The organism is Anaerostipes sp. AF04-45, from assembly GCF_003461725.1.
GTDB classification, from domain to species: domain Bacteria; phylum Bacillota; class Clostridia; order Lachnospirales; family Lachnospiraceae; genus Anaerostipes; species Anaerostipes caccae.
Map to the genome: position 1 here is coordinate 1 of NZ_QTXQ01000016.1, position 49,669 is coordinate 49,669.

83 protein-coding genes, 1 tRNA gene and 1 pseudogene are annotated in these 49,669 nt (G+C 39.5%); 14 read left to right on the forward strand and 71 right to left on the reverse strand.

Annotated elements, in window-relative coordinates; translation table 11 throughout:
• The 14 genes from DWV34_RS18140 to DWV34_RS15985 all read right to left on the reverse strand — a co-directional run.
• A partial coding sequence (locus tag DWV34_RS18140) for a DUF3310 domain-containing protein (protein ID WP_118476641.1) occupies positions 1-119 on the reverse strand: 119 nt, incomplete at its 3' end.
• Positions 120-218: 99 nt separating this feature from the next.
• Entirely contained in the window at positions 219-527 is a 309-nt protein-coding gene (locus tag DWV34_RS15930) for a hypothetical protein (protein ID WP_118476642.1), read from the reverse strand.
• Entirely contained in the window at positions 524-796 is a 273-nt protein-coding gene (locus DWV34_RS15935) for a helix-turn-helix domain-containing protein (RefSeq protein WP_118476643.1), read from the reverse strand. Before DWV34_RS15935 ends, DWV34_RS15930 begins: the two co-directional genes overlap by 4 nt.
• The gene (locus DWV34_RS15940; RefSeq protein ID WP_118476644.1) at positions 786-1,124 is read right to left on the reverse strand and encodes a hypothetical protein; all 339 of its coding nucleotides are present in this window, start codon (positions 1,122-1,124) and stop codon (positions 786-788) included. Before DWV34_RS15940 ends, DWV34_RS15935 begins: the two co-directional genes overlap by 11 nt.
• 5 nt (positions 1,125-1,129) lie before the next feature.
• A complete protein-coding gene (locus tag DWV34_RS15945; RefSeq protein WP_225103754.1) occupies positions 1,130-1,945 on the reverse strand; it encodes an ATP-binding protein in 816 nt (271 codons plus the stop codon).
• Positions 1,860-2,603, reverse strand: coding sequence for a hypothetical protein (locus DWV34_RS15950; RefSeq protein WP_118476646.1), 744 nt, complete (start codon positions 2,601-2,603; stop codon positions 1,860-1,862). The genes DWV34_RS15945 and DWV34_RS15950 overlap by 86 nt, the downstream gene beginning before the upstream one ends.
• A 1-nt stretch (position 2,604) precedes the next feature.
• Positions 2,605-2,979 (reverse strand): RusA family crossover junction endodeoxyribonuclease, encoded by a 375-nt coding sequence (locus DWV34_RS15955; protein WP_118476647.1) that lies wholly within the window; start codon positions 2,977-2,979, stop codon positions 2,605-2,607.
• Positions 2,970-3,266 (reverse strand): phosphoenolpyruvate carboxykinase, encoded by a 297-nt coding sequence (locus tag DWV34_RS15960; protein WP_118476648.1) that lies wholly within the window; start codon positions 3,264-3,266, stop codon positions 2,970-2,972. The genes DWV34_RS15955 and DWV34_RS15960 overlap by 10 nt, the downstream gene beginning before the upstream one ends.
• Positions 3,253-3,813: a hypothetical protein gene (locus DWV34_RS15965; RefSeq protein ID WP_118476649.1), complete on the reverse strand. Its 561-nt coding sequence runs from the start codon at positions 3,811-3,813 to the stop codon at positions 3,253-3,255. Before DWV34_RS15965 ends, DWV34_RS15960 begins: the two co-directional genes overlap by 14 nt.
• A gap of 3 nt (positions 3,814-3,816) precedes the next feature.
• Positions 3,817-4,452 carry an ERF family protein gene (locus tag DWV34_RS15970; RefSeq protein ID WP_118476650.1) on the reverse strand — a complete coding sequence of 212 codons (636 nt, stop codon included), beginning with the start codon at positions 4,450-4,452 and terminating at the stop codon, positions 3,817-3,819.
• Positions 4,453-4,454: 2 nt separating this feature from the next.
• A complete protein-coding gene (locus tag DWV34_RS15975) occupies positions 4,455-5,288 on the reverse strand; it encodes a DUF1351 domain-containing protein (RefSeq protein ID WP_118476651.1) in 834 nt (277 codons plus the stop codon).
• A gap of 109 nt (positions 5,289-5,397) precedes the next feature.
• A complete protein-coding gene (locus tag DWV34_RS15980; RefSeq protein WP_118476652.1) occupies positions 5,398-5,928 on the reverse strand; it encodes a hypothetical protein in 531 nt (176 codons plus the stop codon).
• Positions 5,929-5,946: 18 nt separating this feature from the next.
• Positions 5,947-6,075, reverse strand: a complete 129-nt coding sequence (locus DWV34_RS17895; RefSeq protein WP_255419881.1) for a hypothetical protein — start codon at positions 6,073-6,075, stop codon at positions 5,947-5,949.
• Positions 6,068-6,292, reverse strand: a complete 225-nt coding sequence (locus DWV34_RS15985; protein WP_118476711.1) for a hypothetical protein — start codon at positions 6,290-6,292, stop codon at positions 6,068-6,070. Before DWV34_RS15985 ends, DWV34_RS17895 begins: the two co-directional genes overlap by 8 nt.
• Before the next feature lie 140 nt (positions 6,293-6,432).
• On the opposite strand from DWV34_RS15985, the gene DWV34_RS15990 reads away from it, so the two are divergent.
• A complete protein-coding gene (locus DWV34_RS15990) occupies positions 6,433-6,690 on the forward strand; it encodes a hypothetical protein (RefSeq protein ID WP_039946371.1) in 258 nt (85 codons plus the stop codon).
• Here DWV34_RS15990 and DWV34_RS15995 read toward each other — a convergent pair.
• From DWV34_RS15995 to DWV34_RS16005, 3 genes are read right to left on the reverse strand one after another with little or no spacing between them, the layout of a single operon-like run.
• A complete protein-coding gene (locus DWV34_RS15995; RefSeq protein WP_118476653.1) occupies positions 6,647-7,060 on the reverse strand; it encodes a hypothetical protein in 414 nt (137 codons plus the stop codon). The two genes, DWV34_RS15990 and DWV34_RS15995, sit on opposite strands and share 44 nt — an antisense overlap.
• 23 nt (positions 7,061-7,083) lie before the next feature.
• Entirely contained in the window at positions 7,084-7,782 is a 699-nt protein-coding gene (locus DWV34_RS16000) for an ORF6C domain-containing protein (protein ID WP_118476654.1), read from the reverse strand.
• Between the two features lie 49 nt (positions 7,783-7,831).
• Positions 7,832-8,035, reverse strand: coding sequence for a helix-turn-helix domain-containing protein (locus tag DWV34_RS16005; RefSeq protein WP_118476655.1), 204 nt, complete (start codon positions 8,033-8,035; stop codon positions 7,832-7,834).
• Positions 8,036-8,265: 230 nt separating this feature from the next.
• On the opposite strand from DWV34_RS16005, the gene DWV34_RS16010 reads away from it, so the two are divergent.
• From DWV34_RS16010 to DWV34_RS16035, 6 genes are all read left to right on the forward strand, one after another.
• A complete protein-coding gene (locus DWV34_RS16010; RefSeq protein WP_118476656.1) occupies positions 8,266-8,637 on the forward strand; it encodes a helix-turn-helix domain-containing protein in 372 nt (123 codons plus the stop codon).
• Between the two features lie 18 nt (positions 8,638-8,655).
• A complete protein-coding gene (locus tag DWV34_RS16015; RefSeq protein ID WP_118476657.1) occupies positions 8,656-8,913 on the forward strand; it encodes an ImmA/IrrE family metallo-endopeptidase in 258 nt (85 codons plus the stop codon).
• A 67-nt stretch (positions 8,914-8,980) separates the two neighbouring features.
• Positions 8,981-9,349 carry a hypothetical protein gene (locus DWV34_RS16020; protein WP_118476658.1) on the forward strand — a complete coding sequence of 123 codons (369 nt, stop codon included), beginning with the start codon at positions 8,981-8,983 and terminating at the stop codon, positions 9,347-9,349.
• A gap of 42 nt (positions 9,350-9,391) precedes the next feature.
• Complete coding sequence (locus DWV34_RS17450; protein WP_199485897.1) at positions 9,392-10,093, forward strand: hypothetical protein; 702 nt, start codon at positions 9,392-9,394, stop codon at positions 10,091-10,093.
• 178 nt (positions 10,094-10,271) lie between these two features.
• On the forward strand, positions 10,272-11,234 hold the full coding sequence (locus tag DWV34_RS16030; RefSeq protein WP_022261347.1) for an Abi family protein: 963 nt from the start codon (positions 10,272-10,274) through the stop codon (positions 11,232-11,234).
• Positions 11,235-11,392: 158 nt separating this feature from the next.
• Entirely contained in the window at positions 11,393-12,649 is a 1,257-nt protein-coding gene (locus DWV34_RS16035) for a tyrosine-type recombinase/integrase (protein WP_118476659.1), read from the forward strand.
• A gap of 280 nt (positions 12,650-12,929) precedes the next feature.
• On the opposite strand, the gene DWV34_RS16040 is transcribed toward DWV34_RS16035, so the two are convergent.
• Together DWV34_RS16040 and rsmH are read right to left on the reverse strand one after the other, a co-directional pair.
• A complete protein-coding gene (locus DWV34_RS16040) occupies positions 12,930-13,463 on the reverse strand; it encodes a ferredoxin domain-containing protein (protein WP_118476660.1) in 534 nt (177 codons plus the stop codon).
• A gap of 208 nt (positions 13,464-13,671) precedes the next feature.
• The gene (gene rsmH, locus DWV34_RS16050) at positions 13,672-14,727 is read right to left on the reverse strand and encodes a 16S rRNA (cytosine(1402)-N(4))-methyltransferase RsmH (RefSeq protein WP_118476662.1); all 1,056 of its coding nucleotides are present in this window, start codon (positions 14,725-14,727) and stop codon (positions 13,672-13,674) included.
• Positions 14,728-14,865: 138 nt separating this feature from the next.
• Here rsmH and DWV34_RS16055 point away from each other — a divergent pair, with 138 nt between their 5' ends.
• Positions 14,866-15,723, forward strand: a complete 858-nt coding sequence (locus DWV34_RS16055) for a carboxypeptidase-like regulatory domain-containing protein (protein WP_118476663.1) — start codon at positions 14,866-14,868, stop codon at positions 15,721-15,723.
• Positions 15,724-15,802: 79 nt separating this feature from the next.
• Here DWV34_RS16055 and DWV34_RS16060 read toward each other — a convergent pair whose 3' ends face one another.
• Positions 15,803-16,003: a hypothetical protein gene (locus tag DWV34_RS16060; RefSeq protein ID WP_118476664.1), complete on the reverse strand. Its 201-nt coding sequence runs from the start codon at positions 16,001-16,003 to the stop codon at positions 15,803-15,805.
• 21 nt (positions 16,004-16,024) lie between these two features.
• Positions 16,025-16,267, reverse strand: coding sequence for a hypothetical protein (locus tag DWV34_RS16065; RefSeq protein WP_118476665.1), 243 nt, complete (start codon positions 16,265-16,267; stop codon positions 16,025-16,027).
• Between the two features lie 202 nt (positions 16,268-16,469).
• On the opposite strand from DWV34_RS16065, the gene DWV34_RS16070 reads away from it, so the two are divergent.
• From DWV34_RS16070 to DWV34_RS16080, 4 genes are all read left to right on the forward strand, one after another.
• Positions 16,470-16,655 carry a hypothetical protein gene (locus DWV34_RS16070; protein WP_118476666.1) on the forward strand — a complete coding sequence of 62 codons (186 nt, stop codon included), beginning with the start codon at positions 16,470-16,472 and terminating at the stop codon, positions 16,653-16,655.
• An 84-nt stretch (positions 16,656-16,739) separates the two neighbouring features.
• Positions 16,740-16,871 carry a hypothetical protein gene (locus tag DWV34_RS17900; protein WP_255419882.1) on the forward strand — a complete coding sequence of 44 codons (132 nt, stop codon included), beginning with the start codon at positions 16,740-16,742 and terminating at the stop codon, positions 16,869-16,871.
• 217 nt (positions 16,872-17,088) lie between these two features.
• Positions 17,089-17,388, forward strand: coding sequence for a hypothetical protein (locus DWV34_RS16075; RefSeq protein WP_118476667.1), 300 nt, complete (start codon positions 17,089-17,091; stop codon positions 17,386-17,388).
• Positions 17,389-17,473: 85 nt separating this feature from the next.
• A complete protein-coding gene (locus DWV34_RS16080; protein WP_118476668.1) occupies positions 17,474-17,737 on the forward strand; it encodes an AbrB/MazE/SpoVT family DNA-binding domain-containing protein in 264 nt (87 codons plus the stop codon).
• A 358-nt stretch (positions 17,738-18,095) separates the two neighbouring features.
• Here the strand turns inward: DWV34_RS16080 and DWV34_RS16085 are convergent, their stop codons facing one another.
• The 47 genes and pseudogenes from DWV34_RS16085 to DWV34_RS17285 all read right to left on the reverse strand — a co-directional run bounded on the left by DWV34_RS16085 (position 18,096) and on the right by DWV34_RS17285 (position 47,699).
• Positions 18,096-18,911, reverse strand: a complete 816-nt coding sequence (locus DWV34_RS16085) for an N-acetylmuramoyl-L-alanine amidase (RefSeq protein ID WP_118476669.1) — start codon at positions 18,909-18,911, stop codon at positions 18,096-18,098.
• Complete coding sequence (locus tag DWV34_RS16090) at positions 18,912-19,223, reverse strand: phage holin (RefSeq protein ID WP_118476670.1); 312 nt, start codon at positions 19,221-19,223, stop codon at positions 18,912-18,914.
• Positions 19,224-19,238: 15 nt separating this feature from the next.
• Positions 19,239-19,553 (reverse strand): hypothetical protein, encoded by a 315-nt coding sequence (locus DWV34_RS16095; protein ID WP_118476671.1) that lies wholly within the window; start codon positions 19,551-19,553, stop codon positions 19,239-19,241.
• A 153-nt stretch (positions 19,554-19,706) separates the two neighbouring features.
• A complete protein-coding gene (locus DWV34_RS16100; RefSeq protein WP_118476672.1) occupies positions 19,707-21,014 on the reverse strand; it encodes a hypothetical protein in 1,308 nt (435 codons plus the stop codon).
• Positions 21,015-21,542, reverse strand: a complete 528-nt coding sequence (locus DWV34_RS16105) for a putative phage tail protein (RefSeq protein ID WP_118476673.1) — start codon at positions 21,540-21,542, stop codon at positions 21,015-21,017.
• Positions 21,533-22,591 carry a baseplate J/gp47 family protein gene (locus tag DWV34_RS16110; protein ID WP_158565701.1) on the reverse strand — a complete coding sequence of 353 codons (1,059 nt, stop codon included), beginning with the start codon at positions 22,589-22,591 and terminating at the stop codon, positions 21,533-21,535. Before DWV34_RS16110 ends, DWV34_RS16105 begins: the two co-directional genes overlap by 10 nt.
• The gene (locus DWV34_RS16115) at positions 22,584-22,991 is read right to left on the reverse strand and encodes a DUF2634 domain-containing protein (protein WP_118476675.1); all 408 of its coding nucleotides are present in this window, start codon (positions 22,989-22,991) and stop codon (positions 22,584-22,586) included. The genes DWV34_RS16110 and DWV34_RS16115 overlap by 8 nt, the downstream gene beginning before the upstream one ends.
• A 1-nt stretch (position 22,992) precedes the next feature.
• A complete protein-coding gene (locus tag DWV34_RS16120) occupies positions 22,993-23,229 on the reverse strand; it encodes a hypothetical protein (protein ID WP_118476676.1) in 237 nt (78 codons plus the stop codon).
• Entirely contained in the window at positions 23,226-24,944 is a 1,719-nt protein-coding gene (locus tag DWV34_RS16125; protein WP_118476677.1) for an XkdQ/YqbQ family protein, read from the reverse strand. Before DWV34_RS16125 ends, DWV34_RS16120 begins: the two co-directional genes overlap by 4 nt.
• Positions 24,941-25,588 carry a LysM peptidoglycan-binding domain-containing protein gene (locus DWV34_RS16130; RefSeq protein WP_243000912.1) on the reverse strand — a complete coding sequence of 216 codons (648 nt, stop codon included), beginning with the start codon at positions 25,586-25,588 and terminating at the stop codon, positions 24,941-24,943. The genes DWV34_RS16125 and DWV34_RS16130 overlap by 4 nt, the downstream gene beginning before the upstream one ends.
• A gap of 55 nt (positions 25,589-25,643) precedes the next feature.
• The gene (locus DWV34_RS16135; RefSeq protein WP_118476679.1) at positions 25,644-27,764 is read right to left on the reverse strand and encodes a phage tail tape measure protein; all 2,121 of its coding nucleotides are present in this window, start codon (positions 27,762-27,764) and stop codon (positions 25,644-25,646) included.
• A 225-nt stretch (positions 27,765-27,989) separates the two neighbouring features.
• Positions 27,990-28,388, reverse strand: coding sequence for a phage tail assembly chaperone (locus tag DWV34_RS16140; RefSeq protein WP_118476680.1), 399 nt, complete (start codon positions 28,386-28,388; stop codon positions 27,990-27,992).
• A gap of 12 nt (positions 28,389-28,400) precedes the next feature.
• Positions 28,401-28,808, reverse strand: a pseudogene (locus tag DWV34_RS16145) (phage tail tube protein); the annotation flags it as partial.
• Between the two features lie 34 nt (positions 28,809-28,842).
• Positions 28,843-29,886 carry a phage tail sheath C-terminal domain-containing protein gene (locus DWV34_RS16150; RefSeq protein ID WP_118476682.1) on the reverse strand — a complete coding sequence of 348 codons (1,044 nt, stop codon included), beginning with the start codon at positions 29,884-29,886 and terminating at the stop codon, positions 28,843-28,845.
• Entirely contained in the window at positions 29,867-30,328 is a 462-nt protein-coding gene (locus DWV34_RS16155; protein ID WP_118476683.1) for a phage tail terminator family protein, read from the reverse strand. Before DWV34_RS16155 ends, DWV34_RS16150 begins: the two co-directional genes overlap by 20 nt.
• Positions 30,325-30,783, reverse strand: coding sequence for an HK97 gp10 family phage protein (locus tag DWV34_RS16160; RefSeq protein WP_118476684.1), 459 nt, complete (start codon positions 30,781-30,783; stop codon positions 30,325-30,327). The genes DWV34_RS16155 and DWV34_RS16160 overlap by 4 nt, the downstream gene beginning before the upstream one ends.
• Complete coding sequence (locus DWV34_RS16165; RefSeq protein ID WP_199485896.1) at positions 30,770-31,123, reverse strand: phage head closure protein; 354 nt, start codon at positions 31,121-31,123, stop codon at positions 30,770-30,772. The genes DWV34_RS16160 and DWV34_RS16165 overlap by 14 nt, the downstream gene beginning before the upstream one ends.
• A 9-nt stretch (positions 31,124-31,132) precedes the next feature.
• Positions 31,133-31,423 (reverse strand): head-tail connector protein, encoded by a 291-nt coding sequence (locus tag DWV34_RS16170; protein WP_118476686.1) that lies wholly within the window; start codon positions 31,421-31,423, stop codon positions 31,133-31,135.
• A complete protein-coding gene (locus DWV34_RS17260; protein WP_158565703.1) occupies positions 31,410-31,559 on the reverse strand; it encodes a hypothetical protein in 150 nt (49 codons plus the stop codon). The genes DWV34_RS16170 and DWV34_RS17260 overlap by 14 nt, the downstream gene beginning before the upstream one ends.
• Positions 31,560-31,568: 9 nt before the next feature.
• Entirely contained in the window at positions 31,569-32,744 is a 1,176-nt protein-coding gene (locus DWV34_RS16175) for a phage major capsid protein (RefSeq protein WP_330417058.1), read from the reverse strand.
• A 10-nt stretch (positions 32,745-32,754) separates the two neighbouring features.
• Positions 32,755-33,351 carry an HK97 family phage prohead protease gene (locus DWV34_RS16180; protein WP_330417059.1) on the reverse strand — a complete coding sequence of 199 codons (597 nt, stop codon included), beginning with the start codon at positions 33,349-33,351 and terminating at the stop codon, positions 32,755-32,757.
• Positions 33,249-34,511: a phage portal protein gene (locus DWV34_RS17775; protein ID WP_118476689.1), complete on the reverse strand. Its 1,263-nt coding sequence runs from the start codon at positions 34,509-34,511 to the stop codon at positions 33,249-33,251. The genes DWV34_RS16180 and DWV34_RS17775 overlap by 103 nt, the downstream gene beginning before the upstream one ends.
• A 69-nt stretch (positions 34,512-34,580) precedes the next feature.
• Positions 34,581-36,275, reverse strand: coding sequence for a terminase TerL endonuclease subunit (locus tag DWV34_RS16190; protein WP_118476690.1), 1,695 nt, complete (start codon positions 36,273-36,275; stop codon positions 34,581-34,583).
• Positions 36,265-36,747, reverse strand: coding sequence for a hypothetical protein (locus tag DWV34_RS16195; protein ID WP_243000919.1), 483 nt, complete (start codon positions 36,745-36,747; stop codon positions 36,265-36,267). Before DWV34_RS16195 ends, DWV34_RS16190 begins: the two co-directional genes overlap by 11 nt.
• Before the next feature lie 189 nt (positions 36,748-36,936).
• Positions 36,937-37,329 carry an HNH endonuclease gene (locus tag DWV34_RS16200; protein WP_118476692.1) on the reverse strand — a complete coding sequence of 131 codons (393 nt, stop codon included), beginning with the start codon at positions 37,327-37,329 and terminating at the stop codon, positions 36,937-36,939.
• An 18-nt stretch (positions 37,330-37,347) separates the two neighbouring features.
• Positions 37,348-37,418 (reverse strand) — tRNA-Arg (locus tag DWV34_RS16205).
• A gap of 276 nt (positions 37,419-37,694) precedes the next feature.
• On the reverse strand, positions 37,695-38,174 hold the full coding sequence (locus DWV34_RS16210) for a DUF7448 domain-containing protein (RefSeq protein WP_118476693.1): 480 nt from the start codon (positions 38,172-38,174) through the stop codon (positions 37,695-37,697).
• A gap of 9 nt (positions 38,175-38,183) precedes the next feature.
• The gene (locus tag DWV34_RS17780) at positions 38,184-38,441 is read right to left on the reverse strand and encodes a hypothetical protein (RefSeq protein ID WP_243000921.1); all 258 of its coding nucleotides are present in this window, start codon (positions 38,439-38,441) and stop codon (positions 38,184-38,186) included.
• 136 nt (positions 38,442-38,577) lie between these two features.
• Positions 38,578-38,718, reverse strand: a complete 141-nt coding sequence (locus DWV34_RS17265) for a hypothetical protein (protein ID WP_158565704.1) — start codon at positions 38,716-38,718, stop codon at positions 38,578-38,580.
• 15 nt (positions 38,719-38,733) lie between these two features.
• The gene (gene xerA / locus DWV34_RS16220) at positions 38,734-39,729 is read right to left on the reverse strand and encodes a site-specific tyrosine recombinase/integron integrase (RefSeq protein ID WP_118476695.1); all 996 of its coding nucleotides are present in this window, start codon (positions 39,727-39,729) and stop codon (positions 38,734-38,736) included.
• A gap of 163 nt (positions 39,730-39,892) precedes the next feature.
• Positions 39,893-40,195: a hypothetical protein gene (locus tag DWV34_RS16225; protein ID WP_118476696.1), complete on the reverse strand. Its 303-nt coding sequence runs from the start codon at positions 40,193-40,195 to the stop codon at positions 39,893-39,895.
• Positions 40,196-40,401: 206 nt separating this feature from the next.
• Complete coding sequence (locus DWV34_RS16230; RefSeq protein ID WP_118476697.1) at positions 40,402-40,614, reverse strand: hypothetical protein; 213 nt, start codon at positions 40,612-40,614, stop codon at positions 40,402-40,404.
• A gap of 10 nt (positions 40,615-40,624) precedes the next feature.
• Complete coding sequence (locus tag DWV34_RS16235; protein ID WP_118476698.1) at positions 40,625-40,912, reverse strand: hypothetical protein; 288 nt, start codon at positions 40,910-40,912, stop codon at positions 40,625-40,627.
• A gap of 97 nt (positions 40,913-41,009) precedes the next feature.
• A complete protein-coding gene (locus DWV34_RS16240; protein WP_118476699.1) occupies positions 41,010-41,486 on the reverse strand; it encodes a hypothetical protein in 477 nt (158 codons plus the stop codon).
• A gap of 18 nt (positions 41,487-41,504) precedes the next feature.
• Positions 41,505-41,687: a hypothetical protein gene (locus tag DWV34_RS16245; protein ID WP_118476700.1), complete on the reverse strand. Its 183-nt coding sequence runs from the start codon at positions 41,685-41,687 to the stop codon at positions 41,505-41,507.
• Positions 41,688-41,776: 89 nt separating this feature from the next.
• On the reverse strand, positions 41,777-42,145 hold the full coding sequence (locus DWV34_RS17270; protein ID WP_158565705.1) for a hypothetical protein: 369 nt from the start codon (positions 42,143-42,145) through the stop codon (positions 41,777-41,779).
• 13 nt (positions 42,146-42,158) lie between these two features.
• Positions 42,159-42,311 (reverse strand): hypothetical protein, encoded by a 153-nt coding sequence (locus DWV34_RS17275; protein WP_158565706.1) that lies wholly within the window; start codon positions 42,309-42,311, stop codon positions 42,159-42,161.
• Positions 42,308-42,493 (reverse strand): hypothetical protein, encoded by a 186-nt coding sequence (locus tag DWV34_RS16250; RefSeq protein ID WP_118476701.1) that lies wholly within the window; start codon positions 42,491-42,493, stop codon positions 42,308-42,310. Before DWV34_RS16250 ends, DWV34_RS17275 begins: the two co-directional genes overlap by 4 nt.
• 88 nt (positions 42,494-42,581) lie before the next feature.
• Entirely contained in the window at positions 42,582-42,740 is a 159-nt protein-coding gene (locus DWV34_RS17280) for a hypothetical protein (protein ID WP_158565707.1), read from the reverse strand.
• Positions 42,733-43,998, reverse strand: coding sequence for a ParB/RepB/Spo0J family partition protein (locus DWV34_RS16255; RefSeq protein WP_118476702.1), 1,266 nt, complete (start codon positions 43,996-43,998; stop codon positions 42,733-42,735). Before DWV34_RS16255 ends, DWV34_RS17280 begins: the two co-directional genes overlap by 8 nt.
• Before the next feature lie 27 nt (positions 43,999-44,025).
• Positions 44,026-44,787, reverse strand: a complete 762-nt coding sequence (locus DWV34_RS16260; protein ID WP_118476703.1) for a ParA family protein — start codon at positions 44,785-44,787, stop codon at positions 44,026-44,028.
• Entirely contained in the window at positions 44,784-45,068 is a 285-nt protein-coding gene (locus tag DWV34_RS16265) for a hypothetical protein (protein ID WP_118476704.1), read from the reverse strand. Before DWV34_RS16265 ends, DWV34_RS16260 begins: the two co-directional genes overlap by 4 nt.
• Positions 45,065-45,463 (reverse strand): hypothetical protein, encoded by a 399-nt coding sequence (locus DWV34_RS16270; protein WP_118476705.1) that lies wholly within the window; start codon positions 45,461-45,463, stop codon positions 45,065-45,067. Before DWV34_RS16270 ends, DWV34_RS16265 begins: the two co-directional genes overlap by 4 nt.
• Positions 45,456-45,884: an RNase H family protein gene (locus DWV34_RS16275; protein ID WP_118476706.1), complete on the reverse strand. Its 429-nt coding sequence runs from the start codon at positions 45,882-45,884 to the stop codon at positions 45,456-45,458. The genes DWV34_RS16270 and DWV34_RS16275 overlap by 8 nt, the downstream gene beginning before the upstream one ends.
• Entirely contained in the window at positions 45,881-46,783 is a 903-nt protein-coding gene (locus tag DWV34_RS16280; RefSeq protein ID WP_243000924.1) for a rolling circle replication-associated protein, read from the reverse strand. Before DWV34_RS16280 ends, DWV34_RS16275 begins: the two co-directional genes overlap by 4 nt.
• Positions 46,784-47,105: 322 nt before the next feature.
• Positions 47,106-47,522, reverse strand: coding sequence for a hypothetical protein (locus DWV34_RS16290; protein ID WP_118476708.1), 417 nt, complete (start codon positions 47,520-47,522; stop codon positions 47,106-47,108).
• 30 nt (positions 47,523-47,552) lie between these two features.
• On the reverse strand, positions 47,553-47,699 hold the full coding sequence (locus DWV34_RS17285) for a hypothetical protein (protein ID WP_158565708.1): 147 nt from the start codon (positions 47,697-47,699) through the stop codon (positions 47,553-47,555).
• Between the two features lie 133 nt (positions 47,700-47,832).
• Between DWV34_RS17285 and DWV34_RS16295 the strand changes: the two genes are divergently transcribed.
• The gene (locus DWV34_RS16295; protein WP_118476709.1) at positions 47,833-48,057 is read left to right on the forward strand and encodes a hypothetical protein; all 225 of its coding nucleotides are present in this window, start codon (positions 47,833-47,835) and stop codon (positions 48,055-48,057) included.
• On the opposite strand, the gene DWV34_RS16300 is transcribed toward DWV34_RS16295, so the two are convergent.
• Positions 48,017-48,379 carry a hypothetical protein gene (locus tag DWV34_RS16300; RefSeq protein ID WP_118476710.1) on the reverse strand — a complete coding sequence of 121 codons (363 nt, stop codon included), beginning with the start codon at positions 48,377-48,379 and terminating at the stop codon, positions 48,017-48,019. The two genes, DWV34_RS16295 and DWV34_RS16300, sit on opposite strands and share 41 nt — an antisense overlap.
• A 169-nt stretch (positions 48,380-48,548) precedes the next feature.
• Entirely contained in the window at positions 48,549-48,722 is a 174-nt protein-coding gene (locus tag DWV34_RS17290) for a hypothetical protein (RefSeq protein WP_158565709.1), read from the reverse strand.
• Positions 48,723-48,843: 121 nt separating this feature from the next.
• Here DWV34_RS17290 and DWV34_RS16305 point away from each other — a divergent pair, with 121 nt between their 5' ends.
• Positions 48,844-49,257 carry a helix-turn-helix domain-containing protein gene (locus tag DWV34_RS16305; protein ID WP_243000927.1) on the forward strand — a complete coding sequence of 138 codons (414 nt, stop codon included), beginning with the start codon at positions 48,844-48,846 and terminating at the stop codon, positions 49,255-49,257.
• Positions 49,258-49,528: 271 nt separating this feature from the next.
• Here the strand turns inward: DWV34_RS16305 and DWV34_RS18235 are convergent, their stop codons facing one another.
• Complete coding sequence (locus tag DWV34_RS18235) at positions 49,529-49,666, reverse strand: helix-turn-helix domain-containing protein (protein WP_207661405.1); 138 nt, start codon at positions 49,664-49,666, stop codon at positions 49,529-49,531.
• Positions 49,667-49,669 lie beyond the last annotated feature (3 nt).

A 49,669-nucleotide genomic window follows, 5' to 3' on the forward strand; every position in this document is an offset into this window, starting at 1 on the left:
CCCTTTAGGAAGCCGCAAAATTCGGCGTGCGACATGCTTGCCTTTAGTGCATCAATACATTCGATTTCCCCGCTTGTGTAATGTGCAGGGTGATCGACAAAATTATTTACTTCTTTCATATTCCCTCCTTCCTGCCCGCCGAAGCGGGCTGTAAAACAGGATGCCTACTGGTTTCTAAGTTTCTGTGTGATATATATAGACCCTACATGGGTAAATACCTACTTCTTTTCAATCTTTACCCCGGTTTCTTCAAAGATTGTTTGTATTAGGTCTTCTAATGAAACATAGCCCTTTTCAAAGCTGTCATATAGCTCAAGAACTGCATCTGCAAACTTTTCTATTCGCTTGCGTCCAAACCCAAACTGGTCATGCAATGCCATAACCGGGATGCCCAGCATCAGGATAAAGGCCCTTTCCATTGCTTCTTTGGCTACATCTTCTTTCAATGTTTTTATCTGCTGCGTATTCATGTTATAGGTCGGAACCTTTTTCTTAATCCCAGATTTCCTTCTTTCTGCCCGATTCATTTACGCCTCCAATCTATGTATGCACTTCCAGATGTGGGCCGGACAACACGAAGTTCTTTTCCATTCACAAAACGCCGTTTTCTTCTGCTTGCGGCCTTTGATCTCTCTGCCCTCGCTTGTTCTTCCTCCCAGTATAGAGAAATCCAGTTTTTGATCGTTGAGGCAGGAATACCATATCTCTTGCTTATTTTCTCTACATTTGCTTCTCCATGCAGATACATTTCCAGCACTTTCTCTTTTATATCCTCTGAGTATTTGCTACTCCACATTTGCGCTCTCCTTAACTATCCGGTATACTGCGGCCTTTCTCCCGGTTCTGCTATCCTTTTTCTTACCACAGACCTCTACTATACCCTCTTGAGTCATCTCTGTGAGGCGTGGGGCCGTCTCGTCCCTGGCTGGTGTTAGAACCCGCTTTTTCCGGTATAACACCTCTGCGATCTCCCTGGCGGTTGCTGGGCCATAGGAAAGCTGTTCCAGGATCATCTCTCTTTTTTTATCCCGCTTTACAAGACCGTTTGATTCCCGCCGGGTCTGCTTTGTAATCTGGCTGCTCCGGTATGCCGTAGCGCAACCAAACATGTTTAATTGCTCCATGGTTGTCACCTCCCTGCTACCCTGTGAAGCATGGCTTCGTTTTTTTCTGCCGCTATCTTCTCACGCACACTTTCCTCTGGAAACGCGATCAGATAAGAGACCTCTTTCATCCGGTTCGTGATCCGGTCATCATATTCAAGCTTCTCTAACGGATAGTTGCTGGTAAATATTGTTACTCTATGGTCCACATACCGATTGTTTATGATCTGGTAAAACTTGTCGTTGATCCATCCTGCTACCTGTTCCGTTCCAAAGTCGTCGATCACAAGGATGTCTGTCTCCTGGAGCTGGTCAAGCAGCTTGCTTTCAGAAAGATCATTGTCCCGGTCCCAGGTCCGCTTGATCTCCTGTATAATTTCCGTGGAAAGAGAAAACTTCACCTGGTATCCCATGTCCACTAGCTCATTTGCGATGCTGGCAGCCATCCGGGTTTTCCCGCTGCCCTTTGTGTCAGAGTAGAGATACAGGCCCATGCCGTCCTTGTGCTCCGATTCAAAACAGCTCATATACTGCTTTATGTACTTGCAGGCGGCCCGAATTGTAGCCTTGCTCTTTTCGTCCTTGTAGGCAGCTATATTAAAGTTCTTTAAGCGCATATCCTTAAATGTCACCGGGATGTTTGCAAATCTCAGACGGCTTTCTTCGATCTGCTTCTTCCGGCACTCACACTCGGAGAAATACTCTTTTCCGTCTTCTCGGTGTCTGATCCATCCGGTTCCGCCGCACTGCTGACATTTAGAATCCGTCGAAGTCGTCCCCGATTCCGAGGTCGATGCCTTTCGTGACAAGGTCATCTGCTGTATTTTGTCCATCAGCGTCATCACTTTCTCCCTTCTTTGGCAGATAATCTAAAAATGGTCTGGTAGAACTCAGAAAGGTAGATGCATGTTTTATGAATCTTGCCTCCGTTTTGTTCCTCTTACACTCTGCCGCATAATTCTCACATGCCGTGATCAGTTCTCTTTCTGCATAACCTTCGTTCAGTCTCGCCTGAAACTTTTTATATGCATTACCCTTATCTACTTTGCGGGGGTAACTTTTCCAGAAGTCGTCAAACGCACATGTATATTTATTATTCTTTTCTTTCTTTCCTTCTTTACTTTCTTTAGTTGTTGCCCTTTGTTTGTCCTCTGCCTGCCTTTCGCCTGCCTCTTGCTTGCCCTTTGCCTGGTACAGATCATAGTTTTTTACCGTAAATACGCTATATTTGTTGGTACTTTTGATTGCCAACTCTCCGGTACTCTGCAACTTTTTTATTGCTGTTCTTACTTGCTTCACTGACAGTCCGGTTTCCGTGGAAAGCACTTGGTAAGATGCAACCCTGGAACCCCTCTCTATACAGATCCCCTGCCACTTCTTATCCGTCCAGTTCACGGTCAAGATCAGATGCAGGAACAGGCGGCTGGTACTTATATCGCTGTACCATTCCCACTCGGTAAATTTTCGGTACAATTTAATAAATGTATCAATCTCTCTCACCTCACGTTTCCTGGATCAGTATTTCAATCCTCGGCTCCTGCTTATCTATGTAGAACTCATCATCAAACCCGGAGATATATTTCTGCCCATCGTCCGGAAATATTCCGGCAGTTACCAGGGAGTCCAAGATAAATTTTTTAGCAAAAGCTATATTGTCCGGGTCCCTGCGGCGGTTCTTCTCGTACCATTTAAAAGAGATATGGACCGGGAAATTTATCTTTTTCCCTTTTAGTCCCCTTGGGATATAGGCCATACATATCCTCTCATTCTCTGCCTTAGCTTTGGCTCCTTTATACTGATTTGTTCGGTTTGCCTTTGTGTAATCGTTCAGGCCGTCTAAACGGCCTTTGATTGTCATTCTGTATGTCATAGCCATGACTTGCCTCCAAACTCCCTACGGAAGTCTTCACGGGTTCCGTAGTTCCTTTCGTAATATTTCTGTGCCTGGGCTTTTAAATGGTCATCCAATTTCTTTAAACTTTCTGACCATGTAGCCATGGCCCCGTTCGGATGCAGGTCCGGCCGGAGAGGGACGACAAAACCATATTTCTCTGACAGCTTTCTGTTTGCTCCGCCGAATATGTGGTGGCGTTCCACCGGGGCGGCCCCGGTAAAGTAGCAATGGTCCATATCTTCTGTAAATACGCTTTTAATCCTTTTCAAACTTCATCCTCCACCTTTCTTCCATTTCCCGAATCTCTTCCGGCGTTTTTGTCTCTATGCCCAGGGCCTTGGCTTCTTCCACAGTCCCTTCGATCAGCCGGGACATCTCTTTGGTGTTATAGGTATGCGATCCTCTCATGACCAGATTTACCCGGAATACCTTCCCTGCGCTGTTCATATGCGTCTCTGTCGTAGGCTGCAAGTGAATGAACTCAACGTCATATGCGCTTATGTCGTCATCCAACGGAAGAGTTACAATGTTACCGTTCAAACGCTCATATTCCCCATACTCTGATATAAGCTTGTTTTTTACATAAATATTGCTCTGCCCGGTAACATCCGCAATCTTTGCTACTAAGACATGATAGTAGGCATTTGCGTCAAGGCTTCGTTTTTCTCTGTACTGTACGATCTTTACAGACAACTTTTCTTTGTCTTTCAATCGGTCATACTCTTTCCGCACATCCTCATTTAATTCAATTTCCAGCCGCTGGCGGCCTGACACGTAATCTATGCCAAGGCCACCTAGTTTTCCAGTACACTCCATAACCTACTCCTTCGGATCTGGTATGTCCTCTTTGGGAGGCATATAATCCGGCGTTTTCTCCATTCGGCCCATAAAATTTTTAAATTGCTCTATGGTCAGATCTGCAAGTTTCTTTACCTTGTAGGTTTCTAAAATAATTCCGGTTGCTATATTCGTCCTTTTTAATTCCGCATTGATCGTATTTATCATATCTTTGCTTACTTTCTGCGGTCCCTGTGGTGGTTTCTGTGCCCCTCCATCGTGATCTGCATCTTTTACATCGTCTATGCAGAAAAGACCGTTCAAGGCGTATTTTCTTGCGTAAGAACTTGTTGCCCCGGTGATCTGGCTCTCGTCCATTCCTTTTTTCTGAGCAGATTCCCTCGCCAGTGCAGAGTTTTCAATCGTTTCTCCGCTTTCTATATCCGTAAAGACTGCCGTAGCCTTTATGTAAAAACGCTCCCCTATCTGCACAACATCATCCGTCAGCCGAAGATTGGCACCAACAGACTGCAGTAATGGCTTTGCCGCTTCTAAGATATCCTCACAGTTTCTGTAATGGTAGTTTCCAAACTTATTGAACTGGTTTTTCGGAGCTTTCAGATCCGCTTGCACCATTAGAAGTTTTGTCTGTATACCGACTGTTTTTTTCTCTGCCATCCTTATACCTCCCTCCGGTCAAAGAAGATTCCTATACTGTTCAAATAAGTTTCGATCTGTTCAATTTCCGAATCCGTAGCAACAACGGTGTAAACAACCTTTTTTGTATTTGGCTGAACAAATGGAACCTCGGCACTATTTGCGGCCTGCTGCACTATTGCATCACTCACAGTTTGCGGGACTGGTTCGGGAACTGCCGTCCGCTTTTCTTTCTCCTTTTCAAGTACCTTCTGTTTGGTTTCCTCATATTCGTTTACATAAGAAATAGCCTCTGTGAGATCAAGACTATTAAGATAGATTTCCTTTGCATCCTCGGTACAGTCCGTTCTTAATGATTCAATCGTCTTCATTTCCATGGCAATTTTAACCGCCATGTCCTGAATCTCTTTCTGGATCTTTGGAATAGAATAGGTGCTGTTTTCCCACTTATGGTTGTAAACTTTCTCTAACGAAATCTCAGATCCCTCAAAAACCTCCTGAAAAATCTCTTTGATTCTCTCTCTTTTTTTATAGATTCTCTTTTCTTCAAAAGCAGTTATCTGGCAGGAGATCAGATTGATCGGCTGGTCAATCAGCCCCTGTAACTCCTTGCACTTAGCTTCAAAATCCTCATAAGGCACAAGACACTGTTTTTTTACTTCTTTCCGTTTCTCGTCAATGGCCTTTTTCATGTTGCGGAGTGCCGCAACCTCTTTTTTAGCGTCCTTCTTTGTGTCTTCGGAAAACTGCGCATCCTTATAAAGATCCATTTGTGCCGCTAGAGTTTCTTTTATTTCTTCATAATTGAATTGGATATTCCCAACCTTCTGTTTTACCTGTACTGTAAGTTCTGCCATTGTTAAATCCTCCGATCTGTGCTATACTAACACTGTATAAATATATTTTTTATTTGTTCTTGCCCCATTGGAGTTGCCGCTCCGAAGGGGCTTTTTTAGTTTCTGCATCTCATTCTCCTTTGACGATCTTGATCGGGTAGCCCAGCTCTTTCTCTACTTCTTCAAGTGTCATTTCTTTTGGTTCTTCACGTTTCCATACCAAGGTAAGATATTCATCCGTGAACAGGTCCCTCATTTTTCTCCCTGAAGTCCTGTAGATTTTCTGGATATCATATTTGCATACTCCGTCGTTATCGAGCAGGTCGTCAGTATATTCTTCCAGCCCCAGAGCGTTTAAGCACAGACCTCCGTTTTCGCTTAAAAATACATCGTTTAGATACAGGTATTTCCCTCCCATTCGAGGTTCTACAACACTTCCTGGCTTTATAAGATCCTTTGCCGACGGCTCGAACATTTCGTCTGTCCAACAGTAGCGCTTGTCATCTTCACAAATCGCATATTTGCATTCATAAACATCCGAAATAGTTACTGTCTTCCCAGCCAGCTTGTGCATATTGTCTGTCACGTAATACCCGCCATAAGTGCCACAAGTTTTGAAATCCTTACGCACTCTTACCTTATCTCCAACTTTATATTTCATCTTCCATCCTCCTAAGTTCTATATGTTTGATTCCCACGCCATTCCTGCCGCCCAGCAACACACAGCCAAGCCATCGTATCCGCTCAGGGCCAGCAGACAGCCAGCGAAGTTGATTGCTGTTGCCATGTAGTGTTCTGCTTTACTCATCGCATCCCTCCTTTTCCGGTTGATATAAGATCCCTGTTACTTCCCACAATAGCTTTGGACTAATGTAATAGCTCATCTTTCCGGTTTTTTCTGACGGCTTTGCATACCCAATGGGCAGCCATCCTTGTTCGATCCCAGCCCGAATAAATGTAGCGTCCTTTTTCATTACTTTGGCGACGAACGCAACAGGTACGTTGCAGGCCGGGAACTTCGGCATATTTATATAGGATGTAAGCAGCCGCAATGCTTGTTTATTGCTCACATTTATCACCTCATTTCTCTTGTAAATATTTCCTTTTCTCCTTATAATTTAAGTACAGGTGTTGCAGCACCGAGTACATAAGAAAGGAGAACATTATGACTATTGATGAATTAATGAAGGAAATAGATAGTAAAGTTGACACTATGTTTTCAGACTATTCATTCTACGATGCAATCAAAAACGATTCTGTTAATAAATGTAACGAATATTGCAAATCTAAAAACGAAGAGCCAGGTTTTACCTTGTTAGTAAATTTCATGGATGAAAACGTCTTGAAAACAGCTATTTCAATTTCAATGAAAGAAACAATCAAACTCTTGTACTCTCAAAATCTGTTGCGAGTTGACGATTAATTTCTTTTATATCAACAGATACGGGATTCACGGAAAAGTCTTTGGTTCTACATTTTCTTTCTTCAATGCAAAATTCAAACGATTCCGCTTTTTTTAATGAATCTCTAATTTGATAAGCCGCACTCTCAATGATAGCTGTTGACGGTGTGGCTTTTTCGAGTTCATTTTCAAGAATTGAAAAATTAAATCTGGCATTTCTAATGAGATATTCAAGCACATTGATATTGGTAATCCTTTCGTGTATATATACGGTTTCTTCTGACTTGTTAAATTCTCTTTCTACCTTCCTTAGTGCGCCAGCCAAAGCCTTTTTTACCTCACACCCTTTTTCTGCTTCTTCTATTTGCTGTATTTCATTTTGTAGATTCATTTTCTATACCGCCTACCTTTTATTTACAAAGACATCTGCGCATTGCAGCCATCAATCATCCATTTTGTTCCTTTGCTTGGTTGCCACGATCTAACAAAAGCAATCGCCTCATCAAATTTCTTTTTTGGAACATTGTTTCTACTATTTACAGTGAATTTTTCTTGAATATCATGATTGATCTCGGAAAATACCTTTTTGCTCACTTCCTTGTAAGCATTTGATTCTTTTCCACCCAATGCATTAACTACAACCTTGTTAACCTCATTCTTCAAGGTTTGTTGCTGTCCGTAATCAATCACCATGTTATTTTCAAGGTCTGTCACTCTTCCATCAATCTTCACGATTTTTTCATCATGCATTAAAATTGCTTTCATCTCCGGCGAGTAATTCTTCATTTCATAGGAGCCGGTTTTTCGGAGAGATGGGAGAACCTCTGATGTCACCCAATGCTTGAACTTTTTAGCTGATGGCAATTTACTACCAAGTATCAATGAGTACATACCAGATTCATTTATAACTGTCATGTCTTGCGTTCCCGAAGGGGTCTCCATTTTGGAGATACCTCTATCTTCTTCATCTACTCGTTTTCGTACTGCATCTGTCGGTTTAGCATAACCCAAAGCTTCTGCCACATCCTTACCTACAAACCACGGTTCATTATCAATCGTTACTGTTCGCATCTGCCCGAACTCAGCATTTTCAAAAATCATTAAATCTTTCATATTTCACCCCTGACTTTATTTGCATTGATCAACAAGAACATCAGTTCTATTATTGTTTTGTTGTTTCTTCCTCAAGAAAATACTCAAGAGGAACATTGAAATAATTTGATAAGATAAGTAATTTATCTACTTTAGGTGTTGATCTTCCTCTTTTCCAGTCACTTAAAGTTGCAGTAGAAATACCAGTGTCTTTGTGTACTCTATAAGGAGTTGTATCATTTTTCACCAATAAATCTTGGAATTTTTTATACAATTTTATACACCACCTTTCTTTATTTATAGTTGCAAGTATTACGGAAATGTGATATATTCTAATTACCACATTAGAAACTTTTTAACATATCCGTAATACTCGGCTTTCTTAGTTTATATCTCTCATTTCCGAGCTATAAACATACTATATCACGGTTTTTCATAATAGTCAAGTGTTTTTATTAAGGTTTTCCGAGTTATTGCGTGATGTAACCAAAAGGAGAAATATTTATGTATGAGATATTCCAAAAGTTATTGGAAGAACATCATGTAACAGCCTATAAAGTGTCAAAAGACACTGGTATTTCAAGCGCAACTTTAAGTGACTGGAAAAAAGGAAGATCCAACCCAAAGCAAGATAAGCTTCAAAAGATAGCAAATTATTTCAATGTTTCACTTGAATATTTAATGACAGGAAAAGAGAAAGAAGGTGGGGAGACATATTACATTAATGAAGAAACTAAGGAAATTGCACAAGATATTTTTGAAAACAAAGATCTGAGAATGCTTTTTGACGTGGCAAAAGATTCTACACCAGAGAGACTGAAAGCTTATTACAACATGATTAGAGAATTAGAACGTCAAGAAAAAGGAGAAGATTAACAAAAGGAAGTGTTTTAAATGGCAGAAGATTTACTAGAGATAAACGTGGTCCTTAGAGATAACCCATTTGGTGTTAAAGGAAGCATTCACAGAAATGAGGATGGGTCATATACGATTTTTATAAATGCGCACCTTAATCGGGAGCAGCAGCAAAAAGTGTATGAACATGAGGTGTGGCATATTTTAAACCAAGATTTCGATAAGGACGACTGTGATAAGATTGAATGCGAAGCTCATGATTTTGAGATTTCCTCAGAATTATGCCCTGTATTCTGAAAGCCATAAATACACTTAATAATAATGAGGGATGTAGCTTATAAATTTCACAACAAGGAGAACAACAATGAAAAAAATATTTACTACCATATTAGTTATAACATTTTCTCTGGTCCTAGTTGGTTGTAGTGCGTCTCACAAAAAACCAGATTATTTAACGGATCAGCAATACGAAGCAGCTCTAAAAGTTGTTGAAACATTTGATAAATACTTAGATTCAGATCTGACCGCAGAAGAAGCAAGCGAAGAGATATCTTACATAAGCGATACTTGGGACAATATGGAGTCTAAGGAAGACGGAGATGCTGATGCTTTCGGCTTAGGATTGACAATATCAGAACTCGCTCAAGATTTATCCATTGGGAGTTCTTCTGATAAAAGTATGACAAAAATAAGAGATGAAATTGCAAAGAAAATAAATGAAGACCAAAGATAATGCTATGAAAGAAGTTAAAAATAAATTAGCGGGGAAATCAATATGAAAATAGGAATAAGAAAGCCAAATATCAAAAGTAGAGTAAAAGCTAGAACTACCGGAAAAGTAAAAAGGAAAGCCAAAAAGGCAATGAATCCGTTATACGGAAAGAAGGGAATGGGACTTGTTAATAATCCTAAAAAAGCAGCTTATAATAAAGTTTACAACAAAACAACAACAGGTGCAGTTGAATTAATTAAAAATAACCACAAATCAGCTAATTCAGACGCTATCCATTCTAAAGTCTTGAACGAACCCACTCTTAAACAAATGGATACCTCGCAAAATGAAAGTTGTTTTTATGACAAAAGGTTTTTATTAATACAAAATGAATATTACAGAGGATTAGAAAAAGTTGAAAATCAGTGGTCTGTACTATACAATTTAAAATCTTATAATGATGATAGTGCTACTAAATATATTAAACTATGTATTTCAAATATCGAACAATTTATAAAAATGGATAACTCAGGAAAAAAATACAATGATTATGATGCGCCACTCGCTGTTCCAGCCTACAAAAGACTATCTATGCTTTATGAAAAGCAAGGAAAATACAAGGAAGCTTTTGAAATATGCATAGAAGCTATTCAATCAGGAGTTGAACAAGATGGGACAAAGGCAGGATTTAAAGGACGTGCAGCACGTATGTTGAGAAAAGCTGGAATATCACCAGAGAATGAAATAATGAATCTTTTGACCTAATAAAAACCGCCCGGCTGCAACCGGACGGCAGAACCTATAAATTATATAAAAAGTGAATACTTGACAAGACTCTTGGATATGATATAATGTAGCTAATTAGTGAATGACTGCTGGGCGGTCACAATAAAGGGTCTTGGAACTTCGGTTTTGAGACTCTTTTTGTTTTGGGAGAATGTATATGGAGAAAAAACCACAAGAATTTACAACCATTGAGCAACAGATAGAATTATTAAAATCAAGAAATCTAGTGTTCAAATCAGAGAAAAATGCAAAAATTATTTTAGAATCTTATGGATATTATGAAATTATCAATGGCTACAAAGATTTTTATGTAGAAAAAACTAACTCTACAGAACGATACAGAGATGGTATTACATTTGAGCAAATTGCATCTCTTTATTCCCTAGACCATTCAATCAGAAACCAATTAATAGTTACTCTACTTGATTTGGAAAGTCATTTAAGGGCGGCAACTTCATACGTGATAGCAGAATCATTTTCATCTACCCAGAGTGAATATTTGAAATTTTCTAATTATCAAAATCGTTCAACAAAATACAAACGATTTTCACTTGGTTCTATTCTTGACAAATTTAACAAGGTTGCTCATTCAAGCAAGGAGCCGATTAAATACCACATGGATACTTACGGGAATGTCCCTCCATGGGTTTTATTCAAAGGTATATATTTGAGTGACTTGGTGAATTTTATCAGATTACTGAAACCAAATGAAAAAGAAAAACTAATACATAAAATATATAGCATCCCGGTAGAATTAATTGATACTCATTTAAAAAATTTTTTTACAGATACATTATTTATGTGTCTTGAATACAGAAATTTAGCTGCACATGGAGACAGAATATATAATCATATTCCAAAATCTATAATTCGTGTTACTTCTGATTCGGAAAAGGAATTAAGTGAATTGATACCAAATTTTAATCATATAAACAATTCCCATTCATTAGGAACATTAATATATGCACTATCTTTATTTAAAAAGCAAGAATATGTTCACTCATTACAACAAGTTATTGAAAAAGAAATTAAACGACACTGTTCTGCTTATCCTGACGATTTAGAATACTTATTAGATTCTGTTGGTATAGCATCAATGGTGACTATAACAAGAATATAAAAAACCGCCCGGCTGCAACCGGACGGCAACTACATAACTCCGAAGAGATACGCTAACTCGTAAATATTGTATCATCTTCGGGCAGCTGTCACAAGAAGAACATCAGTTCCTTGATGGCTGTTATTTTTGTACCCATTTTGTGTAAGGAGGATGATAGAATGGCACTCACGACTTGCCCGGAATGCGCCGGGAAGGTATCTGACCGGGCGGAAACTTGCCCACACTGCGGATACCCTCTAAAGAAAACACCACGGAAAAAGCCGAAACCGAACCGCAGGCGTAAATTGCCGAACGGTTTTGGCAGCATAACAGAAATACGTCACACAGATCTGAAAAATCCTTTTTACGCTAGAGCCAACTGCGGAAAAGACAGATACAATAGACCGATCCTAAAGCCTCTCAAGCCGGAGGCGTATTTTCCTACCTATGAGGATGCCATGGAGGCTCTTATTAAGTATAACAAGGGCAAGGTGGACTTATCTAAGGATATGACCGTAGAGACCTTATACAGGCTCTGGTTTGCGGAATATGAGCAAGAGGTGGAGCCCGTAACTGCCAGAGGGGCAAAGAGTGCATTTTCTTACTGCCGGTCCATTTATAAGAAGTCTGTGCAATCTCTCCGTATTGTGGACATAAAGAATTGTATCGAAAATGGAATGGCAATAGAGACAAGAGGAAAAAACAAGGGAAAGCCTAAAGAGGCATCTGCAAAAACAAAGATAAACATGAAATCTACGCTTTCTATGATGCTGGACTATGCAAAAGAAATGGAGATCGTAGACAGGAATTGTGCCAGGGAGTGTAATCTGTCCAAGCCGACTGTGAAAGATGCGGCGAAAGCAGAAAACCCACACTTCTCTTTCTCTGCTGCCGAACGCAAAACTCTTTGGCAAAATCGGGACAAGGAGAACGTGGACCTACTCATAATTTCTTGTTATTCTGGTTGGCGGCCCAACGAATTATGTGAGCTTGCCTTAGAGGACATAGACCTTAACAATAACCGCATGAAAGGCGGCAGCAAGACAGACGCAGGAATAGACCGGTATGTCCCGATCCACCCAGGGATAAAACCGCTTCTTATTGCTAGGTACCAGCAGGCACAGGAACTTGGCAGCGACCGATTAATTAATGTGGTCTCTCGTGGTAAGATACGTCCGATTACATACGCAATCTATTCAACCCGGTTTCACAAAATTATTAATGATCTGGGCCTTGATAAAAAGCACCGTCCGCACGATACCCGGGATACGTTCGCCACTGTTGCGAAAGAGGCAGACGTAGACGAATATGCCCTGAAATATATAATCGGGCACTCCATTACGGACATAACTGAGCGGATCTACACGGACCGGAAACCGGAGTGGTATTATAAAGAGATGTGTAAAATTGTTGTCGACAAATACTCGACAAATTAACCACTTCGGACGGGTTTTTACCGCTATTAAAAAATGCAGAAACGACCATTTTAAGCCATTTCTGCGTACACATCTACATTAAAACGTTTTTATTTATCCAACGTTTTTAAGCCATTCTTCAGTTTCCATTATATCTCTAAACCTAGATATATTCAACGTTTTCCAGCTTTTTTCCCAACCGGCCGTCCATTTTCAAAACTAATCCTAAAAATCCTCTGCAGCCCCTGTAAAATCAACGTTTTGGACCACTTAAATTTAGCCGGTTGGGAAAACTACACCGTTATTTACGGTCAAAATATGGCGCTTTTCCCGCAGCAGCCAACGGAATTCCAAGGATTATCTTCACTTCCGGTCCCAGCATCCCCAAGGATAGTGCTCCTTTTCCAACAGAAAACATGATCCGATTGTCCACGTGGTTTAAGGATGCCACACTGACTGCCGATCCCAATGCGATTCCCAGATCCACCGGATCAAATACACAGACGCTCTGGTTCTCCCTGCAGCCCTGGCAGTTTGTCTGATTACACCAACCACAGCACTCATTCAGTCCTCTTTGCTGATAAGTCACCCCAATCAAAACCACCGCCTGGCTTTTGCGGAGATTATCTGCATCTCTCACATAGAAATCCTGACCTTGTTCTTTTCCAAGACGCTCTGTCTCATCGGCAAGATTTTTAAGATCCTCCCCTGTCACTACCGCAGTGTGGATAAAATCCAGTCCCCTTGCTTTCGGTGCGGTTCTGGCCGCCGTACACATCTGTCTGGCTGTCTGAAGCACACCTTCCATTTCCAGTTCTTTTTCTTTATAAAACATCTCTTTAACCTCCTGACTAATTAAACTATGACATTTTCCACATGATTTCCGTTCGGCTCTTAGAATGCCTCACTCCAATCATGTGGAAAATGGACGTAATGTCTGTTGGAGAAGGGCCTCTGTCAAAAGAGGTGCCACTTTTCGAAAGTTATTTACCGCTATTGTAGGAGCGCATTTCAAAAGCGCGACGGAAATAGTGGTGAATAACTCATTCTTTTATAGCCCATCTCATCTTTGTCGACCGTGCCCGGCTGTTCATCCTGCATTCTTCTGCCGACGGACGGATCACATCGGTTGATATCTCCTGATAGACACCCTCCCGCAGCAGACGCTTAAACGATTTTTTAACCAGCCTGTCTTCCCCGGAGTGAAAGGTCAGGATGGCTGCCCGGCCGCCTTTTGCCAGCACATTGGGCAGTTTTTCTAAAAATTCATACAGGACTTCAAACTCACTGTTTACATCAATCCGCAAAGCCTGGAATGTTCTCTGGCACGTTTTCTTCACAGCTTCCTTCTTCTCATGCTCCGGCAGAAATTCCAGAGCCTCTTCGATCACTTTCCGGAGTTTTGTAGTCGTATCGATGGCTGTTCCCTTTTTTATCTTAGAGACAACGGCACGGGCGATCACGTCAGCATGAGGCTCATCAGAATTTTCCATCAGCATCCCCTGTAACTCCTGTCTTGTGATGGTTCTGAGCCTTTCCGCGGCAGAGACTCCTTTTTCGGGGTTTAGGCGCAGATCCAGCGGCCCCTCTGTCTTATAAGAAAACCCTCTGTCCGGATTGTCAATCTGCATGGATGAGACCCCTAAATCTGCCAGAACAAAGTCAAACGGTCCTGCTTCTTCCGCTATTTTGTCGATATCCGCAAAATTCATCTGCCGGATCGTTAAAATTTCCGGCCCATATCCGAGCTTTTCAAGACGTTTTCTTGTTTTCTCAAGTTCTATGGCATCCACATCCAGAGCATACAAATGTCCTTTTGAGTCAAGACATTTCAACATTTCCTGCGTATGACCTCCATATCCCAGAGTGGCATCCAGACCGGTCTGTCCCGGTTTAATCTGAAGGAACTCAAGGATTTCTTTTACGCAGATAGAAATATGCATGCCGGCAGGCGTACTGCCTTTTTGAATGACTTTTGCAACCGTATCCGGATATTGGTCCGGATGAAGTTCCTTATACTTTTCTTTATAATTTCTGGGATGGGTCCCGCTGTACCGAATACGTCTCTTGTGCTTTTGTTTTTCTTCCTGATTATCCATGATTACCTCTTTCTCTTTTTGCTTCCTATTCTTTTCTAATGTTATCATATTTCTTAAATCTAGGAAACACACATCAGAAGTGACTCTGGTTATATTTTTATCACACCGGCATATAGTAAAAGAAAAAGGATTTTTTAAATGGCAGACAAAGGAAACTTAAAAATTCAAGTAAACTCTACCATTGGATATGTTCCGGTGCGGAATGCTACTATATCTATCTCCTATACCGGAGAATCCGATCAGGTTCTCGAGGAAGTAACCACTGATCAGAACGGACAGACCGAAGAGGTAGCACTTGATGCTCCGCCGGTGGAATACAGCCTTTCCCCGAGTGAAAATCAGCCATACTCAGAATATAATCTGCATGTGACGGCGCCCGACTATGAGCCGGTAACGATCTCGGGAGCTCAGATTCTGGCAGATACAAACGGTCTCCAAAATGTTTCCATGGTTCCCCTGGAAACTGCATCTACAACACTCGATAATATAGTCATAGGCCCTCATACTCTCTGGGGGGATTATCCTCCTAAAATTGCAGAAGATGAGATCAAGCCAGTCAATGAATCCGGTGAGATCGTACTTAGCCGGGTAGTGATTCCCGAATTCGTCATTGTCCACGACGGAGCTATTACTGACCAGACTGCCCAAAACTATTATGTGCGCTATAAAGACTACATTAAGAATGTGGCTGCCTGTGAAGTTTACTCAACATGGCCTCGTTCGACCCTGGAGGCCAACATTTTGGCAATCATGTCCTTTACTCTCAACAGAGTTTACACTGAGTGGTACAGAAACAAAGGACACGACTTTACGATTACTTCCTCCACTGCATATGATCATAAGTGGATCAATGGAAAGACAACATATGATTCCATCAATACGATTGTAGATGAAATCTTTGCCAGCTATCTGTCCCGGCCGAACGTACGCCAGCCGATCCTGACACAATACTGTGACGGCAAACGGGTAAGCTGTCCGGAGTGGATGACCTTATAGCAATAGCGTATGAACTTATTTCTTCCTATTATAATAAGCAAAAGCCCGGCTACACGCCGGACCTTTTTTCATTTATTTCTTAATCTTCATCTGTAAATACTGTTCTTGCTGTTGTAAGTGGATCATTTGAAATTCTATCCCTCGATGCAGCAATCACAATTCCCTCATACGCTTGTTCTATACTTTTTTGCTCTTTCAATACTTTCAATCCTTTTTTTTCACACTCTGTTTTCAAAATTTCTCTTTGTTTTTTTTCTGTATCACATTTTTTATCCTGCATATCACTCATCCTTTCCTAATTTCATAATAACTCTATATTTAAAATTCTTATCTTGCTTTTTAACATATCCTCATTTCTCTCAATAATTTCAAAACAGTAATTAATCCAATCAGTATCTGTAAGCTGATAGCTAAATGATTCCTCTGGTATCTCTCCTGTTCCATCCCAAATTTCCGAAAGTTCTATTGCCCCCCCCGCTTCTACATCTGGAAGATCATTATTAAATTCGTCCATTTCCATTGCTTTTTTTACTGCCTTATTCATTTTTCCTACCTCCGCTTTTTATTCATTTTATCACAAATTGTATCTTTTGTTTATGCATTTCCTATTGCAGTATTAGAATACCATATGCGTACACATATATCAATAGGTAAAACACACAAATATGTACACATATATTCGTCAATCTTGTATGTGTACGTATTCTTTTTATAATGATATAATGGAAATGAAAGGATGTGAGATAATGGCATATTCCGAAAGCGGATATAAAGCAAGTAAAAAATATAAAGATAGTAAAATTAAACGTATACCATTAGATGTGCAAATGTCCCAGTATGAAGCTATCAAAAAATACGCTGATGAGCACGGGAAGAGCGTAAATGGTTTTATTAAAGAAACCATCTTTGAAAAGATTAAAGAAAACACTTGATATATGTGTACACATATGTTACAATAAAGATAGTTAAAGAATAGCTTTAACGAATCACCGGACAGGCGGAGAGAGGAGGACAAGATGGAGGAAATGACAAGACTTGAACTTCTTACGCTTTTGTATTCCATACAGGCTCTTATGGAGACCGGGAATACAGAAAAGGCAAAAGAGATTATCGAAAAGGTAATCAAAGAGGCTGAAAAACAGCAATAAAAATAGCCGGCATTGCACCGGCTACATACGAACAAGAGAAGGGCGGTCCTGTCACCGCTCTTTTCTTATACCCATTATATCATGTTTTTAACTGTCCATCTATACTTTTATCATTTCCATTATGTGTCATGCTTTTTCCAGCAAACATATGTTTACTTTTTTATATTATTGTTATATAATCTAAACCAAACAAACGTTCTTAAAGAAAGGAGATTCTATGAAATTAATTAGTATGGCTGACAATAGAAAAAGTTTTCAGATTTGCGCTATCTCTGGAACAAAAAAATTTAACATTATAGAAATGCTATTTCTTAAACAGGGAGAATATTCCGATAATTCAGGGCGCAAGTATTCTTATGTAGAATACAAAATCCGGGTTTTAGTAAATAAGTTTGGCACATATCGCACATATACTGTTTGGCATATTAGGAAGAAAGATGCTTGGTATATTAAGGATAATTGCGCCGAACTGCTCGAAAATCTCGAATTATCTACTAATAAATATCAATATCTATAATTAGTCTCCCCTTATTTTTCCACTGGTAATTTATTTCAATCGCATGATATAATAGAGTAAATTAATTACATAGGAGGGAACAAAAATGAGAAGTACAGGAATTGTAAGAAAACTGGATGAGCTTGGACGTATAACTTTACCGATTGAATTGAGGCGTAATTTGGATGTGAATGATAGAGATCCCCTTGAGATGTTTGTTGACGAAGATAAAATTATTTTAAAAAAGTACACTCCGGCGGACATCTTTACCGGCGAAATGGATGAACTTGTTGAATATAAAGGCAGAAAGGTCTCAAAGTCTTCTATTCTCGAATTGGTCAGCCTTGCAGGATTAAAAATTGAAAAATAAAGGATGCCAGATCACTTGTTAATGCTAGGACCATATTCCCCTAATAAATAGGACCATATGGTTCTATCTTTATTTTATACAATAGATTATACTCATGTTGAAAGGTAGGTGATAAAGTGTCTTATTGGGGTGATTATCTTATTGACCAACAGTCTCCATTTGATTATGAGTATGAACAGGTATCTTGCTCTTGTGGATGTACATTTACAGCAACCATTTGCAAGGCACTTGGCAACAATGATCACGAAACTTATCATTGTCCAGCCTGTAACAGAGAATTTTCTACTCATTGTTTTTCTGTTTCAGTAAAAAAGATTGAGAAAGAAGCCCCGGAATGAACCGAGGCTTCTTTCTTCTACTATTTTTTTCGATTTTTGAACAATGCCTCACAGGTTTTCTTTCCTGCGTATCTGCCTTTACGCCAACCGAGTTGTTTCCAGTATGCTTCTAACATTGCCTGCGTCTTTGTCCCCCACAGACCGTCCACAGACAAGTCTGCGAGTTTTCCAGTGTAGCAAGAGTTTAGTTTGCCCTGTAACCACTTCACGGCTGCCTTGCTAGAGGTCTTTTTCACGATCGTGTAAGGCGGTTTCTTTTCCGCTGCTTTTTTCTTCTCTGTAATGCTCTTCCCGACAATCCCTTCGGCTATGGCCTTTGCCACTGCCTTGTACCCTACTTTTTTGTAGAGTTCATAGTCGTCTTTATCATCGACAAAACACGCTTCTACGAGAATTGCTTTATTTTTTGTATGATTAAGAAAATAGAGACTTCCAGTTTTTTTCGTTCCTCGATCTGTAAAACCTAATTTCTTCATGTTTTTTCTGATCCTGCTCGCTGCATCTTTCTTTATACCGGATGCCGATGTACAGAGAACTTCTACTCCTGCAATCTTCCCATCACCTTTTCTGTCGTTCCTCCCAGAGTTTAAGTGTATAGAAACATCTAAAGTGGCATTTCTTTTATTACACTTTGCTACAATCTTTTTTAGGACATCTCCTTGATTCTTCCCATTATTGCATGTGCAATTATAGGCTTTATGTCCGTCCAACTTCAAAAGCCGAACAACTTCCTTACAGATTAGGCGGTCTTCCCTGGATTCATCTAAGAAGCCTGAAGCCCCACAAGCCACTTTTCCTTCCGGGTTATGGCCCCCATGAATATTATATGTACTCATTTATTCATCCTCCTCTATTTCTTCCTCTTCCAGATCTTCCGGTTCTTTATATTCTTCTGCTGCTGGTGCTCCCGGAATGGCATATCCCTTTGCAGTATCAGAGTCTCCCGCTCCTGGAGTGGTAGGATCTACTAAGATTCCAAAGGCCGCTAAGATATTCAATATAATTCCCAAAAGCTGTGTTAGTTCTCCTTGTGCAATTTTAGGTGTAATCCCAAGAATAGCACAAATCTGATATACGAATGTTATACCTGCTGCCACCAGGGCCGCCAATGTCGTCTTATTCTTAAATCTCAATTTCCAATTCATCATAATATTTTTTCCTTCCTATTTTATATACTGGGCCAACAATGCGAGTAATCCTGTGCCCATTGCTCCTGCAATAGCACCAAGGACCGTATTAAATATTGTCCTCTTTGCATCGTTCCAGTTTTTCGCCGGTTCCTGCTCTAATATTTCCACCTTATCCTTTAAGGTCTCAACGTTAATACTTGTTGCTTTCATTTGCTCACATAGAACTACCATGGATTTTGACATTGTATGAATTTCTAAAGTTAAATTCTCCAATTCTTCTATGCGATGCTGATTGCTTTTTGAGCGTTCCTCTACTTTTGTTAGCCTCTGTTCATGTTCTAAATCCATAGTGGTTCTCCCAATAAAAAAAGAGCCATAGCTCTAAGTATTAATAGTTTCTAATGCTCTTGGTCCTGCTCGTATCTCCATATTCTTTTCTCCTCCTTGCGATGTCGCAAACAAAAAAAGACCAGATTGGTCCTGAACTAAATTCTGAGTTAGTTAATTAAAATATAAAATAGCATACTGAATAGTAATATTGTTTACCGCAGCCTGAGGCAAAATCTGGATAGATCCGCTCTGATAACGCAACTGCAATACTACGTTTGTATTACTCCATGCCGCGATCACCGCAAGTGGCGTTTTTCCTATTGCTGGGGCATCAATCCATGTATTCCATGTCCCTGCTATCAGCGGGGTTGAGACGGTCCCCGATCCTGTGTAACAACCTATTGTAGATGGTTTTAACGTATCTAAAGCCGAATTTAGTTCATTAACCTGTTCTTTCAAACTTTTTTCAATCGAGAGAAATTTAACTCCTTCGTCCCCGCAAATTGCAAATTTATCATTTACGTATTTTGCGTTATTAAACTTCTTATTTGTTGTGAGTGTCGTTTTCCATTCTTTACAATCCGTAGATGTATAAACATTGTGTTCAGTTTGTAGTAAGAACATCCCACTGTAATGTATTAGTTTATTTTTCCCTGTTTCAAATCCTTCTGCAACTTTTACCATTAAGGTATAGTGCTCAGGCTCTGATCTGTATATGTTTCCGGATTGTGTAGTGTAATATAAACGATTGTCTTTAAACAAAATGCTGCTGATTACTTCGTCATTTTTCTCAAAGATCAGCTCTTGCGTTTCTGTACCGCTTCCAATAAGATTTTGATATTCGTAAACGATGTGTTCTGTACATCCAACAAATTTATCCTCATCGTTTATTTTTACAATATCAATTAGTGGTTCGTCCGGGAGTACTCCCAACGTATAAAGATCAAGGGCGTAATCCATGTATGCCCTAATAATCTTACTCCCAATAATCAATGCACGGCTTCCAAACGCTTTTATTTTATTCACTTCCCAATTTTGTGACGTAGGAAATTGAGTAAATTCTCCGCTTTCCCCATACAAGTAGTGAATCATATTTGCGTTTGTTGCTCCAATGTATGTCCCACTATCTAAGTATTCAAGATGTTTAATACGATCGGTGTATCCAACATTTTGCCACTCTTTTGCGTTCGTGGATGTAAGATATGTGAAACTTTGTGTTTCTCCATCCTTGTATCCAAACGCAAGATATCCTTTATCCCCATATGTAATTGTTTCAGGCGTGTATCCAAACAAATCATTTGTTTCTATGTTTCCAATTTTTTTATACAGTTCTTGTTTTGCATTATCCATGTCAACTGTATTTTTCCATACCTTTTCATCTAAAACTCTAAAGCTTCTCGAAATTTCTGCCCCATCTACAAAGTCCTCTTCATCCTGCTGCGTAAGTCCTAAATTCTCTGTATACTTCTTTTCTGCCATTTACCTTACCTCGTTTCTCATTTCATACCATGTTTTTAACTTCAGATCTTTCCACGTTGTGTTTTTATATTCTAACCATTGCCGGTACCGAAGCATAATATCCATTTTTATATTAAGAGGCACGATTGTTTCTAGCAATTTTACAAACTCATCATACATTGCTCGTTTTTTAAGTTCTAAGCGACACATCATTTCCTGAGTGTCATTATCTATAACAATCGTATAATTTCCTTCACCTAATAGATTATCCATACGGTTAATAAGGTCACGGAATGTGTATGGATAGCTGTCATACCATTTAATTAAGATACGGAACCTTCTGTCCTCAAGTGATTCCGTATCTTTCGGATTCACTTTTAGGATTTCTTCTCTTCTCTTTATTCCGTTTTCCGTAGATGTTGTAATGTTCGTATCTTTATCAGCCGCTTCTATATGTCCAAACAACTTTTTTTCTATAATGTCACCTTTGTCATAAACAGCCTTGATCTCATCAATGGCTATCACGCATTCAGGGTATTCTAATTGCATATAATATCCCCCTGAACAGGTATTACGTTTTCATCAAGTGTTATATTTGCAGTGAGATCGTTCAATTTTATTTCCGTCACATCTTGGACTCCTTCAATGTTAAATATTGCATTTTCAATTCCTGCTTTCCTTACCACAATATTATCTTTTTCTATCCATTCTTTTCTAAGACCAAGAAAGTATTCTGAAATTTCAATCTCGATCTGACTCTTCAGATCTTCGTATGCGTAACCATCGTCAAAGATTAATACCATATTAACGTCAATTTTTTCTTCTATTACTCCATTTATCACAACGGAATGCCCAATCGGAGCAATCCCTATTCCATCTCCATTATTTTGCAATGGATCTACTGCCTCTTGTACTCGCTGTATGACATCATCAGCTGGTCTTTCATACGTAGAAGAAATCACATACGCCGGGATAGTTCCTCCCTCTCTGCGATACACTTTTACCCCTCCTACGCCCTCGATCTTTCCTATCTCCTGAATGTAATACGCTTTATTGCCCGCAAAAGGTTTAATTTCAAAACTGTCCAGTAATCTCATCCGATATGATTCTTCATCCTCCTCTTCTCTTCCAGGTTCAATGAGTTCAACCAACTCGGCTGTTTCCAGACCGTCGATATCATCAAGTGGTGTTAATTCTCCCATCCACCCATTTGGATCCGTCCCCGTCTCTTCGCATTCCAGCTTGTACGTATGTGTTATATCGTCAATCAATTCTGTAACGATATAATCATAATCGTCTCCGGAAAACTCACTTCCGATTTCTACCGGAATATTAAATTTCCCTTTGAAAACTGCTGCTGTTGCTTCTTCGATATAGATACCTTTCTCTTGACCGAATAATACAAGGTGGTCCAGATCGGCCGTATCCGGATAAATATTTTCATATACTGCGGCCAGTTGAAGATACGCTTCTTCCAGCTGTGCTGCACATTTTGAACAAGCGTGGTAAATTAAACTCCCCTCAGAAGTATCCAGACCGTCCGGCATATCTTCCATCATAAGTTCAAGGATATATTCAAATGTCATTTCTTCATACATTGATATCAACTTCCTCCTCTCCATAGTCCGTAATGATCGTAAATGTAATTTTGAGTGTGCTTTCCTGCCTTTCTATCTGAATGTTCTCAATCCCATTGACATAAGGATTCTCTGACACGCATTCCGTTACAAAACGATTGACTTCTGATTCTATGTATTCGTCCGAATTATTCGATCCAATTAATTCTCTCAATTCGCTTCCATAGTCCCATGAATATTGGTAATACTTGTATCTAGGAATCAATAAGGCAAGATAGCACCATGCAGCAATAGCCTTTGATCCTTCAACAATTTTCCCGGTCAGCTTTCCTGTCGCAAAATCTACCTCATACTCTTTTGGATACCACTCTTCTTCTTCGTTAATATCCTCTTCTTCTGTATCTTCTTCAAATGGAAACATATCACACCACCTTACAAATAATTATGTAGAGATCATCTCTTATCTTATATACCAATACCAAGTCCCCAGCTTTCAGATCTTTTATATTTTCGTTGATCTTATAGTCGTCTGTATCTAATTTGTTCCCTCCGACTTGTATTTCTGTTGAAGATACTGCTTCGGCCAACTGAAGCTCTTCAGGATTTGTTTTGCTTCCCATCTTCTTCATGATCTCTAATAACTGTTCATATTGATTCACAGCACCCTCCTTCCCTGCATCCAATGCTTGACATAATATGTGCTGTTTAGATTGCTGATCTTCACCCCTCCGGAACTTGAACAGTGTATAAACTGTTTATTGCCAAGGTAGATCCCGACATGAGAAGCCCCGGCCTTATAGGTCCCCTGGAAGATTATCAGATCGCCTTTCTTCAAGTTCTTTTTTGAGATCTTCTTTCCTTTAGTTGCCTGGGCCTCTGCTGTTCTCCCAATACTGATTCCGGCCGCTTTTTTAAAAACATATTGCGTGTATCCAGAACAATCCGATTTACCACTCTGTGGGCTTGCAGCACCAAATACATATCTTACTTTCCCTTTATATGTTTTTGCTTTAGCGATTACTTTATCCGCTTTCCCTCCGGATGCACTTGTCTGCTTAAATCCCGTTCCATTCCCGATGATTGCGTATCCTTTTCGCTTTCCAAATTTATTGCACTGTGCTTTTGTCTTCATTAATAAGTCAAAGTGATAAACTCCATTTTCAATGTTGATCCGTCCGCCGCGGTCATTGACCTTATGCACTTTTTTGTCCCTGGACGTTTTCGTTCCAAGGACCTGAATCTGTTTTCCGTAGGAAATTGACTTCGGCGCTGCGCAGGTATATTTTGATGGATCGAGCTTTTTCCCTTTGCAATCATAAAATCCGCCTTCCATTTTATTGTTGGCCGGGTAATATGCCGTGAACAAAGCTTTTACTTTTTTTCCATTCAGTATCCCTGTGCTCTTTGTCTTATTATCTTCCGTATCACCATCCTGGGTATCCATGACGTTTTTAAATGCAAGTTCTAAAGTCATCATGTGCGTGCCGTTTTCCCAGGTATGGGAGTCATTTTCGATGTAAAATTTTCCGGTCAGTCCGGAATCATCATCATGTATTTTTAATCCATATCCTGAGATACACCGGATGTCACCAATCGCAGTAATGGACGCACTTTTTTCTATTCCTGTTAGTGTGTTCTTTGCTTCTTTTTTCCCGCTGCCTTTGTCAACCGTAATCGCCTCCTGAAAGGTTCCATACGTTTTCATCCATTTCTTGTTTGTTACCGTGCCAATCTTCTTATTCTTTTCATTATATATTGCGACTTTATTGATCACAGAATCGCTTGTCTCCTGAAACTCCGATTCTGTGATTCCCTCTCCCTGATTCAATTCAATTTTAAGTAGTTTTCCCTTTTCTATTACAGAAAGCTTATCCCCTACCATAACCGGCATATATTTCTTCCCTTTTTTTCGGTATGCCTTTGTGTAAACTGCCAGGATCATGTTGTAGTATTCTTTTTCTTGAAAGAAGATTTTTGATATTTTTACCCCAGTTTTCGCTAGGCTTGTTGTCTTAATCTTCAGGTCTTTGCAGATCAGTTTCACGATCTGCTCCGGTTTTTTCTTTTTAAATTTGTACGTTCCTTTGCTTCTTAACAAATGAATCATAAAGTCATTGCAGGTGATGGTTGTATTTCCTGCTTCTCCGGTCCTGGTTCTGGTTGTCACCTTTCCGTGAAATAACTTATCATCTCCATCGTAAAAACAAACAATATCTCCGACTTTTATATCAGGAATTTTAAAATTCTGATCACCGGCCGGATTTAATAGTCCAAATTCAAAAGTCCTTGCTGCCTGATAACTGCTTCCTGACCAAGAATAGTTCGATGTAATGTCTGTAATGTCATTGTTTTTCCACTTAACTTTTAGGCTCATTTTTCTATCACCAGCTTTGTTCCGGGGTAGATCCAATGTCCGTTACTGGACGACTTCCTCCCGTGTTTTTTTGCAGTTTTTTCAATGATCGTTTTGTTTTTCTTGTAGATTCTTTTCCAGTTCGATGATTTTCCCGTTTTCTTCTTTGCAATACCCCATAGAGTATCTCCTTTTTTCACCTTATATGTTGATGTTTTTGTTTTCTTGCTCGATCTCTTTTTTGTCTTACTTTTCTTTTTTACTTTTTTCCCTGACTTTGTATTTGTCTTTTTGGGCTGTACTGTATATTTGACTACCACATACTCTTTTAAACTGAGCGCAAAACTGACATCTTCGGTTCCATCATCTTGCCCATATTCAAAGCTCTCAATGCTTACCGTCATATTAATATTTGGTTTTCCGGTAATCATAAGTTGTGGTGTAACTTTTCCATCTTTCCAAGACTTTATCTTTTTTACATAATGCCATGGATCTGTATTAAATCCTTTATATTGACAGAAATCATATTCCTGTGCTGGGAAAAAGGCACTGATTTCAACTGTTCTCAGTGCCTTTTCTCCAAGCAGATTTACTTCCCCTTTTCGATGTACGTTTACGCTTGTATTGTTTTGTCCGTCTGAGATTTTATAAGAAGACGGGATCACTGCAAGCCTGATTTTATCACTTCCATTGTTTAACCAAAATTCCCTTTCTTCCTCCTCACACTACAACTTTTAATAGTTTCTTTACAATCGCATCCACAATACGGTCAATATCTTTATCTTCCCTAATGATAATCTGATCGGCTAATTTTTGAATTACGATTGATTTCTTTCCTTCTTCTTTGGCTTTTTGTATGCTTTTATCGTGCGGCCAAACCTTTGCACCTTTTGGCAGATCAACGATCTCTCCACCCTTCTCGTTAATCTGTGCGATACCGCCTTTCCAATTTTGAGTGCCTTTTGCAAGCGCCGGGATCTTTGGAATATTCACTCCAAAGCTTTTCCCTCCGTATTTCCCTGGAACCCATGATGGAATTTTAATCTTCAGTTTGTTCAGCCCGCCGATGACGGTATTTACTAGACCGATAATTCCATTCAGCGGCCGCTTTGCTATTCCTAACAACGCCTCAAAAATTCCAGAAAATATTTTCTTAACGCCCTGCCAAGCCTTTTTCCAATTCCCCGTAAAAACTCCGGAGATAAAATCTACAATCCCCGAAAAGGCTTTCGTGACACCTTTGATAATATCCAGTGTAGATTTCAGCCATCCTGAAAAGTATCCGATCATCAACTTCATTGCCAGCTTCACGATTTTCAGCAACGTTCCTCCGATAAACTTCACTATCGGTGCAAGAGCTTTTAGTAAACTCTTCAATATTTTTATGATTGTTTTAAATGCACTATTTATATTAGAGGCTATCGCTTTTACGGTCTTTCCTAATTGCTTTACGTCAATTCCTGCACTTTTCATGGCCGATATCACGAATTTGGCCATCTTCTTTGCACCAGTGCTGATTTTGTCCCAGTTTTTATAAACTAAGACTGCTGCTGTTACTATTGCCAGTAACGCAATAATCACAATACCGGCCGGACTTTTGATCATTGCGGCAATACCGCCAAATCTATTGATATTTCTAAGCAACCGTGCCCATGCAAGATAAGATTTCCCTACCCAAAAAACCATCTTTCCAAACATTAAAATCACTGGCCCGATTGCCGCCGCTACCATAGCGACTTTAACGATCGTCTCCTGCGTCTTTGGATTCAGTTTTGAAAACCGTTCTGATAGATCCTTTACCTTATTTGCCAGCTTTGTCGCTGGTGGAACAACTACTTTTAAGACAGCCTCCCCGAAAACCGTCATTCCATTCTTTGCAATATTGACAGACTTTCTGATCTTGCTCAGCGGCGTTTGAATTGCTTTTAATGCTTTCTCTGTGGATCCCGTTGAATCCTTCATCTTCTTTGTCTTCTGATTGAAGGTATCATATTGGGAACCAGTCAGGGCCAATGCACCGACCAAGGCCCTTGAATTTCCAAACAGTTTTGCCATTTTGTCGGACTGTCCGCCTGTCTCTTTTTTCAAAATTTGAAGGACCCCACTCATACCCTTCGCCTTGATCATTGCTTGCCCGTTTTGATAGCCATATTTGGCCATCAGATTTTGCATGGATTCCGTAGGCTTTAAAAGCCCCGTGAAGATTCCTTTCATCTGCGTGGTTACTTCTGCTGTATTTCCTGTGACCCCGGTCAATGTCGCCATGGATCCGAACAGTTCTTCGTAGCTTACATTCAAGCTGTTTCCTAATGGAAAAAGCGGTTGCATACTTTCCGCCATCTCTGGAAACGTGGTCACTCCAAGCTTTTGCGTCTGGAATGCCAGGTCAGAAATTTTCTTTGCGGTCGTTTCTGAAATGCTATTGTACCCTTTCATTCCGGAAGAAATCAGGGATACAGAGTCTTTCACTTCGGCTCCGCCTGCTTTCGCGGATTTCGCCATGGCATTAAATATCTTTTCTGTTTTTTTCCCTCCATCACCCAGGCTCGAAATCGCTTGATACATTCCTTTTGCCGTTGTATCAAGCCCCAGCCCGGTATCATTCGATGTTCTCAGAACCGCGTCTTTGTATCCCTGTAAATGGCTCGTATTGTCTAACAGGGTATTAATCTGCCCCATGTTCCTTTGGAAAGTGTCAGCCATCTTTCCACTCGCCACCCCAACCCCTATGATTGGCATGGTGACTTTTCTGGTCAGAGAAGAACCAACAGATTGAATTGATTTTCCTGCCTTTTGAATCTGTTTTGCCTGCCGCTGCATCAGCCCCGTCTGATGCTCCATGTTTTTTGCGGCCTTCGACAATGGTGATGAAAACTTATCGACTAATCTGAGTGTCGCATCAATTACTCTGCTCCTTTTGCGCCTCCTCTCTCTCTTCGCATTCTTTCATCAGATACCCATACACCACTTGCCGCTGATTTGGACCCATCTTCATGTGTTGCTCTGGCAGAATGTTATGATCTCGAAAAAGAAGATACCCCATGCTGATATCTTCTTTTCGGTAAATTAGTTTTTTATTGTTTCCGCCTTAACCTTTGGTGCGCCCAATTCGGAAATTGCATCTGCAATTTCCATAACCTCACTTTTAAAAATAAGTTTCGCCAAATCCTTAGGGCTTGCTGCTCCAAAATGCTGTTGAAGATCTTTATTCCTTAAGTCTGGATTCACAACTCCTTCCGTTGTGATAAGAAGATTCACACCATACATTTTTGAAAAATCTGCTGTTCCTGTCTCTCCGTCCACAGCACTGCACTGAAGTTCTGATAATCTTTCCGGATCAATCTCTCGAATCAATATTTTTGAATCCCCGGTTAGTTCTTGCATTCTTCCTGATTCATATGTTTTTTCTCTCTTCTCTGTTATCTTCTTCTTATCAATCTGTAATAATTTATCAATCAAATTCATTTTTATCTCCTCCTATACCGCGTCAATTAATTCTGCATTTTCAAAGGTAAATGCATAGGACTCTTCACCTAATTTTCCAGCTTCCCAGTCCGCTATCGTTAATTCATCAAAGTTTACGCCGGTTATTTTTACTCGTTCATTTCCAGCAGCGGCCGGATCTTTTAGATTTGAAATGATCGTTATATCCGGCATTTTCCCTTGTTTTACATCCTCAAGCAGCAACTTCAGCATATACGAGGAAACTTTATTTAATTTTAATGTACCAGTTCCCTCAATCTCCGTGATCTTCTTTCCTTTTGTAAGAGTCCCAGTCTGGTTTACATCTGCTTTTGTAATCTTATATTTTGCTTCGAGCCCAATCGCTTCAGCCATGTATTGTTCATTTAACCAGACTTCACCCCAAGTTCCGTTAATTACTTGATTTGCTTTGTAACTATCCCTTTTTCTCTACCTCCTAAATCGTGATCTCCATGATAATATCTTCGATTGCGTCAACAATTCCGATACTTGCCTTCAGGAAGACACTGTCACCGGTGTTTGCTTTCTTCAAGTCATCGCTGGACATTTCCGTTGTGTCATATCCTGCTGCCTCCAAATATTCTTTGTTTGCTTCTATGTCAATTTCTACCGCTGCCGAAGATAAAACACTCTGTTTTACCAAGTCATCCAAATAATTTTGAATCGCCGATACTAAAAGACACTTATTGTCGTATGTATTTGGAACCTTCCCAATCCAGTCATTACGGACTGTCCGTGTGATATCTGCCTGTATCGTGTCCGTAATGTCAATTATTTTAATCTTTTTTTGTTGTTCTCCCTTATCTGAAGTTATTGTTTTTAATGAGTTTACGCCCCTTGCAATGCGAATATCTTCTCCATCGTAGAAAAGGATCAATTTCCCTTCATTGATTGCACTGTCCATTTCTGCTTTCTTCATTCTTGTACAATCCTGTACTTCCGGAAGAACAAAGTAAGTTGCAGACATTGTGATCGGCGTTCCTGCTAGGAGTCCGGCGATACGCGGGCAAAATTGATCTGCGGTGTATTCCGCATCATCGACTACCGTCTTCTCCGTTGAGTAATTTATAACTGCTTCATGATCGGCTGCATAATTCATAACTGCCTTTACATTTTTCCCCTGCGCTCTTTGCTCTTTTACCCAATCCACAACTTTTTGTGGGACCCCTTCTGCCGTTCCATTAAGCGCAAGATAGTCAATTCGCTCACTTTCCAGCGTTTCTAATGCGGTGTCTATTTCTGTAAATCCTTCTCCCGCAAAAACAATAACTGTTCGTTTTGGCTTCTGTTCTCCCCCGATTAAAGACATTTCAACTGCATTTTTATCTACTCCCGATGGAACCTTGTCCCCCGGAGCAAGTTTTAAAATTTTTTCTTTATGTGTTGCTGCCAGGATTAACCCAACGCTTTTAGAACCGGCTCTATCTGTTACACTTTTGGCCAGCTCTGAAAATCTGATGCTAATTTGTGGCATTCCCATGTGTTATTTCCTCCTTTACTCTTACATCTTTGATTTTCGGTTCTGTTGCGATTTGACGAATATCCTCGTAAAATTCAAGATTGAATACAAATTGCATGATGTTCTGCGCTTTCCCGGTGTATCCTATCTCTGCATCCATGACCATTAATTTCTCTTCGCAAACTTCAATATAGTCTCCGATCCCCTCTCTGATCTTTTCGGCTATTTCAAGCTGTTTAGATTCATTCTTTTCTTTTTGAAAGAACGTTGTTTCAATCATGCATTGTGATTTTACAATACTGATTGTTGCTCTTTCTCTGAAAATAAGCGGAATAATACGCACAAAAAAAGAAGGGGTTTTATATCCTTCTTCTATTTCTATGGAATATATTTTTTTAATTTCCGGACATTGCGTTTTCAGGATCTTGATATAGGCATTCTTTATGCTTTTTAATTCTATCACTTATTTGCCTCCTCACATATCCTGTTCAGCATCCGTTCCGCCCGCTCTGCGTGTTTTTCATGCCACTTTGCAATAACCGGCTCTTTGATCCGTTTCCCAGGAACAAACCCGACCGTCTGACCTCCATTTTTGAGTTTCTTCCCTTTTCTGCTGACCGGAGTGACCATCTCGTGTCCATTGTTAATCAAATGAAAATGAGGATTCTTTTTTCCTCCCTCGGCAAGAAAGTTTGTTTCAAAATTCGCTCTGAAACGATATATCTTGTCAAATCGAAATCCTTTTACTATATTTCCGGTTCCCTTTTTTACCTTATTCCATGTCTCTCGTCTCATATCTTTTTTAAATTCAGATTGTTCTTTTTTCAAGGTACTTTCAGCAAGATCCGGGAATTTCTTTGCGGCCGCTTCTAACTGCTCCTCGATCTCTTCAATTCCATCAAAGTCAAAAGATATCATTTATATCACCTTCTTTGACATACTCCGTACACTGAATCTCAAGCATCTGGTGTTGTTCCTCTAGATCCGCAACATATTTGACTTCTAATTTTTTCCCCTTATACTCAAGGATTGTATCAGTTTTAATGTCTTCCCTGTACCTTGTATAGATCACATAGGAGATCTCCGGGATAATTTTTAATGCCTCATAGTATTCCCCTCCCCGGATAGATTTGACAGTCGCCCATATTTTCGACCCTTTTACTTCCCGAAAGACCGTCTGCCCCATATCATCTTCTATTTCTTCCCTTGATATGATAAAGATTTTTTTGTTCATTTTACCAATATTAATTTGCTTCATCATGGCCTCCTAAATCAAATTTTGTGAATATTGATAAATGATATTTTCCACGACCCGGTTCATGTTCTGGTTATCAACATACATTCTTCGGTTATCATACATATCTTCTACAAGAACAAGAATTGCTACTGTCAGATCATCACTTGAGTTGATCTTCTGATCATCAATGCCAGTCTGATTTTTTATGTAGCCGATTGCAGCGGAATGAAATATTTCAATGTCCTTAAAATCGCTTTCTTCGGGATCGTCAATTTTTAGGTAGTCAGCTATGTACTCCGGCGTGAGTTCATTTGCTTTCATTCTTTGTTTTCCTCACTTTTTCAATGTACCCCACTTTCAGGAGGTCTTTTACGACCTCCGTCTCTTTACACTCTCTAACTTCTCCTTTTGACATTGTGATTGTACCGCAAAAATTTTTCAGTGCTCGAATCTCCATAGACTCCTCCTATGATGCTTTCATTTTCAGCTTCGCAATCTTCTGCACGTCTGCCACCTTTGTATCAATTTCCATCCAGGCAACCACACCAACGGCGTGCATTGTTGCATATTTTTCTCTTAATACTTCGATTGTAGCTTCTTCTGTGACCTTCACAGCAAGGCCGCTCATATCCCCGTAAATGATTGCTTCTTTTCCTGCTTCCATCTTATCCATGTTGTCAGAGCAATACACATCTTTTCCAAGCAAAGTATAACCCCATTTCGCCGATACATCCCTGTTTAATAGATAATTTCCGTCAGAGTCTTTCAGTTTCCGAATGGCTTTTCTTGTTGTCTTGTTCATAATCCAGATGCAGTCTCCCTGGTATGTATCAGGCACTTCTTCCTGCACGTCAATCAGCTCATCGGCTGTGATTGCGTTTGCTGCTTCCGCAGTTATCACCTGTTTTACCCCGGTCATTCCTGCCGCTTTATCTGCTGTTCCAATCAGACATTCATGTTCTACGAATTTTGCAATCGCTTTACCCATGTAATCAATGACCTTTTGAAGAACATTGAAATTGCTGTTATTCATCAGTTTTTTTGACACCAGCGTCAGCGCTCCGGCCAAGAATCCGGATAAATCAATGGATTTGAATGACCCAGAACTTGAAGTCAGTTCAGTAAACTCATCCGCATAAGCCATTGTAATAGAACTTGTTTCTTCGTCATAATATGGAATCGAAATATTTCCGCCTACATTATACCGATCTGCCATCTGGTATACCGGGCAGATATCAACGACCTTTTCAATTATCTTGTTCATAATTGAATTTGGAATGACTGCCCCGTTATCCGTAAATGTTAGTTTTTCTGCACGCTCTTCGGTTGCGTTTCCTCTGAGATAATCAACAAATGCTCTTTCTTCCACACTGAGTTCTTCTGTTTTTTGTTCCTGCTGCTCTGTTTTTTTTGTAGGATACATCGAACGGACTTTTTCTTTTGCCTTGATCGTGACGTCAATTCCGGCGATCTTCTTTTCCAGATCGTCAAATTTTCCTTGCTCTTCTTGGCTCATGGCGCGCTCTTCGGTTTCTGCCGTTTCTACAATCCCTTGTAATTCTTCCAGATAGGCGGCCCTCTGTTCTTTTAGCCCCTTAATGTTTTCTGCTCTTTCCTGGATTTCTTTTTTTGTTGTTACAATTCTTCTCTGCTTATTCCTTAATTTTTCCTCCTAAATTTTTAATTCTGTTTTTGTATGATGAAAGATCCGGTTTTTCTCCGGCTCTTAAATCCTCATATACGGCCTCTGTCTCCTCGGCCCGCTCCTCAATCACTTCTTCCCCTTCCGACCGCAAATAGACCGAAGTTCCTGCATAACACGGAAGTTTCCTTTCGTCAATCAAGGAAACTTCTTTTAGTTCAAGCTCTTCCACATACCTTCGCTTCACCCCGGTTTTTGTATCTTCTTCACTTGCTTTCTTTTCGACAAAACCAAAGGACCAGCCCCGAAGTTTCTTTTCTTTTGCTTTTTTCACGATCTCAGCGTCCGTGATCTCTGCAATCGCCCGAAGTCCAATATTATCCTCAAATAATTTTATATTTTCCTTCGTGCTTCCAAGCTTCCTTGAATGATCATGATTTAGTAGAATCTCAATATCATCTGCCCGCTCTAATGCTTTTTTGAAAGCTCCGGGGACAATCTGTTCTATAAATTTTTCTCCGGTTCTTCGGTCCCTGATTGGCCTGCTGTCTCTCCCGACTGCATTGACGTATCCGTCAATGAGGACGGATTGTTCTCTAAGTTCAATTCTCCTACTTCTTCCCCCTTTCTTAATTTGTTTAGATCAATCGTTTTATTGGTATTTAATACATAAACTTTATTTGCAACTGGATCAAGTAGCCCATCATTTAATCCTAGTTTTATAAACTCAACTCCCAGCTGCGGCATCTTCTCTTTCTTTCTAACTTCATCTACTTGTAAGAATCCTTTTTCAATTCCTGTTCCGTATGCAGCATATCGTTTTTCAATATCGCTTCGGTTCAGGTCATCTGTATCTGCCTCAAAGTAATATTGTCCCTTTTCTGATTCAAGGAGCATCGCCCGGTTGATAGCAGTTTCCAGAGCTTTTAAGACGTTATTGATCTCATATTTAATAAAAATTTTCTCATCTCGCTCTGTGGCTTTTCCTTCAATCATTGCTGGCGGAGTTCCGACAATCTTACACGCCTCTATCCCATTTGTTTTTTTATTTTCATTGAGCTGCATCTCCACCGAAGTATTCGATGCTTCCTTGAAGTCCATACCATCGTTTAAAATCACGACACTTTCTCCATTATTTGAATAAAGCTCTCTCCATGCTTCTTTCAAATAATTGATTTGTTCTTTTTTAAGGCGGCGATCTGATTTTAGAAATCCTTTTTTGTTCCCACCTTTTGATGTAAGATTTCTCTCAAATCTTAGAGCAGCCCAGGCAACTGACAGCAGTTCCTTATTTTCTTCTATGATACTTTTTCCCCTAATTCCATCTTCTGTATTTCTCAGCAATCGAATCCAGTCTTCCGGATCATATGTATTTCCCTGTACCATGATCTGATAATCCTTGAAAATAACATCCGTGTTTTCCTGGAATGAAATATTACTTTCTTTTACATAATGCAGGCTTTCTATCTTCCTTCCATTTTTATTTATATAGGCGTAACCGCCTTTTCCAAGAAAATAATCCATGATTAGTGCATGTTTGAACTGGTAGCCGTCCAACGTATCCCCGGTATCTTCATTTAAAAGAACCGTTCTTTCGTCCTCTACCACTTCATTTTTATCACCGTTCCTTTTATAAAGCTTTATAGGGATTGCCGCCACTGTATCCGCTATTTTAAGAATTGCCCCCGCAAGGGATGGAATATTCATCGCTTTTTCCCGATCCATTTCAACACCATAGATAAAGGCTCTTAACAGAGCTTCGTTCATTTCCGGTGTTTCTTTAACTGCAGGCTCCGCCCGTTCCTTTCTTTTAAAAAACTTCCTTTTATACCTCCTTTATGCCATCTGACATATAAACCCATCATTTCCATACAACATATCCTGCTGAATTAAGTAGATTGCATTGATAAGGGAAATTACCATATCGACTTTTCCACTTGATTTTTTCTTATTCACATATTTATTTAAATTTGTGTCCTCCGTGCACCTGGCATTTTGAAAATTAATTTCAAGTAAGCGATTACTTTCATACTGAAATTCATGCTGAAGGATTTTTTCCTTCAGCAATTTCGTAGGCATATGAAGTACAGAACTATGCTGTTTAATGTCGACACATTCAAATCCTTCCGCTTCAAGTTTTTGCACCGTTGCAAGCGCATTCCACTTGTCATAGCCAATTTGGACAATTTCAACATCAAATTTCTTTTCGATATTCAGGATGAATTTTTCAATTTCTCCATAATCAATAACTTCTTCTCCGCAGGCATAACAATATCCATTTCTGATCATTTTTTTATAATCAACATGCTCTTTGTTTGACTTATATTCAATCTTGTCAGCCGGCAAAAATCCAAAGACCTTTGCATAAATAACCCCATCCTCCTCTGTTACCATAGCAACCGCTGTATTATCATCCGTCATAGAAAGGTCAACTCCCAGCCATACGCGGCGACCTTTCCAAAATTCTAAGTTTTGTTCTATCCTGCACTCTTTTACTTTCTGTACATCAATATAACCTTCGGTTCCAAGCCCTTTGTACAGAATGTTGCTGTGCTTACATAAGTAATTTTCTCTTTTATTTTCGTAAAGAACCGCTAAGGTCCTTTTTTTCTTGATTTCTTTAAAAATATATTCATGCGCTACGGCTACCGGGTTACTCTGATAGATCACCCGGTCATCCGTTTTCCACGTGTCCCCGGTCTGTAACTCCTGATCCGGTTCGTATAACAGCGAAAAATATCGCCGGTCATCCGTCAGACCGTCCAGTGTTTTCTTTGCCAAGTCAATTTCATCTATCAACACATTGTTATCATTTGGATATTGGGTTGAAATGATAATTCCAAGTTTATTGAATAACGTGATCTGCGAAGACCTCATAGCCTCAACCGGGTATTCATCTAGTGCGCCTGCTTCATCCGCCAGGAATGTATTTGCAAGCTTTCCATCCATGCCGTCCTTGCTATATGCAAGCGGAGTGTATTCATTTTCATTCAAAGTACAAATTATCTGACTTCTCAAAAGCTTAAATGCGGATTCATCTTCATCGTATAGTGCCGGTGATACTTTTATAATTTTGCGAATCGCTTTTTGCAACTCACTGGAAAGTGATAAATCCGGCGCAACAGAAAAAAACCGGGAAAAATCCGGTTCTGTAAGCATCAATATAATAAAGATCACTGCGCTGGTAAAGGTCTTGAAGTTCTTTCTTGCAATTTCTAGCAATGCAGTAACATAAAAACGGGATTCAAATTCAGAATTTCTCAGCTTTGTACAAAGAGTTGCGGTAATAAACAGCCATGCGTAATCTTCCAGCCCATCGAAAATGCTGCATCTAAGGTCCGGGTGGATCATGATTTTTGTTAACCTGCATATTTTCTCATATGATTCTTCATCGACATAAGCATCCGGATCGTTGCCGTCTGCAATGTTAATCCAGTCCCTTGCCTGCTTTTTTACATACTTCGGTACCTTACCATCCGTTTCATTGACACACCAAGTCGCATACTGATAAGCTTTTCCGTCATGAACCATTCAATGCCTCCATCAGAGGATTTTTCTTTTTTTCCACCTTTTTAGGCACCGAACGTAAAGCGGATGCAATGGTCATTATATTTTCTTTCTCGATTTCCAGCAGCATTTTTCTTTTTGACTGCACCTGGCGGTCCAGAGCAATTAAGTTTTTTTGCATACTGTTTTCTATCCCGTAAAATTCTTTTGGTGTCATTTCCTCATGTTCAATCAATTCATCTGCTTTTTCCTGAAGATCGCAGAGCTGTTCAAACATTTTTTCTCTTTTTTTCTCAAACTCAAAACACTCAGCGTAGAGAAGACAATACCGATTGATCACAACTCCGTATAAATCATCATTTTTTTCAATATTTTTGAGTAATTTTTTTATTCTGAGGAACTCTTTATGAGCAATTTTATTCTGTTTTACTTCCGGTTTTTCTCTGATTTCTTCTCCGGTCAGCAAAGATTGTTCAGCCTGCTTGCGCTGGCGCATTTCCTTCTTTGTCCGATGGGAACGACCTTCCATCTCAATTATATTTGTTGGCTTTGTAGGTGTTGGCCTTATTATCCCTCCTATCTTTTCAAATTTGAAAACCTGATGTGGGAATAAATTATGGATAAAGGTAGGGCGTCGGTCTACAAGGCCGATGGTATTTTATTTTGCTGTCCCCAGGGGGGGCTGCTACATCTCATCTGCCTTGCTGTTCTGCTCCTTTGCGATCTGTTTTAATATCCTTCTGCTTATATTCCCCTTCTCTGCCTCTTCGTGATGATACCCGCAGAGAGTAATCAGGTTGTCATCATCCATCCTCTTATCCCAAGCTTGGGATAACGGCTCAATATGATGTACTGATATGTTGTTATAGTTATGCTCCTCTATTGTTCCCTTCATCTTCCTAATGCAGCACTGGCAAAGGTAAGCGTCTCTTTCCCTGATCCTTATGCTTTTCTTTGTCCATGCCCTCGATCCGTGGAACTTTGTTTCCTTTGTATTCTTCTTATTTGTTTGAGGTTTTTTCCCACAGTTGAACTTACTGTCATGGATCCTTCCACAATATTTACAACTTTTCAGCATCTTATCCTCCTGACAAAATTGCGGACATAGGAGTCGAACCTATAACTTCGGCTAAGGAGACCGATGTGATACCCTTTCACTAATCCGCGAACATGTATCCAGGAATCGAACCTGACTCTTCCGGTGCGCCCGGTTGTTTTCACCAGTAAACTACTACATGTTTAGCAGTCAGCAATGACGAATCCTCGCGATAATACGTCATTGCTGTGGCCATTCTACTAAATGTGGAAAGAAGGAATCGAACCTTCTATATACCGTTCCACAAAATAAGGGAACAAAGACTGCTGCCGTTTGGCTGCCTTCCCTGTTCCCTATTCCGATACTACTATAATACCTTAAATAAATGTATGTGAGTACGGTTCTTTTCAAAGTGTATCTTCAAACAGTATATCTTCATCTTTTAAAAAGATTATTCCGTGTCCGTAGTAGCCGTTATGATCGTTGTATACTGCGAATTGTAATATTGTTCCGTCTGTAATCACAAGATCAACAAACTGTATTCCACCGGCTCCATATCCAAATGGTGCCGTGTTCTCAGCCTTTTCTTTGTTCAAGGCTACATCTGTGAGATTTACTTCTTTTATCTCCTTTCCTATAAACCGCTCAAAATCATCTTCACTTGAAAAATATCCCCATTGTTCGAAGCAATTTTGCCTATTATCAATCAGTATACACAATTCATGTTTATCTGTTGTGATTTTATATCCGTCATATTCACCGCGTCCTTTCATAGCATTAAGTATTTGCAACATACCTAAACGGCTCCCTTTCATTCCGTCTATCTTTCCCGTATTCCTAAGTATTACACCATATATTTCCTCTATCGCTTTTATCTTTCCTAGCATTGATTCCTCCTATATTTTTTTAGAAAGTAAAAAATAGAATTTCCTTCTGCGGTCATAAAACATGTCTTTTCCTGCCGGCATATTCATAACCGTTGTCAGATATTTAAATGATGCACCTTCTTCTGTGACGTTTTTCAAAATGTATTGATATAGTTCCCCACTCGCCTCAATGGCTGTTTGCTCTATCATTTCTACATTTTTTGCCGCCTGCTGCCGGATAATCGCAAGGTTTTGTGTTGCATCTCCCGTCTTGTTCCCCCTAGACATGCCGTTTATCTCCTGACTTCCCAATGTATCCGTTTTATATTTCAGAATATCTCTGAACTCATGGTAACGCATTGCGAAATGGTAAGCCTGGTAAAATGCATGCTTAGTAACACCCCACTTTTCTTGAGATATCGGCCTAATATTTTGCATCTTTCTGTCCCTCTTTTGCAGGATAGTTTATGACACATCCCTGACCAGCTTTCCAATAGTCACACTCTTTACACTTCTTTGAACTGCAATAGCTTTCTGCTGCCTTTAAAATTTCTTGTTCTGTCATTTCCTTGTGGTCTCCCTATACCACGTACTTTTTATGATCTGTCTTCACGTTCGCCTGCGTAGACTTTGCGTAGATGGAAGTTGTTTGAATATCATTGTGGCCTAAGAGTTGTTGAACTTCTTCCATTGGCATTCCTCTGTTTAGGGCGTTTGTGGCTACGGTCCTGCGGAACCGGTGTGGATGTGCTTTCTTTACTCCTGCACGTTTCCCAAGCTCACAGATCATACTTTCTATTCCTTCTTTTTTTAATCGACCATGCGGCCGCCGCAGATGAACGAATAGAGCTTCGTTGTCGTCTTCCCTTGTATGTAAGTATTCTGATAATGTTAAAATCGCTTTTGGATTTAGGTAAACGATTCTCTCTTTTCCTCCTTTTCCATAGACAATAAATTCATCTCCGTTGATATCTTCCCTATTTGCTTTGACGATTTCAGACACCCGGCATCCAGTGCTGTATAGAACATCTATGATTGCCAGATCTCTTTTATTTCTTGTTTCCCGTCTTAACTTTTCCAACTCAATTTCAGAATATGGCTTCTTGATCCGATAGTCTTGTTTAATCTTCGCTATCTTCCTTGCTGGGCTATGCTGAAGGTATCCTTCCTCCTGCTGCCAGTTGAAAAAGGATTTAAGTACTCTTAATTCGTTGTCCTGGGTTACTTTAGAAATTCCGTCCCGCATTGCGCGTTCAGCCAGGTAATACCGAATGTCGTTCGTATCAATGTTCTTGATATCTTTTTGGATCTCATGAAAGAATCTTTGTAGCACATAACCGTAATAATTCAATGTTTCCATAGAGAGTCCGGATACTTTTTTAGATACAAAGAACATGTTATACATCCTGTGATCCTCTTCCTGGTTGTAGACAGCTATTTCCGTTTTCCTGTCTTCAATTTCATAATTGTTGAGGATTATGTACATACTTTGCTGCACCTCTGTTAGCTGCTGCGGCGTAAACCGGATAGATAACCGGACTAACAGTGTGTTTACCAATTCTTCTTTTTTGTTCATACTGCTTTTTAGGAAGATATCTATTGCCCGCGGAACCTATCCTCCTTTCTTGCTTATTTCACTTCTGCTTTTCTGACAATCACTCCTGTATGTCGTGGCCATTCCCTCCATCTCGCTCGTTCTACTTCAATGCTCAAAGTTGAATATTTGCACTCTCCACATCTCATTGTTCTTCCCTTCTTTTGTAGTCAGTGCAGTCAATATTGAGTTCGCACTGAATCGGGGACAAGGAGTTTGCACGTATTCCATGTTCGCATTTATAACAATACGATCCTGTAACTCGTCCCTCTTGCTTTTCCTTTGATAATTTCTTTAGTTCATTTTCTAATCTAGTCCTTTCCATGTTGAGATCTGTATTACAGTTATATAATTCTTTATTCCTTTTTTTGTATTTTGCATAATTCATTCCAGCCACAGCTATTCCTGCTACCATGATGACTATGTAAACCACTGTAATTTTAATCATTCATTTCTCCTCTCGATTCTTTAATCTACTTTCTTTGTTTCTGAAGATAACTCATCATATCTTCACATCAGCATTTTTACAACCGACAACCGTCTTAACCTGTTCTTCTTTTGTATAAACATGTGCTTCTGGTTCAAAGTTTATTTTTGGCAATATGGTTCTGCGCATAAAATTATCATGTTCGTACTCCTTTCCGTCCTTCTTGGCTAAATCTTAAGTTTCTTAACATGAGAAGATTTAAAAATACATGATGATTGCGGATTTATCAAAAAATAGTAATTATATGGTATATATAAATTTGGTTCATGTTTAAAACGTTCTTCTCTTGTTTTATGTAATTCCCCTTTGATAATCTTTCCGTCAAACAAAGTTATTTCTACAATCTTTCCTAAGTGCTTTTCCAGTTCTGCTCTTTTCATGTGTGCCTCCCTATTTCTCCGGCATTTGAAATACAAACCCCGGCTGCTTTTTTCCTGTTCCTGTGACTGTCCACTCCTGTGCATATTGATAATAATTTTCTATCATATCTAATACTTCTATTGCCCTTTCTTTTGTTGCATAAACCCCGCAGCACTCTAACAGGCCGCCAAAATCTACGGATATCTGGTGTTCATTTTTCTCTTTTCCGTACCTTGTAAGGCAAGATTCGTTATATGTAATCCCTGATAGGTTTTCTAAGTTCCAGAGATTTTCCCTATTCTGACTTCTGACTAACATCTCTTACCCTCCTTCCTGCCCGCCGAAGCGGGCTGTAAAACAGGATGTCCGGTTTCTAAGTTTCTGTGATATATATAGACCCAGAGTAAATCTTAAATTAAACAATTTCTCTTGCCGCCGATCTAAACATCATGAGTAGCATTTCTGATACAGATCTTTTCCGGTCTTTTCTTGCTGCCTTTTTTACAGATCGCAATTCATACCAATCGCCTCGGCAATTTTTTTGTCCAGGTACATATACGCCTACTTTATACGGTATTTCATTTTTCACTTGCCGATAAACGTTTTCTGTCATAACATAGTAGTTAAAATCCCCAATAAAATTATGTCCATTTTTTGAGTGAAAATCTTCTACTGATGATTTGACTTCATAGCAATAGAAGTCCCCCTTTTCAATACCGGATATAGTATTGTTCACAGGCTTAAACCTCATAAAATCCACCCTTATTGCATTGCTGGTTCCATAGTCAAATGTCACCTCTGCCGCCCAATAAATTCTAGGATCATTGCGTTGATTTATATGCCTTCTAATAGATAAAGACAACATTTTTGTTATCTCTGGTCGCTTACTCATTCTGTACCTCCTTAAATTCTAATTTCCTTTTAGATACACGCCCTCATAATTTCCAGTATTGCTCAAATCATTTGATACTTCAAAAGCATTTTCTACTCCCATACCTTCATCAAACGGATGATCGTCTGACATATAAAAATATACTGATTTCTCTTTTTCCTTCACATCTTTTAAAAAGTCTTCCAATTCCTGTACTGTCAAAATATTTACCTCCTAATCTGGTGGCTCTGCATTCACCGTTTAAAACAATCTCCATGTCTTTTCCTCCTTCCTTACGTAATGTGCATAATTTATTTTCCCATTTTTATTAGTTTAAGCATGTACTTTGCTATTGCTGTATCTTTTGCTTCTTCGTCTCCTTCTTTTGCTGCTGCTATCACTTTTGTCAGTTCATCCGCGGCTCCTCTTAGATTTCTTTGCATTTCTCGTATCTCTCTAATACTCGGATTATGCTCTTCTAGCTCCCCTTGATCATATTCCTCAGAGAGTTTATCAATTGCTCCGCCCAATAAAATTTCGCAATATCCTTTTAAATTTTCTTCTGAAGGATGTGAATTATTATTTCTAATCTCTCCATATCTTTCAAGCGTCTTTAGATCATCGTTATCCAATTCTATTTTTATCTGTAATTCATAAATCCCTTTTTCTTTTTCTATCATGGTTTATTCCTTTCTACATTTTTATGATCAGCACAAGAAGGATTGCTTTTTGAAAATGTTCAAATCGCTTTATTTTGTCCCCTCTCCATTCACTTATAAATCCTGCCGTTATTTCAATCACAGTAATGATCATTAATATAATTTCAGATAATAACTTGAACGTCATTTCAGCCACCTTGCTATCTCTTCCGCTGGAAATGTAAATGCTTCATCATTATCAGTTACAGTTAAAGTTTTTCCTGTCTTATCATTTGTCATCATAATCTTCAGTTGTTTTACTTTGAACCCTTTTACTCCTTTGGTCATTTTCAATCCATTTACGAATATTTCTCTATTTTTACACTGCATTCTTTTTTTCTCCTTTCCGCCCCTCCGAAGAGGGGCCTACTCGCATTAGTTTCTTTAGTCGTAGTTAATAGTTTCTTTGTGATATATGCTACATGTTTGGATATGGGACAATTCCTCTGTGTCCACATTCCTTACACTTATAGCCGTCTGTGAGGCCGTATTCTATCTCTACGATCCTCTCTTCAATTTCCATGTTCCTGCTGCCGCATTCCGGACAGCTCCACCATGGTTCAAATTCTTCAGACATCTTTTACACCCAAGATGCAATATCCTTGCTTTAGACCTTCAAAGTCTTCAAGTACATATGTAATTTCTTTCTTTATAACATTTCCTGTCATTACTCCATCTCTATACTCTCTCATCTTTAGAATATCTCCGGTTTTATAATTTCTGTCATTTTTTCTTAGTTCAAACGGTTTTATGCCATCTCTGGAATCTACAAAGAAAAGGCTTGAAATCTTTATATCATGTTCGATTTTCCGGTCATGAATTTCTCCGGCCGGATCTACCGTCTGAGTTTCAGGTTGGTTCATGAAATGTGCTTCCTGCAATTCACGCTCAGACATTGCTTCGGAAATATTTTTATTCTTATAGTCCATGCAGTAATCTACTGCTTCTCCTTTTTCACTGCACTGTTCCCAATTTGCACATGAAAAGCATTTTGATATTATTTTTTCTGGATTTGCTTCAAATCCTCGCTGCTCTCCTTTCTCCTCAATGTCCTGTGCCTCATTTTCAATGAACTCTTCCAGTTCAATCTGGCCTGGTATTGGTTTTGCTTCTTCCTCTTTTTCCTTCATCGTGATTACATCGTTTATGCTGAGAGTTCCATTTTCTTTGTACAGTTCAAACACTCGTTTTTGCGATTCCTCTGGCATGCCTGCTGCCTCATAAACTGCCGAAATACCTATGTTGTCGTTTTTAAACTCTTCCATCAAATCAGAACAAAGATTTTTATATATTGTTTTATATCTTCCGATTTGAGCCGGTGCACTTTTTACAATCTCAGAGATTAATTCTCTTGTCTTTCCTTTTATCTCATATTCTTCTCTGAGTTTTAAAACCAGCTCCTCTGTCTGAATAACTTCCGTCATTTTTTCCCAATCGGTTTTATCCCTGTACCTGTTTGCCATGATTAAAGCCAGCCTGTCCATTATGGCATTTTTACTGTCTTTCTTGACACATGGCACTTTCCGGAATCGTTCTTTTCCCTCTTTCACAAGTGCGAGCATAGCAATTCTTCTCCTGTGCCCGGATATGATTCTATATTTTTCTCCCTCCTTCTGCACAAGTAGCGGTTGCAGTAGTCCGACCAATTCAATAGACTGTTTTAACTCTTCAATTTCTTTGTTTGTATCGTAAAAGTTTGCTTTCGATGGGAACAGGTCATAAATATCAACTATTATGTTTTCTGCATCCTCCGATACCTTCTCACCCTTTTTTTCTGCCGTTTCCTTCGATCTTTGATTCAGTAGATCCATCAAGTTAAAGTTTTCCTTTGCCATTTTTCCTCCTTAATGTGACCAATTTGGTCACATCTTTAAATATTCTTCCACTAGAGCTTTATAATCGAATGATGCTCCACATCGGCTTGAGTACAGAATAATAGGTTCTCTTGCAAACGTGCTTGGCTTCATTTTTGGTGTTTTCCGGATATGAGTTTCAAAGACCGGATACTCCAAGGTATTTAAAAACTCTTTTCCTTGTACATCGGCATCGTTCGTTCTGTCATACTGCGTTACAAAGCATCCGCAGAAACGAAGATTCGGGTTAAGGTCTTCTTTGGTATTGTCAATCTGTTCTTTCAATTCTTTTAGACCGTCCAGAGCAAAGTCATCTATTGTGACTGGTACTAACACGTCATCTGCTGCCACTAGCGCATTTATCGTGGATATATTTATATCCGGTGCATTGTCTATGATACAGTAGTCATATTTTCTTTGAACTTGTTCTAAAGCCTTTTTGAACCTTGTCTGCTGCGGTCTCTGCTGGTCAAGGAGGACTTCTAAATTTGCTTTCAAAAGATTCATATTTGCAGTTACGATGTCAAGCCCTTCATAATCCGTTTTCTGTATAGTTTCTTTCAGATCTGCTTTGCGTTCCGTCATGATGTCCGCGGTTCCTTTATGGCTATAATTATGCCGATTCAATATTTTGCTTGCATTTCCCTGCTTATCATTGTCGATCAGCAAAACTTTATATCCATGGACTGCTGCCAGGATATGTGCTATGTTCACACTAGAGATTGTTTTTGCAACCCCGCCCTTTAGGTTTATAATTGCTATCGTTTTCAATTTGCTATCTCCTTCCTGACTTTTTGGATCTTTATGTTTCCAAAGAAAATATCTTTGTTTAGAAAACACTCCCTATACTTTCCTTTTTTCATCGTGACTTCTAACAGGATATAATGCGGATAAATTCCTACTAATCTTCCTTCAATCCGCTGCATATGATCCTCTTTTCCTCTCCCTACCCATCTGGAAAGAGTAATCTGACTTCCTTCCCTCAGTTTTAGTGATTTTCGCATCATTTCATCTGTATATGCATAGCGTCCATTTTGCTTCGCTACTCTCAATGCAATTTCCCTCCCATCAAGGTCCGTACAATGTCCTCTGCCTTGTACTCCCCTGCGATATTCTTTGTCTTTTCCATCTGTCTGCGAATTTTTTCACGGCTCCGTTTATTTTCCGGTTGTAGAATCATGATAATGGAATCAATGTCGTATGTAGGAAACTCAGAAAATGCATTAAATAATTCCTTCTGCATCTCTTTCTTAAGTGCCTTATCCGTTTCTTTATTCAAGTGTGGCCCTCTGTTTCCTTTGTGGAATCCAGCCGGGAGAGCTATCTTTGAATAAAAATGGTCTACTCCTCCATGGGACCGGTAAACAATGTGGTGCATTTCGATTGGTCCTGCTGCCTCCTCGTCGTTGTAACACCCTAATTCCTTCTGCACGTCAAAATTAATCATCTGTAAGTCTCCCTTCCAAAATTGTTTTACAGTTATATTTGTCTAAATTAAGGTCTGCCCTTAATTTGTGCAGCGTTGCGAAGACATAAATCTGTTTCCACAAGTCTGCATTTTTTATGTTCTGTTTATTTGCTTTCTGCCAGTCTGCGCCCGCATACCGGTTTAAATCTTTTAGAATCCTTATGAAGTATTCAGACTCCGTGTGGATCGTGATTTCCATGCGCTCCCCTTTCTTGATCCTGTGCAGTGCCCGGAGAGCAGCCTCTACCACGGCCCGATTTTTTGTCGTATCCTCTATTTTCCCCTCATCAATCAGGAGATTTGTTTTTACGGTTACATACTCCAAGATTGCCCGGTATACTGCCGGTCCGGTCTTTCTCGCATGGCAAGCTGTGTATATGTAAATATCTATGCGTTTCATGGAATCTCCCTTCTTTTCCGCATCCTGGCCCGAATGTAAAACATCCCGTTAAAATCGTTGTAATATACCTGCGACTCCGTAAAAAGATACTCCGGGAACCATTCTTTCATTTGCCACTCAAGATATGACCGGTCTTTGACCATTTCCTTTACATAACTTTCCATTTTTTTATATTTCCCTGACTGATCCTTTTTTGAATGGATCTTGCGGACCCGGAACTGCTTCAGGTTTGTGCTGCTGTTCCATCTCTTCTTTCCCTTCGGCTCCTTGGTTATGTAATTCGCCAGACCAGTAAGACCATATTCATCTTTTTCCAAGCGGCGTGTTTCATTTCTTTGGCCTTTTTTCCAAGTCTTTTCCACAAGGTCCATATCAAGTAATCCGTCCATTACCAAATGGTGATGCCACCTGATTTTTGATCCCGGTGAAAACTCTGTTACATAGACATACTTTGCATTTGGAAGTCCCCGCTTTTTACGCTGGTAATTTATCCTTCTGATGTAGTTCTGCATGTTCTTTATTGCCTCATCCATATCGGCTGGCTCCTGCCCTTTTCCGTATGTAAGAGTGATCCAGATATCCCGGTCCGTGAAGTTATGCTCAATGAGCCTATTCACATATTTTCTTGCATTCTTGTCATTCAAGCTTTTTTGAGCCTTTGAATTATCTTTCTTAAGTCTTGCTTCCTCCGGAATCTCCGATATCTTTGAAAACTCCGGATAGATCTCTATTTCAAGCTGCTCTCCTGCTCTTACCTCTTTGCATGCATATACTGCTTTAAACCGGAACTTTAGCATCTGTTCTATGAAATATTCATGCAGCGTTTCTATCTGCTGATTAAACGCCTCCTCATAGTCATATGGGATGTAGGTCATCCCTCTCTTCTTCTTTCTTGTCACCTACGCACCACCTACTTTTCGTTGAGTTGTTAATATAAATTACAAGGCCGATATAAGCCGCTCGGCTCCTTGCATTTCAGGCAGGTGCATGGTAAAATGAATGTAAGGATTTATTTGTTACCATGCAAATACCTTGGCGTTAGATTCTCCCAAAATCTAACGCCTTTTTTCTTTTAATTCTCTAAGTTCCTCGACCGTTCCCAAGTCTTCATATTGTCCGAGCTTGTCCACGATCTGGCCAAACAGACAATAATTTTCTTCTCTAACTTCTGATATTTGAGAAGCTCTATATGTCCCTGACTTGCCATTATGCATTGTCAGTCTATCCCTGGCATATTGCATAGTATCGCCTCGCTTCTTCTGCTTTTCCCCGTTTTACGCACTGGCAATATGTATATAGTCCGTTCCATTCATGGATAATCTTCCTGTCGTCCCTACTTGCGACAGTTACTTCTGGATAGCGAAATCCTAAGACCTCTTCTACAACGTCCCTAGCTTGTCCTGTTTTCTCTGCCGCATCAGAAACAGCCTTTGCAACGGTTTCTTTCTGAAGTAATTTGAAGAATGTTCTTCTCACTTTATACAGATTTATTTCCTTTATTATCACAGCCTCCCATTCGGCAATAGCTCTCTCTGCATCCATAACCTTAATTTCCTTGTTTCCTGCAATCTCTTCTATCGGTATCCCGCTCAGATACATTGCATAAATTTCTTCTTTTACTTTCTTTTTTATGTACATGATTCCTCCTGCTTGTCCTTCCGCAACTGCTTACGCAGTTGTAACCTTCCCTCCCAGTGATTTGATTACCCTTCGGACAAATTCTTCTTTTATTTCTTCCAGTTCATTTTCCGGGATCTCATCCATGGGAACATCTTTTCCATCAATTTCAACATAACGCTTACCTGGTTTAAGCACAAAACCACCTCCTTTTATACATCTTATGAACCTCTGTTTGTCCTTGTTTCCTGCTTGTTATTTCCATGTATCTCCTTTATAATTTTAGTACAGGCTCCCGCCAGAGCCGAGTATCAGAAGAAAGGAGATCTCTATGACTAAAAACGATTTTTCATTGCTTTTTGATTCTTCCTATAAAAAAGCCCTGGAGAAATACGCAAACAAAAACGCTATAGAAACTATGTTTTTAAACTATGCAGATGAAAATGGTAAAATTGATTCTGGCTCTCTTGCCGTAATGGCCATTATGACATCACTTGAAATGAACAAAGTTGTTCTTAAAACCGTTCTTTCAGAAGTCCTTGAATTTGATGAGTAATTCGTTCACTCATTTTGTCAACGCTTTCGATCTTCCCCAAAATATTTTTATGTTTTGGGGGTTCTTCTTCTGTCGCATTCAAGATTTCTTTTATCATTTCACCGCTTTTCTTCATTGATATTTCAAAGACTCTTTTGGTATCTTGTATAAATCCCTCAATAAATTTTGTATCATCTGGAAAAAAAACAGGTGATCCCTCTTCGCAGTTCATCAGGGCTTCAACATGTATTCTATTGATTAGTTCTGGAAGTTCTGCATAAATAGCATTTTGAAGATTTGTGTAGTGATTTATTACATTGGTTGCTTTTATGTCTTTTGACACTTTCTCACCTCTATTCTTATACTTGTCCTTCCACAGCCGCTTAACGCAGCTGTGGCTAGATAGCTTTCCTTTTTCTGCTTTTCATCACAATTTGTGCTGCGTCTTTGAGGATGCTTTGGATGTCCTCTTCCGTCTGCCTAATATTTTTATGATTCATTTCCCATCCTCCCTATGCCGGTTTCTTTCCCTGGCCTTTTTGCTGCTCCTGTTTCTTCATTTCTTGGTACATACACAATGTCGCTGCATTGCTTTTCATTAATAACAAACCCTGTTCATCCATTTGCAGTAAATTTCTGATTGTTGCTTCTCTCAATTCTTCTTCTGTCATTTTTTTTACGTCCATTTTTCTCACCTCCCGCTTTCTTTGTAAGCAAATAATATCACAATGCAAGCAACGTGTCAACACTTTTGCTTGCATTGTGAACATTTTTATGATATAGTTTTTTCAAGAAAGGAGGTTCAGAATGATAAATGAAAGAATCCGTAAAATTCGTGATTATTACGAATTAAGTCAAAGGGAGTTTGCTAAAAGAACGGATATAGGAGCTTCTACGCTTGCTATGTTTGAAACTGGTGATCGCAAACCCAAAGACATTCATCTTAATCGTATTTGTTCAGAATTTAATATAAGTAAGCCTTGGTTAGAAAAAGGAGCCGGAGATATGTTTGTCCCTCCGGAAGACGATGTTGCCGAATATGTCTCTATGTTCCTAGAAGAAAAAAATGATTTCTTTGACTTGATACTTGCGACAATGCGATCATACAAGAACTTAGACCGATCAGGACGAGAGGTTCTCTGTAAAACAAGTGCAGATATAAAAGAACATATAATAAGTGAGTACTTAAAAAATGAACATACAAAAAAAGAAGACGATTAACTCGTCCCCTTTTTCTGTAAGTGCCTGTTAATAAGCACTAAAATCTGTTTTATGAAATGTTCGTCTGATTCGTCCATTTCTTGTAGTTTTTCAATAATTTGTTTGACATATGGGATGTGATTCATGGCTTATCCCCCTTTTCATATGTGAATTTATAAGATATAAAGATTTTACCATAATTTCTTTCTTTTGTGTCATATATACATACGATTTCCAGAATACCGGAAATCGTACATTGAACCGCCGCAACATATTGAAATTATGGTATAATTTACTTATATTTGCTTATAAAAAGGTCTGTAATTCGTACATTTAAAGCTTTTGCTATTTTTTCTAACTGATCCAACGTGGGTGACTTCTTGTCGGGCGGCGAATTAAAGTTCCAACCGACTGCAATTCTACCGCAAATTAA

Coding starts and splice junctions, on each gene's coding strand:
- DWV34_RS15930 (WP_118476642.1), bottom strand. CDS start 527: ATGAATCGGGCAGAAAGAAGGAAATCTGGGATTAAGAAAAAGGTTCCG.
- DWV34_RS15935 (WP_118476643.1), bottom strand. CDS start 796: ATGTGGAGTAGCAAATACTCAGAGGATATAAAAGAGAAAGTGCTGGAA.
- DWV34_RS15940 (WP_118476644.1), bottom strand. CDS start 1,124: ATGGAGCAATTAAACATGTTTGGTTGCGCTACGGCATACCGGAGCAGC.
- DWV34_RS15945 (WP_225103754.1), bottom strand. CDS start 1,945: ATGACGCTGATGGACAAAATACAGCAGATGACCTTGTCACGAAAGGCA.
- DWV34_RS15955 (WP_118476647.1), bottom strand. CDS start 2,979: ATGGCTATGACATACAGAATGACAATCAAAGGCCGTTTAGACGGCCTG.
- DWV34_RS15965 (WP_118476649.1), bottom strand. CDS start 3,813: ATGGAGTGTACTGGAAAACTAGGTGGCCTTGGCATAGATTACGTGTCA.
- DWV34_RS15970 (WP_118476650.1), bottom strand. CDS start 4,452: ATGGCAGAGAAAAAAACAGTCGGTATACAGACAAAACTTCTAATGGTG.
- DWV34_RS15975 (WP_118476651.1), bottom strand. CDS start 5,288: ATGGCAGAACTTACAGTACAGGTAAAACAGAAGGTTGGGAATATCCAA.
- DWV34_RS15980 (WP_118476652.1), bottom strand. CDS start 5,928: ATGAAATATAAAGTTGGAGATAAGGTAAGAGTGCGTAAGGATTTCAAA.
- DWV34_RS17895 (WP_255419881.1), bottom strand. CDS start 6,075: ATGAGTAAAGCAGAACACTACATGGCAACAGCAATCAACTTCGCTGGC.
- DWV34_RS15985 (WP_118476711.1), bottom strand. CDS start 6,292: ATGCCGAAGTTCCCGGCCTGCAACGTACCTGTTGCGTTCGTCGCCAAA.
- DWV34_RS15990 (WP_039946371.1), top strand. CDS start 6,433: ATGACTATTGATGAATTAATGAAGGAAATAGATAGTAAAGTTGACACT.
- DWV34_RS15995 (WP_118476653.1), bottom strand. CDS start 7,060: ATGAATCTACAAAATGAAATACAGCAAATAGAAGAAGCAGAAAAAGGG.
- DWV34_RS16000 (WP_118476654.1), bottom strand. CDS start 7,782: ATGAAAGATTTAATGATTTTTGAAAATGCTGAGTTCGGGCAGATGCGA.
- DWV34_RS16010 (WP_118476656.1), top strand. CDS start 8,266: ATGTATGAGATATTCCAAAAGTTATTGGAAGAACATCATGTAACAGCC.
- DWV34_RS16015 (WP_118476657.1), top strand. CDS start 8,656: ATGGCAGAAGATTTACTAGAGATAAACGTGGTCCTTAGAGATAACCCA.
- DWV34_RS16020 (WP_118476658.1), top strand. CDS start 8,981: ATGAAAAAAATATTTACTACCATATTAGTTATAACATTTTCTCTGGTC.
- DWV34_RS17450 (WP_199485897.1), top strand. CDS start 9,392: ATGAAAATAGGAATAAGAAAGCCAAATATCAAAAGTAGAGTAAAAGCT.
- DWV34_RS16030 (WP_022261347.1), top strand. CDS start 10,272: ATGGAGAAAAAACCACAAGAATTTACAACCATTGAGCAACAGATAGAA.
- DWV34_RS16035 (WP_118476659.1), top strand. CDS start 11,393: ATGGCACTCACGACTTGCCCGGAATGCGCCGGGAAGGTATCTGACCGG.
- DWV34_RS16040 (WP_118476660.1), bottom strand. CDS start 13,463: ATGTTTTATAAAGAAAAAGAACTGGAAATGGAAGGTGTGCTTCAGACA.
- rsmH (WP_118476662.1), bottom strand. CDS start 14,727: ATGGATAATCAGGAAGAAAAACAAAAGCACAAGAGACGTATTCGGTAC.
- DWV34_RS16055 (WP_118476663.1), top strand. CDS start 14,866: ATGGCAGACAAAGGAAACTTAAAAATTCAAGTAAACTCTACCATTGGA.
- DWV34_RS16060 (WP_118476664.1), bottom strand. CDS start 16,003: ATGCAGGATAAAAAATGTGATACAGAAAAAAAACAAAGAGAAATTTTG.
- DWV34_RS16065 (WP_118476665.1), bottom strand. CDS start 16,267: ATGAATAAGGCAGTAAAAAAAGCAATGGAAATGGACGAATTTAATAAT.
- DWV34_RS16070 (WP_118476666.1), top strand. CDS start 16,470: ATGGCATATTCCGAAAGCGGATATAAAGCAAGTAAAAAATATAAAGAT.
- DWV34_RS17900 (WP_255419882.1), top strand. CDS start 16,740: ATGGAGGAAATGACAAGACTTGAACTTCTTACGCTTTTGTATTCCATA.
- DWV34_RS16075 (WP_118476667.1), top strand. CDS start 17,089: ATGAAATTAATTAGTATGGCTGACAATAGAAAAAGTTTTCAGATTTGC.
- DWV34_RS16080 (WP_118476668.1), top strand. CDS start 17,474: ATGAGAAGTACAGGAATTGTAAGAAAACTGGATGAGCTTGGACGTATA.
- DWV34_RS16085 (WP_118476669.1), bottom strand. CDS start 18,911: ATGAGTACATATAATATTCATGGGGGCCATAACCCGGAAGGAAAAGTG.
- DWV34_RS16090 (WP_118476670.1), bottom strand. CDS start 19,223: ATGATGAATTGGAAATTGAGATTTAAGAATAAGACGACATTGGCGGCC.
- DWV34_RS16095 (WP_118476671.1), bottom strand. CDS start 19,553: ATGGATTTAGAACATGAACAGAGGCTAACAAAAGTAGAGGAACGCTCA.
- DWV34_RS16100 (WP_118476672.1), bottom strand. CDS start 21,014: ATGGCAGAAAAGAAGTATACAGAGAATTTAGGACTTACGCAGCAGGAT.
- DWV34_RS16105 (WP_118476673.1), bottom strand. CDS start 21,542: ATGCAATTAGAATACCCTGAATGCGTGATAGCCATTGATGAGATCAAG.
- DWV34_RS16110 (WP_158565701.1), bottom strand. CDS start 22,591: ATGTATGAAGAAATGACATTTGAATATATCCTTGAACTTATGATGGAA.
- DWV34_RS16115 (WP_118476675.1), bottom strand. CDS start 22,991: ATGTTTCCATTTGAAGAAGATACAGAAGAAGAGGATATTAACGAAGAA.
- DWV34_RS16125 (WP_118476677.1), bottom strand. CDS start 24,944: ATGAGCCTAAAAGTTAAGTGGAAAAACAATGACATTACAGACATTACA.
- DWV34_RS16135 (WP_118476679.1), bottom strand. CDS start 27,764: ATGGAGCATCAGACGGGGCTGATGCAGCGGCAGGCAAAACAGATTCAA.
- DWV34_RS16140 (WP_118476680.1), bottom strand. CDS start 28,388: ATGAATTTGATTGATAAATTATTACAGATTGATAAGAAGAAGATAACA.
- DWV34_RS16150 (WP_118476682.1), bottom strand. CDS start 29,886: ATGGGAATGCCACAAATTAGCATCAGATTTTCAGAGCTGGCCAAAAGT.
- DWV34_RS16160 (WP_118476684.1), bottom strand. CDS start 30,783: ATGATATCTTTTGACTTTGATGGAATTGAAGAGATCGAGGAGCAGTTA.
- DWV34_RS16165 (WP_199485896.1), bottom strand. CDS start 31,123: ATGAAGCAAATTAATATTGGTAAAATGAACAAAAAAATCTTTATCATA.
- DWV34_RS16170 (WP_118476686.1), bottom strand. CDS start 31,423: ATGAAAGCAAATGAACTCACGCCGGAGTACATAGCTGACTACCTAAAA.
- DWV34_RS17260 (WP_158565703.1), bottom strand. CDS start 31,559: ATGGAGATTCGAGCACTGAAAAATTTTTGCGGTACAATCACAATGTCA.
- DWV34_RS17775 (WP_118476689.1), bottom strand. CDS start 34,511: ATGAACGAAGCTCTGTTAAGAGCCTTTATCTATGGTGTTGAAATGGAT.
- DWV34_RS16190 (WP_118476690.1), bottom strand. CDS start 36,275: ATGGTTCATGACGGAAAAGCTTATCAGTATGCGACTTGGTGTGTCAAT.
- DWV34_RS16195 (WP_243000919.1), bottom strand. CDS start 36,747: ATGCGCCAGCGCAAGCAGGCTGAACAATCTTTGCTGACCGGAGAAGAA.
- DWV34_RS16200 (WP_118476692.1), bottom strand. CDS start 37,329: ATGCTGAAAAGTTGTAAATATTGTGGAAGGATCCATGACAGTAAGTTC.
- DWV34_RS16210 (WP_118476693.1), bottom strand. CDS start 38,174: ATGCTAGGAAAGATAAAAGCGATAGAGGAAATATATGGTGTAATACTT.
- DWV34_RS17780 (WP_243000921.1), bottom strand. CDS start 38,441: ATGTCTAGGGGGAACAAGACGGGAGATGCAACACAAAACCTTGCGATT.
- DWV34_RS17265 (WP_158565704.1), bottom strand. CDS start 38,718: ATGACAGAACAAGAAATTTTAAAGGCAGCAGAAAGCTATTGCAGTTCA.
- xerA (WP_118476695.1), bottom strand. CDS start 39,729: ATGAACAAAAAAGAAGAATTGGTAAACACACTGTTAGTCCGGTTATCT.
- DWV34_RS16225 (WP_118476696.1), bottom strand. CDS start 40,195: ATGATTAAAATTACAGTGGTTTACATAGTCATCATGGTAGCAGGAATA.
- DWV34_RS16230 (WP_118476697.1), bottom strand. CDS start 40,614: ATGAAAAGAGCAGAACTGGAAAAGCACTTAGGAAAGATTGTAGAAATA.
- DWV34_RS16235 (WP_118476698.1), bottom strand. CDS start 40,912: ATGTTAGTCAGAAGTCAGAATAGGGAAAATCTCTGGAACTTAGAAAAC.
- DWV34_RS16240 (WP_118476699.1), bottom strand. CDS start 41,486: ATGAGTAAGCGACCAGAGATAACAAAAATGTTGTCTTTATCTATTAGA.
- DWV34_RS17270 (WP_158565705.1), bottom strand. CDS start 42,145: ATGATAGAAAAAGAAAAAGGGATTTATGAATTACAGATAAAAATAGAA.
- DWV34_RS17275 (WP_158565706.1), bottom strand. CDS start 42,311: ATGACGTTCAAGTTATTATCTGAAATTATATTAATGATCATTACTGTG.
- DWV34_RS16250 (WP_118476701.1), bottom strand. CDS start 42,493: ATGCAGTGTAAAAATAGAGAAATATTCGTAAATGGATTGAAAATGACC.
- DWV34_RS17280 (WP_158565707.1), bottom strand. CDS start 42,740: ATGTCTGAAGAATTTGAACCATGGTGGAGCTGTCCGGAATGCGGCAGC.
- DWV34_RS16255 (WP_118476702.1), bottom strand. CDS start 43,998: ATGGCAAAGGAAAACTTTAACTTGATGGATCTACTGAATCAAAGATCG.
- DWV34_RS16270 (WP_118476705.1), bottom strand. CDS start 45,463: ATGATTAATTTTGACGTGCAGAAGGAATTAGGGTGTTACAACGACGAG.
- DWV34_RS16275 (WP_118476706.1), bottom strand. CDS start 45,884: ATGAAACGCATAGATATTTACATATACACAGCTTGCCATGCGAGAAAG.
- DWV34_RS16290 (WP_118476708.1), bottom strand. CDS start 47,522: ATGTACATAAAAAAGAAAGTAAAAGAAGAAATTTATGCAATGTATCTG.
- DWV34_RS16295 (WP_118476709.1), top strand. CDS start 47,833: ATGACTAAAAACGATTTTTCATTGCTTTTTGATTCTTCCTATAAAAAA.
- DWV34_RS17290 (WP_158565709.1), bottom strand. CDS start 48,722: ATGGACGTAAAAAAAATGACAGAAGAAGAATTGAGAGAAGCAACAATC.
- DWV34_RS16305 (WP_243000927.1), top strand. CDS start 48,844: ATGATAAATGAAAGAATCCGTAAAATTCGTGATTATTACGAATTAAGT.